Genomic DNA, 57,671 nt, shown 5'->3' on the forward strand with positions numbered 1-57,671 from the left:
GATGGCTCCTTTTTCTGAGAAGATCACGGAGTGGACGCTGTTCTTTGGGATAAATATAACCCTCCGGCAAGATTCCCAACCGAAGCATTTCAGCCAGCCAGAAGGCATCACTCACATCATTGGCATGCTTCAATCCTCTGTATTGCTGAATGGCAGCTGGATTTGCCAGATGAACCCGATATCCTTTCGCTATAAGTACATCCACCAGCCAGTACCAGTTGAAGGTAGACTCTATGACTATTCCAGTAATATTTTCTTTATACGGATTGAGGGTCTCAAGGATCACAGAAGGATCGTTATCCACTTTTCACGTCATAACCCTTTTCCCTTTCTCATCCACAATACCAATGTAAGTGTTGTTTGCATGTAGGTCAAAACCGATGTACAATTTCATATGGCACCTCCTGTTAAAAAGTTTGCTTGCTTTTTTTAAGCATACCATGGAGTAACTTCCTGCTATGCTTCAGGAGTTGCCTTCTATATGATTATCACGTCTACGCATTTGACAAAATCCTGAAATCCTAAGCTCCCGTAGATCAACCTCCAATCCGTATGCATGGCGTTCGCTACAGCTTACTGGGCGTAATTGGGTTTCATTTTAAAGAGTCGCTGTCCCCAGTTACTTACATAAAGCAGAATTAATGCAAAACTTAAAAGTAAAATTTGGCTTCTACTCCATATCAAAGACACTTGTCATGCTGTCCTTATCATGGTGTATTTTTACTGGAATTTACTTATGGGCAACACCAATCACATCGTCTGAAACGGTGAAGTTTTCTGAAATTTCTAGGTTTGGCATTATTCCTCTAGTTATCCCTGTATCGATAGCTTTAGTGGCTGTATGGGCAATATACACCTATAGTAATACGGTCTTGTTTATGGCTACTATTTTGCTGGGTGTATTTTGGCTGCTGTCCGGTTTTTCCATAGGGCTTTGTTACACACCTGCACTTATATTACTAGGGTGTGCTTCAATTACTAGCTTAGTTGAAACGCTGCTCACTAGACGAAAAAACGCGCAATAAGGGTGATCGCGTCTACGCATTTGACAAAACCCTGGAACCCTATGCTCCTGTAACGTGCGCCATGCGCGCGATAACGACTTGTAACAGGGGTTCAATTTAAAGAGTCGCTGTTGTACTATTTTGGTATAAGCATGAAAACTAGCAAAAGTTCCACATAATTATATGCAAAAGGAGAATCATGGACAATCAAAATAACGTCGTTTTTGGCACGGGACCATTAGGTCTGTGGGTAGCTCAAGCGTTAGCTGAGCAAGGCAAGCAGGTAACAGTTGTTAATCGAAGCGGGAAGGTTTCCAACAAAATCTCAGAGCAAATAAAAGTCATTGCAGGAAATGCTAATGATTCCGCAGTCGTTTACGAAATTTGCAAGGGTGCAAACTCGGTGTTCCATTGTGCTATGCCACCTTACACACAATGGCCTGAAAGATTTCCTTTGTTGACAAAAGGGATTCTTGATGGGGTGAAACAAGCAGGTTGCAGATTGATTTATGGTGACAATCTATATGGGTATGGCGATACAAAAGGAACTCCAATAAGCGAACAACTTCCATATAAGGCAACAGGTCACAAGGGGAAAGTTAGAGCATCAATGGCAGAAATGCTGTTAAATGAAAAAGATTTAGAAATAGTCATAGGGCGAGGTTCTGACTTTTATGGCCCTTTAGTCATAAATTCTACTTTTGGTGAAATGTTTTTCAAGGCGGCTTTATCAGGTAAGTCGGCAAACTTACTGGGCAATATTGACTTGCCACACACCTACACATACATAAAGGACTTTGCTACAGCATTAGTCAATCTAAGCGACCACCAAGAGTCATTTGGCCAAGTTTGGCATGTCCCAAATGCATCGACTATTACAACACAGCAGTTGGTATCAATTGCCGAAGAGCAAATAAATAAACCGATAAAAATACGTGCTGCTGGCAATTTTATGGTTTCGTTTTTGGGGTTATTTAACCCAATGTTAAGGGAAATGAAAGAGATGATGTATGAATGGGAGCAGCCTTACATTGTTGATCATAAAAAATATGAAGATAAGTTTGGTAATAACAGTACACCGCATGATATTGCTATTCGAGAAACTGTCGAATGGTATCGGGAAAATGTTGCCATGTAAGAAGATTAATAAGGGGTTGCGTCTACGCATTTGACGGGGAGCCCAATTCCGGGGACATCCATGATAAGTAAAGTCAAGAGGAAAAGGGAGATTTCCGACCGCTACCGGACTTTAGAGTTGTCCCATTTTTTGCTTCTTTTTTGTTTTTTACAGAAAAAAATGCCCCGAAATATCGGGGCATTTATTGGACTGCTCAAAACATGCATTTTTACATAACTTTCACTTCGTGAAAAACTCCATATACACACCAGTTAAGGAACAGGCTCCAACTTGACTGCGTCCACATAGAGTTGCCTATGCAGGCCAAACTCGGATCCACTCAATATGATAGAGGCCGTGTCGCCCGCATCAAAGGGGAAGGTTCCTATCAACAGCCAGCCGCCACCAGTAGCTCCCGTGTTTTGATTGATCGCAACCGGTGTCTCTCCACCACTGTGCTGGACAGTGTATACAGCATTCTGATTCCAGATCGTGCTTTGTTGCAGCCAGGCATAGACCTTATAGTTGCCCGCATTTTCAATCGAAGGCTTCCAGGTGGCTGTAAGCAGACTTTCATCTGCAACGTGTTGGTGATTCCAGGTAGTGATATAACTTCCTCTGTATGCACTACCAGACACAATATCACGTAGCCAATTATCCGAATAGCTATGGATTACATCCACATTATCCAGATAAATATTGTCATCCATACTTGTTACAAACACAGGGCTGCTAATGTTCGTACCCACATTCCCAGCCGCATCGATTGCTGTAATGGGTACAGCGTAGGACCTATCAGGTGTATCAAGTGGTATAGGGAGTTGATAACCATAGGTTCCGCCTCCATTGTCCGTCATCACTTCGGCGCTACCTCCGCCTAAGCTTGACGTATCAATAGTAACGCTTCCCCCGGCCATGTCATCATCGGGATCAGTCACGCTTACGACAATATCGGCAACGCCGGCACCATCATTCAACGCCCAGCGCCGCTCTTCAAAGCGATTAATGACCTTGGGCCCCATGAAGGGTGTCCGGGGATAAAGGAAAGCTCCATGGCAGGTGTTACAGATATGGTTTGTACTCACCCCTTTATTCCAGCCAACTGTTGCAGAGCCAAATCTAGCGTAACCAGCCGTGCTCTCCGCCAGGCCATCAGCAGTAATGTACCCTTCGTTATAATTGATCGCTCTTCCTTCAGACCACCCGTTCACAGGCCATTCACCACCGTTAACTTCATCAACAGAAGAGAACTCAGGGTCTAGATCATCCATGATGATATCAGGCACGCCATCAGCATCCGTATCAAAACCCATTTTGTCGGCAATCAAAAGCAGAGTGGAGAGTCTTGCGCTCAGCTCCACATAGCCCGATGTTCCCGCAGAGAAGTCATAGGTGCCGAGAGAAACCCATTTTCCTCCCGTTTGATGTTGTGAGTGGGCAACAGTCGTGGTGCCTCCATCATGATAAATCGTATATTCGCCGGTTCCCATGCCGCCATTCTTTTTCCACCAGCCGAAGACTTCAAAAGTGCCCGCACTGGGCAGATCAGGCCGCCATGTAGCTGTAGAGAAAGGTCCAGGGGCTGGCTTCAAATAAAGGAGATCAACACTCGGTGTTCGGTCATCTGTACCGGGCGTACTAGCCAACTCCCCGGTTCGAGTCATTTTATAGGATTTAGACCCATGGACATTGTGGCAGGTCACACATCCCGAACGACTGTCCAAAAGACCATCATAGTCCGTATCGGCGAGCTTACCCGACAAGGTATTAGACCAGACATGTACATTATGTCCACTTTGACCCTTCGTAAAATTACTCTGGTTGTCTTCATCTCGAAGCGCACCTTGATCATGGCAGTTCACGCAAAGCTGTTCATTCGCTACTGTGTTGGATGTGCGCAGGCGATAACTATCACCCCAGGGATTAACAACATCTCCTGTTGTTTCGTCGATTTCATAGGTGCGATGTTCGTGGTCAAAGTGCTTTTTGTTGGCATCATGACATTCCAGGCAGTTATTAATGCTCTTGCCATGGCCCGTTGCCCAGTAACCATAGGTGCTGTTGTCACCCACCACGTCTGGCGCATAGGTAAACGTAGCACCAACGGGGTCACTGATGCTCTGCTGGGCATCATGACAGGTGGAGCACCACTTCTCTTTACCTGCCTTGAGGGTTACGCCGTCATCTTCATAGACGCCACCTAATGCAAAATTCGCCTTGGCGCCAACAACGGGATCCATCAGACCCGATGGGCTGGCGGGAAACCCGCCGCCGGGGCTGTGACAATCGTCGCAGACTGTGGTTGTCTCAATGGGCTGTCCGTCTTTAAATGCCCCGTTGTGGCAGACATTGCAATCGGTAATACCGGGCCCTTTACCTGTGTTATCAAAGTGGGTCTGGTGACTCCTCATCAGATCACCCAAAAACTTAACTTCACCGCCATCAACGAGCGCCCCACCTTCAATTGTCAGGGTGACACCCGGCGCTACTTTGATACTACCAACAACCGTATAGGGACCACCTTCCGCAGTCCATACCGTGTCTTCAGTAATCGTTCCACTAATTGGCGTAATCGCATATGCCGTGCTTGCCGCTAACGATAGGATCATTAATAGACCTATCGTTCTTAACCGATGTAACATGAGACACCTCCTTAATTAAATTAGAAAAATTTTTAAATTCCTTCAGAAAAGTTGACTATTTTATCCTGAAGAAGAAACATTACTATAAATAAAGCAGGGGATGAAGGGCCTGTCAATTAGAAGAAGTAAGTAAGGGCAACAATCCCTTTTGGAAATGTTGGGGTCGGACCAAGTTAAGTTATTGAAATAAGGTGATATTTTCATCGACCTCTTCAAGTTCATAATTGAGTTAAGTGAGCCCCAATTATTAAATACCATTCTAAACACACCCGCCAAATACTAATTTGCTACTAATTTTTCAATTATTAGTATTTAGATTTTTTCCCGTTACAACCACCCTTCTTTGTTAAGGTAATTGGGGGATAGCTATCCCCAATTACTAATCTAAAGTTTCCCTTTTACAAGGGAATTTTCCCCTTATACTTGTCTTAATGCTAAGATATAGTTGAAATTACAGAAAATAGAGGAAGAGGAAAAAAATTGGAAGAATGGGTAGAACAGATACGGAATCAAGTAAATTCACTTGAGAAACTTGAAAAGTATATCAATGTATCGGATGAAGAAAGGCGGGCAATTGAAGAATTGCAAACCAGATGGGGTGTAACACCATATTTTGCATCGTTGATGGATAAGGATGACCCGAATTGTCCGATTCGTAAGCAGGTGATTCCATCAATGAAAGAACAGAGCAACGAATTCGGAATGGATAATTATCTGGTCTGGAAAGAAAATAGAGCAACCGAAGAAGTTCGCCCCGATTGCATTGCCCGTCAATATCATGATCGTATTGCTTTTACTGTTGTCGAAACCTGCGGTATTTATTGTCGGCATTGCTTCCGTAAGGAGATGGTTGTTGATCAGGATCTGAAACTGCGTATGGATGTAGACGAAGGGCTGACCTGGATTGCCCAACATAGCGAAATTCGTGATGTACTTATTACAGGTGGCGATCCGTTACTTTTTTCAGATGATAAACTCGAATACCTGATTACAAAACTTCGTGAGATTCCGCACGTCCAAATGATTCGTATAGGATCCCGTTTGCCTATTGTTCTGCCCCATCGAATTACAGAAGGTTTAAAAAAGGCTATTGGCGGTTTTCACAAGGTTCCCGTTTGGCTCAATACACAGTGTAATCACCCAAAAGAAATTACTGAAAAAACAGAGAAAGCAATTTACGAACTAATGAGCTGCGGTATCAATACCGGAAATCAAGCGGTCTTATTGAGAGGTATTAATGATGATGTAGATACATTTAGAGAGCTGCATCAGAAATTGCTGCGTACTCGCATCCGGCCCTATTATGTTTTTTACTGCGAACCTGCTCCTGGAATTGATCACTTCCGCACTTCTGTTGAAAAAGGAGCTGAGTTGATACGTGATGCATTACGTGGGCATACTACAGGTCTCGCACAGCCAATGTATGTATTGGCGACGAAAATTGGTAAGATCCCATTGATGCCTGATTACTATATTTCCGAAAAAAATGAAAAAGAATATACACTACGGAATCACATGGGAGAGACCACTAAAATACCTAATCTCCCTGAATAAGTTAACTTGCAATGTACACATTGGAATAATCGGCTAGCCGATCCCCCAGCCCCCGCACCGGGCGGTTCAGAAAGATTACCGGACCGTAGCTCCTGCAATAAGGAATCGCATCAATGACAAATCCATTCAACTGATTATTACGAACCAGGGCAGATCCAAGGCTCAGATAGCTTCTCTTTTATCCCTTTCCGGATTTCTTCCCTGAAAACAAAGATAACAATAAGGGGAACGGTTAATAATGCTCACTGTTTTTGAAAAAGCAGCCATGAGAATTATCATGGCTGCCGGATAGAATTTAAATGTTACCTTTTACATTATTACCCCTAAGGCTGCTTCTGAAAACTCTAAACTATCTAAAATATAGGTTTCACCTTCAGCGGAGAGGGTTGTAAACTCCAGTGATATTGCCGTTACTGCATTATGAGCATCAAAATCTGCAAGTGGTATTCTTACGGTATTCATTCGACCAAAGGGGGAGATAGTACCGTAATCATTCAAGTAGACGTAACGGGTTTTCTGTCCCGCATTGGATAATCCAATTTTTATCGTTGGAAGCGGCCCGTCAGGTCCAAGCTTTGCAATCCGGAAACTTAATGTTTTATAGGCCGCGGCATTTTGACCAGGCGCATCAATCTCCCAGAGTACTGAGGCGCCCTCGGAATCGGGCTCCATTACAAGAATCTGCGTATCATGAGGGGAGTCCGCTAAATCCTCAGCGTCCGCAATATAAGCATTCATCTGCTCTATGCTAACTTCCCCTCCCATTGTGTTATGAAAGATATCAATATCTTCGAAGTTATCGATGACCTTTCGCACAGCATCACTATATTGGCTATAAACGACTCCTTTTCCCCTACAGGATCAATCTTTAATCGTGAAAGTCCGGAAAATAACTGTCCCCATTTTAGTACCCAAAAGGCCCGCAACCTTATTAATAAGTTGCGGGCCTTAATCATCTTCACACATTTTAATTCACCCCCCCCTTTTTTATTCCTTGTTACTCTGCTGCTTTCACAGGCCGGACAGCTTACTATAGGCGAGGTTACAACCCAGGTACAAAATGAGAATTAATTTTGAGATATAGAGCGGTTTCCCGGCAAATAAGCTCTTCCTTCTTCACTGATGATGGATCGATAATTATTATTTACATACAAATCTGTTTATAACTGCAATTTCATAATTGCCCCCTGCACTGTATTCAAAAATAATTTCTTTACAAGCCAAACTTCTTTAGTATAATCAGCCTTTGTACACAAAGAGTACATAAGAATATGCCAAAAAAAGCATCAATAGCCAAGATTACAGCACCTCTTCCGGGAAATGTTTTCGAAAGGGAAAGGCTGTACAATCTTTTAGACCAAAGACGTCCTCTAACATGGATAAGCGGTCCCGGGGGGGCAGGGAAAACCACACTTACTGCAAGCTACCTGAACTCTCGAAAAATTCCCCATATCTGGTACCGCCTCGATGCCGGTGACGAAGATATTGCCACATTTTTTCACTATATGGGTCTGGCTGAAAAAAAAGCAGCGCCACGCCGAAAAAAACTTCTTCCACACCTTACGCCTGAATTCATGATGGGCATACCGACTTTTGCGAAACGTTTTTTTGAAGAACTCTACAACCACCTGGCACCACCGGCTGTGATCGTCATTGATGACTATCAGGAAGTTTCTGATGAATCCGGCTTTCACAACATAATCAATTCAGCCTTATCCGTCCTTCCCCATGGAATTTCGGTAATTATCATGAGCCGGGGTACATCTCCGGAAGTTTTTTCCCGCCTGCAACTCAATCGAATGATGACGGTAATTGATTGGGAGACTCTTCGTCTTAACATAGAAGAGACAGCAGGCATAAGCCACTTCATTAACCCTGCCGTAACGGAATCTATCAATCCTGATGTATTGCATCAAAAAACAGGTGGCTGGATAGGCGGGCTCAACCTCATACTGGAATCGGTTTACCTCGATAAGCTTTCTGCTATGTTATTAAATGATGAAACACCTGAAACAATATTCAACTATTTTACCTATGAGTATTTTTGTAAACTCGATAAAGAATCACAGACATTTCTCCTAAAAACCGCTTTTATGCCAAGTATGACGCTGGAGATGGCAAGAAATCTTACCGGCGTCAAACAGGCCCGCCACTTACTGTCTGTTCTCTATAAAAATAATTGCTTTTTAGAGAAGCACATGCAAAGTCCGCCTGTATATCAGTATCATCCTCTTTTCAGGTCCTTTTTATTAAATGAGGCGATGATTTTTTTTTCCGAAGAGGAAAGGGATCAAACTTTAAGGCATGCCGCCACGCTCCTTTCCCAATCCGGTCAGGTGGAAGAGGCAGCGAAACTTATGATAGAAACAGGTGATCCTGAACGGCTCATTTCACTCATCCTTGAGAATGCACAGGTATTTGTCGGGCAGGGACGTAACCGGGTAGTTGAGGCATGGATACTGGCGGTGCCGGAGCCGATTCGGGAAGAAAACCCCTGGCTCATCTTCTGGCTCGGCTCCTGCAAAATATCCTATAACATAATTGAGGCCCGAGCCATTTTCAAAAAATCGTTTCAACTTCTGGATTCCCGGAAAGATGCTGCCGGAGCTTTTCTTTCCTGGTGCGGGGTGGCTAACTCTATCTTGTGGGGATGGGATGATTTCAAAAGCTTTGACGGCTGGATTAACATTCTAAATGATCTTGTCAAAAAGTATAAGGGCATCCCTGAAGGCGAGATAGAGACCCGGATTTCCACTGCAATGTTTTCAGCCATAATTCTACATTACCCTGACCACCCACAATTTGAATTATGGAAAAGCCGTGCTCTTTCTATTCAGGAAACCAATTCTGATCTGATCTGTCGGATGGTCGTTCTGGCACATTTCTCTTACTACCTGCATATGTGTGGCAAATTGGAAGAGGCTGATGAAGTTATCTTATTAATCAAGAGTTTAGTGAGCAGTAGTAATCCATCCTGTTTAGAGGTAATGCAGGCACAATTAGCCGAAATAATTCAGGCCAACTTCAGTGGTGACCACGATCAGTGTTTGAAACTGGTTGACAAGTCCCTTGAAATTTCAAGCCGTAATGGTCTTCACCTCATGGACGCCATGATTGCAGGGCAGGCCCTGTGGTGCTCCTTTAAGTGCCGGTATTTTGAAAGGACTGCTCATTATATGAAGATCATAGAGTCTTCATTAAGCCTTATCAGTCCTTTCGAGCGTTCCTTTTATCATTTTCTTAAAGCCTTTTCTGCCCTCCATAACAAAAATATATCCCTTGCCGAAAGGGAATGCAGTCTTTCTCTCCAAATCGTTTTGGAAATCGGAGTGGTTCCACCCCTTCTGACCGTTTTCTCTTTACGTGCTTATACTCTTCATGAGCTGGGAAAATATGAGGAAGCTTCCGAAGCACTTTCAGAAGCCATCAATTACAGCCTCAAGTTTGATAGTAATGGCTATACTTTTGAATTTTCCCTGCTGGAGGCCTATTTCAGCTTTCAGCGGAGAGATGAAGCGGCCGGCTTAAGCGCGCTTAAGGCGGGCCTTGGCCAGGGGAGAGAAAGGGGCTATAAAGGTCCCCTCTTTTTCTGCCTGCCTGAACTGAACAGCGGGCTCTACGCCAAAGCGCTTTCGGTCGGTATGGAGGTGGAATATGTGCAGCAACTCATCCGTAAAAGCAGGCTCCTTCCTCCTGAAGATATGACAGACCTCGAAAACTGGCCATGGGCAATCAGGGTTTATACCCTGGGGCAGTTCAGACTGGTCATTAATGGAGAAACGGTTCATTTTTCCGGTAAAAGCAGGCAAAAACCCCTTAACATGCTGAAAGCCATTATTTCCCTCGGAGGGCGCGGTGTTCGGGGAGAAGATCTGGCCAACCGGTTTTGGCCGGAAGCAGAGGGTGATGCCGCCTATCAATCTTTCAAAACAACTCTTCACCGTCTCCGAAAACTTCTTTGCCATGAAAATTCAGTCCACTTTGCAGAGGGTGTAATTAACCTGGACCCCGATTACTTCTGGGTTGACGCCTGGGAATTTGAGCGACTTGTCGACAAGATCGACCTGGAGTGGCGCAAAAAGGACAGTAGTTCTCATATGGCAACAACCGTTGAGGAGACGGAAAGAGCGATCAGGCTCTATCCCGGCTCCTTTCTTTCTCAGGATAGCTGGCAGCCCTGGTCCGTATCACTGAGAGACAGGCTGCGAAGCAAATTTCTGCGCATTGTAAAAAACCTCGGTAACTACCGGCAATCCCTGAATCAGGTTGACAGCGCCATCCACTGCTACCAGCGTGGTATAGAAACAGATCCGCTGGTAGAAGAATTTTATCAATCTCTAATAAAGTGTTATCAAAAAACGGGAAACAAGGCTGATGCAATGGCGACCTATCATCGTTGCAGGAAGGTTTTTTCCTCTTTACTCAATATAGAGCCATCAGCTGAAACGGTTTCTCTCTTCAGAGAGCTTAAAAGTCTTCCTTAATATCAAACTGTTATCGTTCCTCTTTCTTTTTTTCCCCAATCTGTACCTCTCTTGTAACCTGCCAAATGTTAGCATTCTCTCCTGGATTAAAGGCTGAAAGCCTGCCATAAAGCCCCCCATTGGAATATGGGGCGCCCCAAATAATTGTGGGAAAGTTGGAGGTATGCTTCGGGAAACATCCACCAGGAGTCATAAATTTGAAATACTCTACGAAACCGGAAATATTGAATAATGACAACCTTGCAGAAGTGGCTTGGGAAGCTATCGCACCGATTTGGAACAACCAGCCTTATTCAAATGCAAAAAAAAATACACTCTCTGTGTTTTTATCAATGTTATGGCAGGTACCGGGGTTTCCACCTTTTTTACTAAACATCAATGATGGTCCCGGGATATGCCGGTCAATCCGGCATATCCTGTATAGCAAACAAGTTTTAAGTACAACCATAATCAATATCCAAGGAGTATATAGATGTTTATTTCCATAAGCGACACAAAATATAAATGCACTAAATCACTATTATTAAAATCCGTGATGCTGATGATTGTTTGCCTGCTCTTTTACTCCAGCCCGGCGCAGTCTGAAACAAGTTTATTTTCAGGAAAATTATTGACAGCCCATGACTTACAGGATGAGCAAGCAGTTGTTATGCGTATAATTCATAGGCTCGATTCCAAAACTATTCCTTTACCCTATTCGTTAGATCTTTCCATTGGCTCAGAGGGACAGTTTGATGGAAAACTAAAGGGAGGGGATGTAAGCATCTATTTAGATATAAAATTGCAAAGTGCAAAGATAAAGTCCTACAATAACTCGGCTGCACTCAGGGCAACCTTCAATATTTTACTGTCTTCCGATAATTCTTCCGACTCACCCCAAAAAAGTAATCTCCAATTAATCTTCAACTCAGAAGGGACTGGAGAAACGAGCGATGATGAAGACCAAGGCGGAGGCACAATTGGCCTTGATTTTGATCTTATCAATAATGCAGTGACAGGCGATTCCCATGAAATAGTCAGGTTCAATTCGACGAATAAGAATGGCATGCTCCATACCAGGTCTGTCGAGCTAAGGTTTCAGCCGGGCCCGGAATCAACTTCGCTGACAGGGGCCCCTGCACACTTATTTAATACCCCCCTTCCCGGTGAGGACCTCATAGCAACCATTCCCTTGTCCATAGATTCAGATAGCGATATTGCGTCATATACTCTATCTATAGCAGAGACAAATGCTGATGGCAGCGTTGAAAGTGTTCAAATCCCCATAAGAGTAAAAAGAAAACGCTAATATTTATCATCATTAGCGTTTAAACAAAGACCCCGGTGAAACCCGGGGCCTTACAGCCCGGAGATGGATGAACGTAAAGTTCAAATTGCTGAACGAGTAATACAAACATTAACTTTTCTTAAACAGATATTATAAATTTAAAAGGAATATGCAAATGAATCTTATTAATGTAAGGAATTTTATCACTATACAAAAAAAAATAACTTATAAGTTTACCCTTTTCAAAGGATTTGTATTGGGATCATTGATTCTTGTTTTTTCATCGGCTGCAGCCGCTAATCCTGGTTACAAGGTATTTTTTGATGGGGGCGGTTCTGATGCAGGCTCAATTGTTGGGTTTGGTGGAGCGCCGGAAGTACCAGAGGGTGTGTGTGGAATGCGCATTAGCGCAACTGCATTGTTAGATTCTTTTTATTGGGCAGAATATAGCGAATTTACTCTTGGTTCCCCAATGCAAGAACCGCCTTTTGGACCACCGAGTAGTGCAACGTATGATTTCCCTGAAGAGGATCTTGAGGCTGTTATAGAATTTACCGGCCCCTTGGGTAACAATTGTGAAGATGAGTGGGTGTTTCACTTGCCTCTTACTGGAGACTGGCCAACGTGGGCGAACGGAACCCCTCAAGGTGGAGGTGCGCTGGTGTTCAATGTGCTTCCAAATGAAATTGATTGGCTTGATTCGGGTTTTCAAGTATGGGAGGAACCCGGTGAGGATCCAACAGATCAAGAAGAACCTGAGTTTGCAAATATCTGTGATGCATTTCCTGATTTGTGCGTAGAGCCAGGTTTTGCCTATGATTCTCCATGTAATTCTCGAACTTTTGAAGATCTCTGTAATGATTATTCAGAAATTGATAAACTAAGTTTACAAGGAGAGCATCTTATGCGGAGTGCAGTCGAGGAATTGGCGGGTGCTTCTGGTAAACAATACCTTAATAAATATAAGAAAGCACATGCGGCTGTTTCTCTAGCTATGGAAGAGAGTCTATCTCTAGGAAAAGTTTCACAGCGTATCGAAAATACAAACTTAAGATATACAGAAAATAGAAATAAAGCGAGTGTTAGTGTCGGAATTATTGAGGTTGTGTTACGTTCTTGTCAAGCCACAATAAAGGATAGAATAAGGAATAGCGACACTTCTAAAATATCTCTAAAGGATGAAGCCAATTTACTTGTTAAGCGCTGTGGTACCGCGATTGAATTGCTACGTAGTGTTCGTGATGTGATACGGCATCAATATGCAACAACAGAGGAAGCGAAATAAACCGGACTCCCATTTAGCAAAAGCAAATAATTTATTGTGTAGCCTGGATTAACTACCCCGCAGCAAGCTGCGGGGTAGTTAATTTAAAAAAAAGAGATAATTAACTATGAAAAATTAAAAACTAAAATTGAAGCAGCAGGCAGCCAAATGGGTTTGCATCAAATCTGGGTGTTTTCTTCTAGAGACCCCGTGGTAACTGAAGATATTATTTCACGCTATGAAACTATTATGGCTTGGTTCAGGTTTGCAACCTGAACAATTAAATTCCCCTAACAACTAAGAAAGCACAATCCGATCAAAATGATTGATCCAAGTTACAAACCTGAACCAACAAAAAATCAAAACCAAGAACCTTACGCTGAAATAATTTTTAACTATAGCTGCGGAAAAAAGCAATCCAACAAAAACTCCTTCAATATCAATGGGTTATTATTTCCTTTCATTTTCCCCTCCAATATGTACCTCCCCTGTAACCTGCCAGGTGTTAAGGTTTTGCCATGGAGTAAAGGCTGAAGGACTGCCATAAACCCCTCCATGATCTGCCTATACAAGGGGAACCCTGGCCCTTTCCATAAAATTGCGGGAATTATCGATGAAACAGATAAGCCATAAAAATTATTAAAGGAGATTTACAGATGAAAAAAGAGAAAAGATTTTCAATCATTGCAATATTTGTCATATTACTTGCCACGGTCCTCACTGCATGCGGCAGCAGTGGCGGCGGTAGTGGTACTGGCAGCACTGCAAATGGTCTTGCTAAAAGTAATTTTAAAAAAAATATTAATTATAGCGATACTGTCTGGTTTGCACAATTCGGCAGTTATACCAGCTTTCGATCTCATCATCTCTACCATGCCGAAGATATTAAGGGTTCCGGTAACATTACAGCGCTGCGATTTCGATATGATAGCGATTTGCTAACAGATACTACCTGCAATAATACAACAATTAAGCTCGGCCATACAAATGTCACGGATTTGACGACAACATTTAACGATGCCGTTGAAACAGGCCAAGGAGGTTTTGTCACTGTAATTGATAACACGACAGTGAATATCCCCACCGGTGCGGCCGGTGAGTTCTTCGAAATACCGCTAACGGGCACTTTCAACTACAATGGCGTTGATAATCTGCTCCTTGAGATTTCGAGAACATCTGCATGCTCGGAAATAGTCTATTTGGATGCAGGGAGTGCAGTGGGGTACACAGCGAGTGTTATTGCAACTTCCGCCACTGAAGCAACGGGCTTAACTACAACAGCCAACATTACAATTTCCTTTAAATTTTCCGGCGGCGACAATGAACTGAACTTTGCCGGTGCAGCAAGTACGATCAATCCATTTTCAGTTTGGCTTCCCAGGGTACAAACCCTTTATAGAGCAACTGAGATAGATGGCTCCGGCCCTATCAGTGGTGTTGCTTTTCAGATGGATAGTACTTCCTTGCAAAATGACGTCACCTATACACTTAAGCTGGGCCATACCACTTTTTCGGCCCTGTCGAGTAGCTTTGACATCAACTTTAACTCGGGCACAGCTGTCACGGTTGCAAATGCCATAAACTTTACCATCCCGGCAGGGCTTCAGGGGGGAGACTATTTCTGGGTACCCATTCCTGACGGAATATTCACCTATAACGGCACCGACAACCTCCTTGTCGAGGTTGACGTCACTGCAGCAACCGGCAATACAGATTTAAGGGTTGCTTATACCGAAGAAGGGCGCAGAGTTTATGAAAACAACATTGCAGGTACTGTTGATACTGTAGCTCCCCACATTAAACTCCGCTTTAAGGGGGCTCCTGTTCAGATAATGCCGGCGGGAAACACGTCTTCCAGTCAGGTACTTGGTGGGAGACCGATAACCGGAGCCGGTCAGGTACAAAGTCTTTATACCGCCGATCTTGTGGGCACGGGCGGTACCATTAGCAGCATCAGTCTGCGGCTCACTGCAGGTTCGGTGGCAGCAACCATTTCGGATTATAAAATCTATATGGGAGCTACCAACAAGACGGCATTTAACGTGGCAGATATCTATTCCAGCAATATGGAACTGAGCTCTACGCTCGTCTTCAATGGAAACTTTCACATACCTTCAAAGCTTAAGGCAGGTGACTGGATAACGATTCCACTTCAAACCGGTTTTACTTATGACTCAACAAAAAACATGAGCATACTCTTTATGGCTGATTCTGCTTCACCGGGAAATAATCCCGTTTCATACTCTGATAACGCAGCGCGCTTTCCCGATCATTCCGTTGGGAGGAATGATAATACAGTTGATATTACCGGTACACCTATCTGGAGTGATAATGCCATATTAGATGTACATCTGAATTTTTCTGAATAATAAATTGTTCAGTTATTATATTCATCCGGCGGGCTTGTTCCGCCGGTTTTTTCCTATAAAGAAAAAAAGATGCCCCTTAACATATGGGCAACGGTTAAACATAATAAATGCCATAACAATAACAAATGGAGAAAAAATGACTGACACAGCCAAAATTATGGATGAGTCCATCAAGCTGGAGCTTAATATTTCAAAACTTTACACACTCTTTCTCAGGATATTCCCTGAACATAGGGACTTCTGGTGGACACTTTCTATTGAAGAGAAAAACCACGCCTCCCTGCTTTTAGCAGGAAAACATCACTTTGCTCGCTTTAGTATGATGCCTGAAAATATGCTGGCAGCAAAACTGGAAAAGCTGGAAATGATAAACGATGAACTTGAGCTTTTAATTTATAAGCTTGCCCGTATACCGCCTTCGGAAGAAGATGCCTTTGACCTGGCTATCGGGATCGAGGAGTCGGCAGGAGAAGTTCACTTTCAGAATTTTATGCAAAAAAGAAGCGACAAACCTCTTGAAAAAATTTTTCATAAGCTTAACAGTGGTGATGAGGATCACGCAGACAGGATCAGGCGTTATAAGGCAAAATATGTGATGAGCGGCAATATCAGCATTGGCAGTTCCTCTATTGAAAGCGCCGTATAAGCTTCACAAAAAAAAGGGGGGGGGGGAAGTTGTTCATTAGTTGAGTGACTATTGCAAAGTGTGAAAGAACAATTGAATAGTGGCTTGCTGCTTGCTTAATCTACTAATGAAAAATGCCCACCTTTCTTTTTTTACGCTTAAACCTTCAACCGTAAGCAACTAACTCAACAGGCAACGATCCTTCGCCTGTTTATATTCCAGAGTGCCTTTCTTCTTGAACATTACTTCCTATAACACACAGAATTATCCTTCACTTATTCATAGCGGATTAAAATCCCTAATCACCAAAAGAAATATTTATAAAAACTTGCAAGTGGAAAAATAGATAGTAGAGTTTATTTAAGGGTGGGGCTCCTTTCTTCTTCGTCTTGCCATAAAAATGGCACACTTCTTAATAAGAGAGAACTTGCAGTCACTATCCCGACTATCTTAAGAACAACAAGAAAATTCTCGTTATTGAATGTTATCAATAAAACTTTTAATTTAGCACTACAAACCCAAACCTGAAAGGAAAGGAGAGGAGAAGTGAATGAAGATAGCAAATGCCCGGTAACGGGTGGGTCCAACAAATCCACTGCCCGCAAAGGCACATCCAACCAGGACTGGTGGCCGAAACAGTTGAACTTCAAGATTCTTCATCAGAATTCTCTTATGAGCAATCCAATGGGTGAGAAGTTCAACTACGCTGAGGAATTCAAGAAACTCGACCTGGAAGCCCTGAAGAAGGACCTCTGTGCACTGATGACGGACTCACAGGACTGGTGGCCGGCTGATTACGGTCACTACGGGCCGCTCTTCATCCGGATGGCGTGGCACAGCGCAGGCACATACCGCACCGGCGACGGCCGCGGAGGCGCGGGATCCGGAACCCAACGCTTTGCGCCCCTCAACAGCTGGCCGGACAATGCGAACCTTGACAAGGCGCGCCGGCTGCTCTGGCCAATCAAGCAGAAATACGGTAAAAAGATCTCCTGGGCCGACCTCATGATACTTGCCGGTAACTGTGCTCTTGAGTCGATGGGATTAAAGACCTTCGGCTTCGCAGGCGGGCGCGAGGACGTCTGGGAGCCGGAAGAGGACATTTACTGGGGGAGCGAAAGCGAATGGCTTGGCGACAAGCGCTACTCCGGTGATCGGGACTTGGAGAATCCCCTTGCCGCCGTCCAGATGGGCCTCATCTACGTGAACCCTGAAGGGCCCAACGGTGAACCGAGCGCCGTCGCATCGGGCCGCGACATTCGAGAGACCTTCGGACGCATGGCCATGAATGACGAGGAAACGGTCGCTCTCATCGCCGGAGGTCACACATTCGGGAAATGTCACGGCGCCGGTGATGCGGCGCTCGTCGGCCCCGAACCGGAAGGCGCAAGAATCGAAGAACAAGGGCTTGGCTGGAAAAGCAGCTTCGGCAGCGGCAAGGGAGATGACACGATCACCAGTGGTATCGAAGGCGCCTGGACACCCAAACCGACCCAGTGGGATATGGGCTATTTCGACGTGCTCTTCGGCTACGATTGGGATCTGGTTAAGAGCCCAGCCGGGGCCTGGCAGTGGGTCCCCGTCAATGTGAATGAAAGGGATCTCGCACCGGCCGCTCACGATGCATCGAAGCGGGTTACAACCATCATGACCACAGCCGATATGGCTCTGAGGATGGACCCCATCTATGGGCCGATCTCAAAGCGGTTCCACGAGAACCCCGAGGAGTTTGCAGACGCCTTTGCCAGGGCGTGGTTCAAGCTGACCCACCGTGACATGGGCCCACGCTCGTGCTACCTCGGTCCGGAGGTGCCTGCCGAAGAACTTATTTGGCAAGATCCGATGCCCGCAGTCGATCATGAGCTGATCGATGCACAGGATGTGGCAGACCTTAAGGGCAAGCTCCTTGCCTCGGGCCTGTCTGTCTCCCAACTGGTCTCGACGGCCTGGGCGTCGGCATCAACATTCCGTGGTTCAGACAAGCGCGGCGGTGCGAACGGGGCGCGCATTCGTCTTGCGCCGCAAAAGGATTGGCAAGTCAACGAGCCGACCCAACTAAAAACTGTGCTTCAGACCCTTGAGAAAATCCAAAAGGAGTTCAACGGCGCTCAGTCAGGCGGGAAGAGGATTTCTCTCGCCGACTTGATTGTCCTTGGTGGATGCGCAGGTGTCGAGCAAGCTGCGAAGGATGCCGGTCACCATGTGACTGTTCCCTTCACACCGGGGCGCACCGATGCGTCGCAAGAGCAAACCGACGTGGAGTCATTCGCCGTACTCGAACCGGCTGCAGACGGGTTCCGTAACTACCTCAAAACCAAATACGCCGTAGCGGCGGAAAAGCTGCTCGTTGATCGTGCACAACTGCTGACGCTGACCGCTCCCGAGATGACGGTTCTCCTTGGCGGTATGCGCGTCTTGAATACCAACTTCGGACAATCCCGACAGGGTGTCTTCACCGAGCGACCGGAGACGCTCACCAATGACTTCTTCGTCAATCTGCTCGACATGAGTACGACATGGAAGGCGACCTCGGAAGAGGATGACCTGTTCGAGGGTCGTCATCACACAACGGGCGAACTCAAGTGGACAGGCGGCCGTGTCGACCTGATCTTCGGTTCCAACTCCCAACTTCGGGCCCTGGCGGAAGTCTACGGAAGTGAGGACTCCCAGAAAAAGTTCCTCCATGACTTTGTAGCGGTGTGGAATAAAATAATGAACCTTGACCGTTTCGACCTCCCTTGATCGCAGTATAAATGTCTTCTAAGGCTTCTGACAGGGCGGTAAAAAAAACCGATACTTAATTTTGGAAACTGGAAAACATAACTATCTATAAAAGGAGAAATATTTATGAAAATGAATAGGCCTTTTACATGGCTATTTGTTGCGTTTGTTTCATGGTCTATTTTAAGCCTCACTGTTCTTACAGGGTGTAACAAGGTAGCGCTAACGAAGCATGAACCCATTACACAGCAAATGATAACCATGGTAGAGCATAATGCGGAATTAGAAGAAATGCTTGTAGAGTCAATTGAAAAGGCAAAAAAAATCAATCCCGATAAGGTAATGAATCCGGCCCAAACATTAGAAGAATATTATGCCTTTATCGATTGGGCGGCAAAGGCCATGCCCTGGTCGATTCTACCGAACCTTCCCTATCCCAAGTTATACGAACAGATCGATCAGAGTTTGGATTACTTCTATTTCATCAATGACCAACCGCTTGCCGAATTAAAAGACAAAGGCTATTACAACAATTCACTTCAATACCATGAACCCTATCGTACATGGTTGATCAACTTTACAAAAGAATGGGGTATGTATTTAAGCACTAAGGAGTCGTGGAATAATGAGTACTACAAAAAGGCCCTGGCTGATGAAAGGTTCGGATTGCAGAACGGCTGGTATGAAGATCCGTCAAAATGGAAAACATTCAATGATTTTTTTGCAAGGTTTCTGAAATCCCCCGATCAACGTCCCATCAAATCTCCAAATGATCCGTCAATTGTCACATCTCCCGCCGATTCAACGCCTCAGGGTGTATGGAAAATAGATAAAAATTCCAATATTGTGGCTAAGGGCGGCGTCGCCATCAAATCCAATATTTTCAAATCCATCAAGGTTCTTATCGGTAAAGACAGCGCCTATAAAAATGAATTTGCCAATGGTACCTTAACCCATACCTTTCTCGATGTGAACGATTATCATCGCTATCATTTTCCCGTGGGCGGGACAATAAAAGAAGTGCGCATTATTATGAGCGATGATGCGGCCGGCGGTATTACAAAATGGGATGCTCAACGCAAGAAATATGTTCTTGAGTCTAAAACTCCCGGTTGGCAAAATATTGAAACACGGGGTTGCCTGATTATTGAAACGGAAAAGTACGGCCTGGTAGCCTTGTTGCCCATAGGAATGTCACAGGTATCGTCCGTTAATTTTGAAAATACCTTCACGATAGGCGATACAGTCAAAAAGGGAGACATGCTTGGATATTTCCTCTTTGGCGGTTCAGATTTTGTACTGCTTTTTCAAGATAAAGTTGATTTTAAATTAACCGTATCACAAGACGATAATAACAACTATCAACATCTTTTAATGGGTGAAGAATACGGTAAACTTACATTAAAAAAATGAAAGGAGATAAAAAGATGTGCATAAAGTTAAATTTTATCAACCAATCGAATGACAGTAATAATTCAGAAGTCGTCATATTTCAAAAAAACGCCAATACCGACTTTGACGAGTTGGCAGTGGCCTGGACAGTCATTAAAAACTGCGGCATAGGAGACCATCATCCTTTTGTATATCCTCACAAAATGACCATAGCCGCTTCCGACAGTTACGGGAATTATACGCCCCAACTTAATGCCGAACCCGGTCAGTTATTTCATGTTGCGCTGCAACCCTCCGGCAATGAATTATCCTATGTCGGCCCCGGCAGCAGCCCAAAGGAGGTTCAGTTAAGAAACGATCTGCAAAAAGGCGCAATTAATGCCTACATATACAAAGACGGTAAGGTTCTGGCCCAAAAGACAGGCATCGCTCCCGCTCAAATGGCCGTCTTTGAGTTCAAACCCACCCTTTGGATAGGGGTAGCTTCTGAAGTGGAGGAGGGACAAACGATGAACTCGGCCATCATATCCAATATCAATACAGAGCTTAATCTCCTCGGCATAAGCAGCGCCGACATTGTCATGAGGGGGGGAGGTGCAGGCTCAAGCGCTACGCCATTTACCTTTACCCTGGAAAATGTCACCATGGCACAACGTGCTCAGCAAGCATAGACATAATAGCTGACAGTTAAAAGAAGTCAATTTAAAGGGCATCCCTCCTTCCTGGAGGAGATGCCCTGTCTTTTTAACTTCACTGCATTACTCTACAGTCTCTTTACTTCCACTCAATACACTGACCTGCACAGTCATCGATGGCCTGTTCCATATCATCTTTGCCGGCACTTTCCCATGAACCGGGAATAAGTTCCGACAGATCATCCTCATCCAATCTGAAAACATCAGGTAACAGATCCACGCAATTACCACACCCTGTACAATCACTTTTATCAACATAAATTTCTGAAGCCATTGTTCATCCCTCCTTTTGTTTATGGTTCCCCTTCCGACTCTTGCCGGAATCGTTTTTATATAATTCCATTATATAAAGGGGAAGATTAAGGAAAGATTAAAGAATCCACGCCCAGAGGACGTGCCCTTGCTTGAGCCCTAAAAGGGCTTGCTTTTCCTTCCCGTTAAAACGCAGCCGAGTGCAGCCGTTGACTGAGGATGAAGGGCACAAACTGTTTGAGCGAAGCGAGTTTTAGTAACTTAGAAATTTTTAATTTCGTAAAGGCACTTATCCTATTTAGGGCTTGTGCCCGCCGAAGGCAACGGTGGAAGGAGGGAAGCCGAAGGCCAAGTTTTTAGTAACTTAGAAATTATATCCTGTAAAAACACACAGGATATAATTTCGTAAAGGCACTTATCCGGTTTATCCGGGCTGAGCGGCCTTTCTTTTATTACTTTTCTTTGTACCCTCAAGGGGCATAAATCCAGCAAAAGAAAAGTAAAATTATTATGGCATAGCCTCTTAACTCTGCCCCGCTCAGAGGGCGGGGATTTAAAAGATTAATTAAAACATGTGGCGGATTACGCTTCGCTAATCCGCCCTACGCTAGCTGGTAATTCCACTTGTATCTCTATTTTGTCCACTCTTTACTATTTACTTTATTGCTTGTTTCATCTATTTTCATATTCAGCATAACTAATAATAGCAAGCGTAGAAACAATTCCTCTTTACATAACTTGAAGAAAGAAATAAATGCTTCCTCACAAAAATAATATTATCCATGTCTGCCCTCATTGCGGTGTTGAAAATATCAGGGCTGTTCAAGTGGAAGACTTAATGGGCCGTGAGAATGAAGGGGGAGTGGCTCTATGCTCTACTTGTAATAAAAACCTTTATCCTGACCGGAACCCGGAACTTTCGGACAGAGAAAATGAGGCAACGGGGAGTTTCAGCCTGCGTTTTTTTATCATTGCCGGTCTTCTAATGAGTCTCATGATTTATCTTAACAGGACTTTTGGTACGATCAGTTTCAAAGAAGATTCAGGACAGATTATTTATGAAATTATTATCATCCTTATTGTCAGTTCATCGCTCGCTTCCGGTAAAGTGCGGCAGAACTTCAGCTATCTTGCAATATGGGCAGGAATTTTCCTGATTGCAATGGTTGGATACAGTTATCGCTATGAGCTTTCGGAAGTTAAGGAAAAAGTTTTGGCCCAGGTCATTCCGGCAAAGGGATTTCAGAAAACCCCGCATTCTATCAGTTTCCCCCTCTCTTCTGATGGACATTTTTATATAAGAGCCCAGGTTAATGGGATTCCCATCATCTTTCTGGCAGATACCGGGGCAAGCGATATTGTGCTCTCCCTTGGTGATGCCGAAAAACTTGGCATTGAAACGGATAAACTCACTTTTGACCGCTTTTATGAAACAGCTAATGGAAGGGTTCGCGGCAGTTCAATCCGGCTTCGCCATTTCAAAACGGGTGAAATTATTATAGAAGAAATCAGGGCGTCGGTAAATGAAGCAAAAATGCGGCATTCACTTCTTGGTATGACTTTTTTTAAAAGATTGAAAAGCTATGAAGTGAAAGATGATGTGCTGACTCTGCATTGGGACGGGAAGTAAAGTAGGTTGGATTGAAGATTAACTCGTTCCCGAGCTCCGGCTTGGGAATGCAATTGATAAAAAGCTCCAGCTTTTAAAATCCCATGAGAGTAAGGAATAAATTAAAAGATAAAGGAGGCTTTTGCAAAACTCTTTGTCATCCCCGAAATGTTCAATCGGGGATATGGTTTTCTGTAACAAAACACCATATCCCCGCTTATACCCCAAGGGCACTTTGTCACTGCGTTCGGGCGTGCGGGAATGACAATTATTATTACTTTTTGCATGAGCCTCAAAAGCATCATTTTTAACATTAGTATTCATTATAATCCAGTTAAGCAGGGACATGTGGACAAATCGGATGATTGGTTTTATTAAGGTGTGAAGGTTTAAAGCAGAGCTTCTTATGCACTAGCGTTGTTCCCAAGCTGGAGCTTGGGAACGAGTTGAAAAACCTCATAAAATAAGAAACCTTTTAGTTCATAATTTATCTTATAAAATGCTTTCATATTAAAACCGGACAATATCGTACTGTTATATCCGTACTTATATACACTGCTTGTAGTGAAGTGTTTGGCAGTCAATTTAAATAACCCTTTTCATAAGCACAGATCATGAAAAAATTTAAAAACAACATTCTTATTCTCTTTGCACATCCGGCATTACAAAATTCCCGGGTCAACAGGGAACTTATCAAGTTTGTCACAGACCTCGATGGAGTCACATTCCATGATCTTTACGAGCTATATCCCGATTTCCACATAGATGTTAAACACGAACAGAATCTACTGCTGGAAAAGGATATTATCGTCTTCCATCATCCGCTCTTATGGTTCAGCGTCCCGGCAATATTAAGAGAGTGGATGGATCTCGTTCTTCAGCATATGTGGGCATACGGTAAAACGGGAATGGCCCTGAAAGGGAAAAAGCTCTTTAACGTTATCACCGTGGGAGGCAGAGAGTCTCTCTTTCAGCATGAGGGCTATCATGGTAATACAATGATTGAGTTTCTTGCGCCAATACGGCAGGCTAGTCGTGTGTGCGGAATGGATTATCTACCGCCTTTTGTTGTCTATGGAACACGTACGATCACAAAGGAGGAGATAAAAAAACAGGGAGAGAACTATCAGAAAATCATATTATCTCTCCGTGACGGCACCTTGGATCTTGATGCCCTACAGTCACAGCAAAAATTTAACCAGAATATAGAAAGCATAATTACTACCTAAAGGACGATTCATTGCAAGAAGACGGTTTATTTTTTCAGGCATTTGTCTATCTATCTGCTGCGGTCATATCAGTCCCTGTTGCAAAGCGGCTCGGACTCGGTTCCGTTCTCGGCTACCTCATCGCCGGTTTTGCCATCGGCCCCTTCGGCTTTCAGCTAATCGGAGAAGAAGGGCAGGATGTGATGCACTTTGCCGAATTCGGCGTTGTGATGATGCTCTTTCTCATCGGTCTTGAACTGCAACCGTCGCTCTTGTGGCGTCTTCGCGGTCCAATTCTCGGAATGGGAGGCTTGCAGGTTACCCTGACAACGGGGGCAATTACATCGATAGGCATATTTTTTGGGCTCCCACTTGAGTCATCTCTGGCAGTGGGTATGACCCTAGCTCTCTCCTCTACGGCAATTGTACTTCAGACCTTGAACGAGAAGGGACTCATGAAAACCGATGCCGGGCAGAGCGCTTTTTCAGTTCTCTTGTTCCAGGATATCGCTGTCATTCCCATGCTTGCCATTATGCCTTTATTGGCAGTAAAGACTGCCGGAGTGGTAAAGGGAACGGCAGAGGCCCATGGTGGAGGTACAACATGGGTTGAAGGCCTTTCCGGCTGGGGACAAGCCCTTATGGTAGTCAGTGTCATTGCCTTTATCATCATTGCGGGACTTTTCCTGATACGCCCTTTTTTCCGTTATATCGCAAAAACGAGATTAAGAGAACTCTTTACCGCTGCAGCCCTCCTGCTGGTCATCGGTATATCCCTGGTTATGACAAAGGTTGGCTTAAGCCCGGCTCTCGGGACATTCCTTGCCGGGGTTGTTCTGGCTAACAGCGAATACCGTCATGAACTTGAGGGAGATATTGAGCCTTTTAAAGGACTGCTTCTTGGATTGTTCTTTATTGCTGTAGGAGCATCGATTGATTTCACTTTGATTACAGAAAAGCCGGATCTTATAGGTATGCTTGTAGCAGGTCTTATCATCCTTAAACTAGTCATTCTCCTTATTGTCGGCAAAATATTTAAAATCAGACGTGATCATAATGTCCTTTTTGCATTCTCTCTTGCTCAGGGTGGAGAATTTGCCTTTGTTCTCTTTTCCTTTGCCGTACAAAGCCATGTTATCGATAATACCATTGCAAATCCTCTCATTGGAGCAGTGGCCCTTTCAATGGCCCTTACGCCTCTTGCATTGATCGTTAATGACAAATTAATCCAGCCCCGCTTTGGTACTCATGAAAAAGAGGAGATAGAAGCAGACAGCATCGACGAAGAAAATCAGGTTATTATTGCCGGATTTGGGAATTTCGGCAGTATAGTGGGGCGCCTGCTAAGGGCAAATGATATCGGCATAACAGTTCTCGAGCATGATTCCGACAGGGTTGAACTCCTGCGCAAATTGGGGCTTAAGGTTTTTTTCGGTGACGCCTCCCGAAAGGACCTTCTTCATTCGGCGGGAGCGGAAAAGGCCCGCATATTAATACTTGCATTTAATGATCATGGAAAAACAATCGATATTGTACACATGGTAAAAAAGCACTACCCCCATCTGACAATTTTTACCCGTTCATCAGGAAGAACGGAAGTTTTTGAACTCCTTGACGAGGGTGTACACCATGTCTATCGTGAAACATTCGATACGTCACTAAAGGTCGGCATCGATGCACTTACCAGCCTCGGTTTCAGGGCATATCAGGCACAACGTGCCGCCAGAACATTCAGACATCATGACGTCGATGCAACTGAAGTCCTGCGGCACGTGCATCATGACAAAAAAACCTTCATCACTCTGGCCCGACAGCGGATTGAAGACCTGGAACAGCTTATGCTCTCCGACCTGAAGGACGCAGAAGAGCATCCTGATACAGGTTGGGATACGACATACGTTATGAAGGAGTTCGGAGAGAAAAATCAGGAGAAAGAGAGTTAAGGCAGCGCAGAAAAAGGAGACAGCACGCGTAGATACTGCAATAAAAAGTTAGCGGTGCCCAACCCCGATATCCCCCCACTGCATTTTTATCGCTCTTTACACAACTTTTACATTCTTCCGCTACTATTAACTCAACATAGTGAGGGGAAAAGGGAACGCTTGCAAATACTCAGTAATTGTGTCCCACTTTATAAGTAATAAAGGATCACGTCTAGGCATTTGTCAAACTCCCGGGCATCACTTTACTTTATCCAGACTACCCGCTGCTCCTAAGGTATCAATATATTTTACCAAAATATGATTCTGTCAACGTTCAGGCAGATTAACTGTAAAAAGCAACACCTCCTTTCAGGTGATTACGGCAATAATCAGGCATAAACCCTTTAACGTTTAATACAATTTACATGCGGCGGATTATGCTTCGCCACTCTGCCCTGCACGGCCTGCATGAGCAATTTTTTTGTCGGCATGATCCTGTAATGCAGCGGCAAAACCTATGGGCCCTTCGTTGGCATAGGTCATTGTACCCTTTAGGGTCTTCCCGGCGTCGCTCGATGAAATATCAATAGCCACTACATTTTGGTTGCTGCGCCCTCCAATGAGCCATGTTCCACCGGGGTGCCAGGGCGCCGATGAACCACCCCATTGGTTTTGTACCTGATAGCTATTATTGCCGCGCAGTGTAGCAGTGAAACCAATAGGACCTTCACCGTCATAAGTCATAGTACCCTTTAGCGTTTGACCGCCATCAGCAGAGCTTGCTTCCAACTGCACAACATGCTGACCGTTACGGCAGCCCATAACCCAGGTGCCGCCCGGGTGCCAGGGTGCCGATGAACCACCCCATTGGTTTTCCACGAGATAGTTATTATGGATTAATCCATAGAGTGCCTGCTGCTGGGTTTGCTCAAACATAAAGTTTTGTGAGTTTAATCGCCAGTTAATGTATGAATTAAAATGATTGTTGCTGATGTTAAGTTCATAGCCATTAAGCGCTGTTTGAAAACCCACGTGCCAAATGTCAGAGGTAGGTCCGCTAGCTTCAAATTTAACGCCATAACCAAATAACTGCTGCTTAACATGAGGAAACTGTAATGGCAGGCCGGTGCTGAAATACATTTGCAGGTTTACAAAGTCCAGATAGCTGTTGATTGTATCCGTATCCGTATTGGCATTGCTGGCAGGCGAAATTGAGCAATAGTATTGTTCACTTTGCTTTTGAAACAGCTGGCCTACAGCAGTGAAAAGAAGCTTGAATTGTGTTTGGGTCACCTCGTTACACATTGGCCATTCCCAGTCAATATCAAAACCTGACAGGCCGTAGTGCTGCATATACTTCAAGAGGTTTGCGGCGAAATTTTCAGCATTTTGCTGAGGGGTATATTCAGGGTTTGAGAAGATATTCGATACCTGGCCACTGTCATAGCCAACGGTAACGCCAAACTTCATATTGGAGTTGTTGTTTTTGGCATCTACCAGTATTTTATCCATATACTCCTGATTGTGCGGCAAATTGCCCATCTGGATGGTGTATGACGAGCCATCGCCGGAGGGTATGGTAGTACTGCTGGTGGGGACTGTTTCTACAAAGCACATATACAGTATATCTATGGATTGGTAGATATTGTTTTGAATAAGTGTCTGGTAACAACTGTCTGAGCTATTGTAATTAGTACCTGCCGGTTCATCCTCATTCAGAAAAATCCAGGCATTCACAAGGTTATTTGGTGTGGTGTTTTGCATATTCTTTACCTCATTATTTTAAACGTTCAATAAAGAAAAAAGGACTGCAATCGATAATGCTAACATAAGAAATATCTTATTCACCTCCTTTCTTTATTAATATGAACACAGGGTGATAAACCTTTAATGGACAATCAATTTTCCCTATACCTATAAAATTAATGAGCAAGCACATTTTTATTGCGCCTGCATAGTCCTTCACTTCAGCCTTATAAAACAAGCGAGACAATATCAAAGAATTGATATCTCTCCTGGCTGGCGTTAAGATTTTCGGGGAATAACCCACAAAGGCTTTTTTACCTTTATTGAAAAGTAAAAAAAAAAGAATTCCCACCCCAAAATAAAAATTACCACCTATTTTCAGGATTGCAAGTCTTTATAAATTTTTTATTAATAATTTCAATTAGCAGGTATGGAAACAAAAGGATTTTCTTTTCTAATAAAGAAGGAAAAAGGGCAAAAAACGAAAAGTAAATAACGTTCCTTCTGCTTTGCCTCGCTTTGTCCCTTTTCCACGCAGACATAAAAAATTTGACAAGCTCAAATACAGCAGCTTTACTTTAGACTATACGCGGATATGGTGTTCGCAAAGTCTACAGTAAGGCAGGCACAGCGGCGCCTTGTCTGACTCATTTAAACAGCCGTACCATTTAAAGGAGGGGAAAATGGCAATTCTGAGTTTCAATGGACGTGTAAACATTGCAGTACGAATAGTAACGGAAAAATACCCGGAGGCAAAGCTCTACGAAGCTGATGGAACAGCATCAGGCGGTCCGACGACGGACCCTGCACAGATTGACCGGTTAAGAGTCGTTTTTCGTAATACAAACAACACTACAGTTATTATCACAGAGACGGGCTATGGTGAATTCGGCGAACCGCAACTTATCCCGTCACCCTGGTGTGAAGATGTTATTATCAACTGGCCCGTCAATATGGATCTTCCGCAGGCCAATGAACTGAAGGAAAAGGCGGGCTACAAGAATCCCTATGGCGCCGTTACCCTGAGAAACCCTTTAGGGCCAACCATCGGTAATCCTTATTTTATTTTTGGAGGAGACCCTTTTAAGCCCTATATTTTTGTCGATACGGTCACCGGCGATGTACATATCGGCAACAGAGCGATTGAAAAAGCCGGCGCATCCATTTCAGCTGCCACCGCATAAATGCAAGATAAGGGCAAGAAAGAAGAAAGGCGAAAGTAACTGTGCTGCCCTGGCAAGCGCAGGATAATTGTAAGGCTCTGAAATCCATCATATGAATATTCTTCCTTTTATCAGGTATACAGCCCTGCCCCTATTATTTTTGCATCGCCGGAATTCGATAAATATTTAAAATAACCTTTTTCATTCACGTCTGGCCAAGGGGACCTAATCCGCCTGGCCAGACCTTTTAACAATATATTTAATGAACCCTTCTCACAACTTAATCCTTTAGATGCGCCACTCATGAATAAACTGAGAAACAGGGAGTAACAATTTAAACAAATTCAGCTTGACACCAGACAAATGTCGGTTCATAATAGACTTATGTCGTAAACTCTAATCCGGAGAGGAAAAGCTATGGGAAAAACAAAGGGGGTTAAAATGAAAACAGCAGAGACGATAGCCGGCAAGTTAGCTTCCTGTGAGGTTAGTATTGCAAGCGTACTGGGCGGCGCAAAATTTCTTCATAAAAAAATTGAAAATCGCCTCGATTTAGTTAACCTCGTCGATGAGGGTATCAGCAAAGCTTCCCTTCTTCACCTTGCAAGGTATCTCCATTTTTCAACAAAGCAAATGGCGGAGGTTTTGCCTGTTACAGAACGGACCATACAACGCTATGATAATGAAAAACAGTTTGCGCCTGTCGTTTCCGATCATATTCTGCAAATTGCCGAAGTGAGCGCCAAAGGAACGGCTGTTTTCCAGGACAAAATAAAATTCCTCTTATGGATGAATAATCCTTGCACCTCATTTGCCAATAAAACACCAAAGAGCCTGTTAAAATCCAAGTTCGGAATAGATATGATTTTAGATGAATTAGGCAGGATCGAACATGGTATTTTTTCTTAATGCAGGTCTATAGAATATCCAAAACGGACTATATCAATAATCTTACCGGCGCCGGAGCTGAAACCTATGGAGGCAGGTGGAACCGGAAAGGAACAAGGATGGTTTACACTGCCGAAAGCAGGTCACTGGCAAGTGTCGAATATCTCGTTCATGTCCCCTTTGCAATAGTGCCCTATGATCTGAGTATTGCATCCATTGAAATTACCGGCGAGATAAAGGCTCAACAGCTTGAGCAATCTGCATTACCCAAAAACTGGAGAGAATTTCCAGCGCCCAATTCACTGGCAACAATCGGGTCCGACTGGGCAAAGTCGAGAGACTCACTGCTCTTACGCGTACCATCTGCTGTTGTTGATGATGAGTTCAATATCCTTATCAATCCACTCCATCCCGACTTCCACCGGGTAAAAGTTAAAAAAACCAAAGAATATACTTTTGATTACCGTTTGCTTCGAAACTAATTAGTGTCCATTATTCCCACCTTTACACCTATTGCCTCCCCGCCCGGGATATGTTAATAATACTATCATGGAAAAAGATAAGGGAAATATAGCGCTCGCTGCAAAGGTAATTGAAGAAGCCCAGGCCATTTTTATTACGGCAGGCGCCGGCATGGGCGTCGATTCGGGCCTTCCCGACTTTCGTGGTAATGAAGGTTTCTGGAAAGCCTATCCCCCCATGAGGAAGCTGGGCATCTCCTTTGCCGAAATGGCCAATCCTCAATGGTTCAGGACCGATCCGGAATTTGCCTGGGGCTTTTACGGCCACAGGTTGAATCTGTACAGGCAAACCGAGCCCCATCACGGTTTTACAAAACTCCTGGAACTTGGCAAGAAAAAAAAAGGAGGCTACTTCGTCTTTACCTCCAACGTAGACGGACAATTCCAGAAAGCCGGTTTTGATGGTATAAAAATCAAGGAATGTCATGGCTCCATTCACTACCTCCAATGTGCCGACGGCTGCGGTGAGGCCATATGGAATGCCGACGAGACACATGTTGATGTTAACAGTGAAACCTTCAGAGCAAGAAAACCGCTGCCCGCCTGTATTCACTGCGGCGCACCGGCGCGCCCCAATATCCTCATGTTCGGTGACTGGGGCTGGCTGCCCCACAGGACTAATGAACAGAGCTATCACCTCTCAAACTGGCTCAATAACATACGCGCAAAAGAAATGAAACTGGCTGTTGTGGAAGTCGGCGCAGGCCATGCCGTGCCAACGGTAAGAATGCAATCGGAACAGGCGGCAAGAGGGTGCAGCGGAACATTAATCCGCATTAACCCGAGGGACGATGACGTCCCGCCGGGACACCTGGCCATCCCCCTTGGTGGCGGGGAAGGGATCAGGGCGATTATTGACAGGATGGACAGGACTTAAGTGGACATAGCATGGCAACAATTAATCACTTCAACATATACCCCCTGGCAAGCCGTGTATACTCCTCCACCTGCTTCTTTTCCCAGCTTTCATCATGCCCAAGCTCACGGGCAAGAATCCCTGCCACTTCCGGCGCCGCCTCAATTGATTTTTCGGCATCCAGGATGAGCGCTCTTGTCCGGCGGGAAAGAATATCCTCCACCGTTCTTGCCATTTCCTTCCTGGCTCCCCACAGGACCTGAGAATAACGGTAAGGAAGATCGGGATGAATCTGACGGGCAAGCTCCATCTCCTCAAGCTCCATCCCTTTTATGAGGACAGCTTCACTGCCGTAAACCCTGAGGCGGTCATCGGTGGTAAGTTCCGGGGCATCCCTGTCCATAGCGCCGTAGAGTTTCAGCTTTTCCGTAACACAGGGTCTTTCCGGAAGGTCGCCTACCATAATGGCATGCTCCATTGCATCTTCAGCCATTTTCCGGTAAGTCGTCCACTTTCCACCAACAATGGTGACAAGACCCGTTTCACTGGTGAAAACTTCATGGCTCCGTGATATTTCCTTGCTTTCCAGACTTTTTCCCGGAGGATGGACGAGAGGCCTTATCCCTGCAAAAACAGATTTGACATCACGGCGGCCGGGTTCTTTTTCCAGGTAGCGTCCTGCATTTCTGAGAATGAAATCCACCTCCTCATCGAGGGGAAGAGGCTCGATGGAGCATTCTTTAAGGGTTGTATCCGTTGTGCCTACAAGCAGTCTGTCATGCCAGGGGATGGCAAAAAGTACTCTGCCGTCATCAGTGTGGGGAACCATGATGGCCGTATCGCTTGGCTGAAAGGAACGATCGAAGACGAGATGAATACCCTGCGCCGGTTCGATAAGGGGAGGGGCTTCAGGCCGGTCCATGCGGCAGATGGTATCGGCAAATATGCCCGTTGCATTGACAACAACCTTCGCCTTTATAGTCAGGGATTTTCCGCTCTCCTTATCAAGGGCGACGGCGCCCGAAACATAGCCCCCCTCTTTAATAAGCGCTTTAACGTCTACATAGTTGGCAAGAGCAGCGCCATGTTCACAGGCGGTAAGGGCCATGGTTACCGCCATACGGGAGTCATCGAACTGGCCGTCATGATAGCGTATCCCTCCCGTTAAACCCTCGCGCTCAATATTGGGGATGGCCTCTACTGTTTCGTCATGACTTAAGAATTCACTGGGAGCAAGGTTGAGTTTTCCTGCCATGGTGTCATAAAGTTTGAGGCCGATGCCATAAAAAGGACCTTCCCACCAGTGATAGCGGGGAACAATAAAAGACTGGTCAGAGACAAGATGGGGTGCATTACGGTAGAGAATACCTCTTTCACGGAGGGCCTCCATGACAAGTGAAAAGTTCATCTGTTCAAGATAGCGTACTCCGCCGTGAATAAGCTTGGTACTCCTGCCCGATGTGCCCTTGGCGAAATCCCAGGCTTCCACAAGGGCTGTGCCATACCCCCTGCTCGCCGCATCGATGGCCACGCCGAGCCCCGTTGCTCCCCCTCCGATGACAAGAACATCGAAGTCTTCTCCCTCCAGCCGGTCGATCATCTCATTACGGTTCATGAATCCCTCCTGAAATCTTATTATCCCGGAAAAGCCATAGGCTTTAAATTTTCATAAGAACCTGAAAAAACAATCTCTCTTTCTCTCAAATGCACAGACGCAACCCCTGGTTTTTGAAGTTTTTAGAATTAACCGATTCCCGGTCATGCCGGGGACAGCAAAACCTTTTTTCCCAACAGGGATTAAGCTTTTTTTAAATTGACCTGCCCTTCCGCAGCTTCCCTCGTTGAAAATAATCTTTTCAGTTAAAGTTTAGTTACCTCATAACCACGCTTTTTCAACTGATTTATAAGCCCTTCTTTCCCGAGCATATGGGCAACACCTACAAGGAGGAACTCCTTTTCCGGTGTTTTCATATATGCATCTATTTTTTTAAGCCATTTTTTGTTACGGTCTGTCAACAGGTTTTTGTATAACTTTGGAAACTCTTTTTTGATATCTTTGACAAAGAGATCGGACAACTTCTGAATATCACCGGCTCTCCATGCCGATATCATTTCATCTAACAAGGTTGATGTCTCTTTGAAATCATCGATGGAGTGGATGACAAAATTGCTCTCATTCCCCTCGCCCATGGCTGTCAGAAAACCGATTTGCTCTTCCAGCGTCTCCAGGCTATCCCTTTTCTTTCCATCGGCCGCTGCTTTCCTGTCGTAGTAGAAATCGACGCCACCGCTGTCTACTCCCAATTTCTTGAGTTCCAGCGCAAGAACAGTAAAAACGACCATAGACGGCTTCATCCTGTTAAGCGCCTCTAAAGGCAGGCCCAGGCCGTCACAATATTTTTTTAATTTGCCGTAAGCCTCTTTTGAGAGGACTTTATCGAGGGTTCGGCCATCACTATACATACCCTGAGAGACCATAAGCTGCTGGATCTCGGGACTCTGCATTGCGTCAAGGTCTGTTTCGAAGGTGATAATCTTGGAGTCTGCATAGGCAGAGTCGAATTCTTTTGGCAATGGAAAGTCCGATGACCTTAATATGTGGATAGTGCCGCCGAGATAGATAACGGATGACCCCGACTGTACCTTCCATAGGGAAGTTTCCGCATGAAGCGACGAACTGAATAATACCGTGCAGATGAGGACTAAAAGCTTTGTTTTCATAATTAACTCCTTTTTTTGTGTTATTGGAATCGAGAGAGACTATCTCTTGCTAGCTGACCTGTTCTTCTGACTGCCTCTTGCCCTAAAAATCGATACTCACCTCCAGGGCATCGAGAAACTTGTTAAACCCCGTAAATATTTCCATTACACCGAGCGCCTCGACAATTTCGCCGCTTGAAGCCCCTTCAATCTTAAGGTCATTAAAGATGGAACCGGGAATGGCATTGGGATTGATGTTGGCCTCTCTGGCGAGCCTTATAAGGGCAGCTTCCTTTTTGCTAATTTCCGCTGCATCAAACTCCTCGTTAAGAATAAAGATTATCTCCTCTTCCGTGACATTAAGCATCTTCAGTGCGGCCGTATGGGCTGCAACACAGTAATCACAGCTGTTGTCATTGGATACGATAACAGCAATGGCTTCCTTGGCCTTTCGGGAAAGGGCGCCTTGCATCATGACGCCTTTCACCTTCTCCCAGTTGGCTTTTAGCAGCGGTGGAAAGTGAGCAGACGTTTTAAAGAGATTCGGTACCATCCCAAAAGCGGCCTCTATTTCGTCAAATATAGCTTTTACCTCATCACTTGCTTCTCCCTTTTCAATCGTTTCAACCTTTGGCATAGTTCCTCCTTTTTTACTGTTTCATTCGCAAATCAGGAAAAATATCTTTTGCTTTTATTGCAGACATGCTATTAGTTTTAAATTCTAATTATTCCCTAAGTCCGACAGACTCCCGGAAAGTATTTACGTTAAATCTTATCAGAAATCGTCACAGTTTCCACCTCAATAAACAGGCGGATAAAAAAGTATCTGCCAAGCTCTCGAAAACAGGCAAGATAAAAGGGACAACAAACCTTCCTGCCTGAATCATTATTTATTCCTTCTCCTTTAAATAAAAAAATATAAGCGCCAGCAAAGAACCCTCTTTATTGTCGCCTTTTATATCACAATAAAGATGCCTTGCATATATACATACTGCTCTTTTGCTTTTTTCTGGAGGGAAGATTCTAGCCGGATGTGGACTTACTGCCGGAAAAGTTATTTCTTTTGATTTTATATTTTGCGGGACCTGACAAAATCAGGTCAAAGAACTATCTCTTTCTCAAAGAATTGAAATATGCCCCTTTTCTCTCTATATTGCCCTGAATCCGTCATTAAGCCCTAAACCGTGAATACTGAGCTCCCTCTCTTCCCTTTCTGCATCGGGATCATCGATGGAATCGACGCTCAGAAACATTTCGATATATTCTTCCGGAAAGTCATGCTCTCTGGCGCCAATGAGCACATGACCTTTGTACCAGTGATAGGGGCTTACTTTATCATCAATGTGAGTGGCATAGTAGGTAAAGGCCTCCATTTTTTGTCCTGATTCAGCATAGATGGAAACGCTTTTCTCATTGTAACCCATACCGAGCCCTTCCGCCCTGTCGAGATGGACTTTATGGTCCGCATCAATCCTGTAAAGGGAGCCGAGCACACAATCCCTGTTGTTTCCCGTATAAAAGGCATCGCATTTGCCGGAACCATCTCTTCCGGCCTTGTGAAAACAAAGCACGTGAGCGGTCAGGTAGCCCCTTGCTACCGGTTCGGCTGAGGGAACCCGTTTTGAAATTCTTGCTATAGACAGATTCGAGCCATAAGCAAAGTAAAGCATCTTTTATCCTCTATTATTTTTATAGCGTTGGTTCTTTTTTCTAAATCATTGCTGCAAGCAGACTATTATAACAAAAAGGGACGGTCAACATCAAAGCTGACCGTCCCTTCATCGATAAAACTTCTTTACCCATATTCACCCCATTCGCCCCTCCATTAAGGAAGCAATATCTGCTTCTTTCCTCCGTACCCCCTGTGGCGGCGCGACTGCCCGTAGCGGCTGCCGATATGCTTATTGAGATCTTCCAGCACTTTCTCAGGTGTCTTTTCTACTGAAAATATCCAGCTTATAAAATGTATCAATGTTCTTATCATAGGGTTCCTCAAGTTATGGGACAATTTTGCGCCTCTCCTGCCGGAAAAAGGGCGGGTATTTTCAGGTCCTGGGAAGCGTTACGCCTGTCTGCCCCTGGTATTTTCCCTTCCTGTCGGCATAGGATGTTTCACAGACTTCATCAGATTCAAAAAAGAGTACCTGCGCTACACCTTCGTTGGCGTAAATCTTTGCCGGAAGCGGTGTCGTATTAGAAAATTCGAGGGTTACATAGCCTTCCCACTCGGGCTCGAAAGGGGTAACATTAACGATAATGCCACAGCGGGCATAAGTCGACTTTCCAAGACATACAGTCAAAACATTTCTCGGTATACGGAAGTATTCGACAGTACGGGCCAGGGCAAAGGAGTTGGGCGGAATAATACAGATGTCACCCTTGAAATCAACAAAGGATCTGGGGCAAAAATCTTTGGGATCGACAATGGAGCTGTGTACATTGGTAAAGATCTTGAATTCATCGGAGCAGCGAATGTCGTAGCCGTAACTTGATGTACCGTAGCTGACAACGCGGTTGCCATTTACATTCTTCACCTGCTCCGCTTCGAAGGGCTCGATCATGCTATGATTCTCGGCCATTCTTCTTATCCATTTGTCTGATTTTATCGACATTTTATCTCTCCGGGAGAAAAGTGACGGCTTATCTCCCTAAAGCCCGGAATAATCGCAATCAAGGCTGTTTAAATTAATTATCTCTCCTCGTCTCTTCAACACCCCTATCCTCTTTCGGCTTACTTACCGACAAAGGGCTTGATTTGACAGGATTTTTTTCCCTAAAAAGCTTTTCGTAGTAATCCATCCACTCTCTGGCAGAAAGAATCTCTTTTCTCATTTCATCAGACACGTTTTGAATTCTCCTTTGTAAAAAGCCCACTCCTTTAAATTGGCCGGCAGGAGCGGATGAAAGACTTGCCCCTGCTTTTCAGAGTTTATATCAACACTTGGAATAACCACAGCCCCTGCACGTGAGGCAGCCTTCGATAAACTCGATAATATGACCACAATCGGGACACTCGGGACAGACCCCCATATCAATGGAATCAACCCTCTTTTCGGCCTGGGCCATATTGTTGCTCGTCATTTCAGGAAGAGGCGCCATTGCCATATGCGTTGACGCCGTATTCTCGGCAGCAGCGGCGGTGCTATTACCGTTGCCGTTGGCTACATAGTGGGCAAGCACCTGACCAATAGCATCGGGGCAGGAAAGAACAGCATTTTTCCCTATTCCCAGCGGCATGGGGCACCTTACACCTCGCATCTGGTCCATAATGGACTCGGTCTTTACACCTGCTCTCAGGGCAAGAGAGACGAGACGGCCGATAGCTTCATTATGAGAGTTGATACAGCCGCCGGACTTACCCATCCGGGTAAAGATCTCACAAAGACCTTCTTCATCTTCGTTGACGGTAACAAAAAGGCTTCCGCAACCTGTGGCCACCTTTTCCGTCTTACCAAAAGTAACGGCCGGCCTTTCCCTGGGCGCCACAATCTCATCGGCATGAATATGAACTTCATGTTTTTCTTCTTTTTTCTCTTCCTTCTTGATGGAAAGAACCTGTCCTTCCCTGCTGCCGTCACGGTAGATGGTAATTCCCTTACAGCCATTCTTGTGGGCCAGCATGTAGGCCTTCTCTATGTCGGAAACAGTTGCGTCATTATGAAAATTGATTGTCTTGGAAACAGCATTATCGGTATATTTCTGGAAAGCCGCCTGCATCTTGATGTGCCATTCAGGTGAAATATCATGAGACGTAACAAAGGCCTTTCTTATATGTTCGGGAACCTCTGCCATACCCTGAACGCTACCCTTCCCGGCAATCTTCTTCATTAGTTCAACAGAGTAGAAACCTTCTTTTTTTGCGATCCTTTCGAAGAGAGGATTTACCTCGGGAAGTTCGTCGTTATCCATAACGTTTCTTACGTAAGAGATGGCAAAAAGCGGCTCCACACCACTGGAGCAAGCGGAAATAATAGAGATAGTGCCTGTCGGCGCAATAGTTGTCGTCGTCGCATTCCTTATCTTTACAGCATTTTTCCCTTTGTCAAAAATGCTTCCCTTGAAGTTGGGGAAAGCGCCTCTTTTTTCAGCCAGATCGACAGAAGCCTCCCTCGCCTTTTCACGGATAAAGCCCATAATCTTATCCGCCGTATCAACCCCTTCCCGGCTGTTGTAGCCAATGCCGAGCATGATAAGCATATCGGCAAAACCCATGACACCAAGACCGATCTTCCGGTTGGCCCTCGTCATTTTGGCAATTTTATCAATAGGGTACTTATTGGCATCAATAACGTTATCAAGATAATGAACGGCCTTCTTTACGGTAGAACCCAGTTTGGCATAATCGAGCTTGCCCCCTGTTATCATTCTGGAGAGATTGATGGAGCCCAGGTTGCATGACTCATAGGGAAGGAGGGGCTGCTCACCGCAGGGATTAGTCGAGGCAATGGGGCCTATCTTGGGCGTCGGGTTATCTCTATTCATCCTGTCGATAAAAACAATACCGGGGTCGCCGTTGGTCCAGGCAAGCTCCGTAATTTTATCAAAAACCTTTCTTGCATCCAGTCTTTCCACTTCTTCACCCGATCTGGGGTCGACAAGGCTGTAGTCCCTGTCCTTTTCAACGGCATCCATGAAGTCTTCAGTCAGCGCTACGGAAATATTGAAGTTGGTCAGAGTTACATGGTCTTCCTTGCAGGTGATGAATTCCATAATATCAGGGTGATCGACTCTGAGTATGCCCATATTGGCACCCCTTCTCGTCCCCCCCTGCTTGATAGCCTCAGTGGCTGAATCGAATACTTTCATAAAAGAAACGGGACCGGAACTGACGCCTTTGGTAGAGGCAACGACGGAGTTTTTCGGTCTCAGGTTGGAAAAATCGAAGCCCGTGCCGCCGCCGCTTTTATGGATAAGCGCCGTATCTTTAATGGATTCAAAGATGGACTCCATAGAATCTTCCACAGGAAGAACAAAACAGGCGGAAAGCTGACCCAGGTCACGGCCTGCATTCATCAGTGTAGGTGAATTAGGCAGAAATTCGAGATTGGTCATCATGGAGTAAAACTCATTCTCCAGGGACTTAATATCGGCTGTGGGATCGTGCTTGAGGTCAGCCTCGGCAATAGTGCGGGCAACGCGCCTGAACATATCCTCCACTTTTTCAACAGGCCTGCCGCTCTCATTTTTTTTCAAATACCTTCTTTCAAGAACGGTAATTGCATTCTCAGTAAGAGGCAGCTTATCCCCCCGTTGCTTCTCTACTTTTACCTTACTACCTGCCAAATCTCCTGAAACTGCGCCTACGCTACCCATTCACTCCTCCTCAAATATGAAATTTATATAATAGAAAGCAACGTTATGATGACTTTACCAACCATCTTTATGTTGTAGTGAAAAAAGACTATACCACTACATGTTGTGTGTCAAGCACAAAAATACAAATTCTGTTTAGTATCTGTTTAAAGGGTTAATTCTTAAGGGATTTTTTATATCTAAAAAAAAGAAGAGAGGAAAATCCCCCCCATAGGCTGCGAGGGAGGAAAGGTCTGTCTGTGCTATCGGCTTATCTGCATAGAGAGCCAGTTAACGATATTCCCTGCAAATTTTCTATTATCACCCACATCAATAAAAGCATTGGCAAGCGGGGCGTCATCAGCCACAACAACAACCTTGCCTTTACCATGATCAGATACGGCAACAACACCCATTTTGGCTCTGGGCTCGCCGTGGTCAAAACGCCTGTTGCGGTTAAAATCGGCATAGGCATTTTCCGATGTGAAGGCAAGGACTTTGCCTTTTCCTTCGGCAAGCAATCCCCAACTGCCGTAGAATGCTATCATCGAGACATCCCGGGTAATCTCATGGGAAGCCATGTCCTTAACAAAAAAATCCTGACTCCGGCCGTTGATCTTGTTTTCATTTTCCGAAATAACGGCGTTAGAGAGAATAATACCGAATCTTTCCGTCAGCCTTGCAAGGGGAGGCGCAATGTGGAGGAGAACAAGAAGCCTTCCGCCATCATTGACAAACTTTTCAACAAGGTCTATCTCTTCCGGGCTATAGGGAGCCATGGATCCGGGAATGACGAGAACATCGACGGTTCCCGTATCGAGGATTCCCAGGGGATAATCCCCTATCTCCACATGATCGCCATTTTCACGGAAAAGGGATACAAACTTTTTAAGACCAAGATGCTGCTCTGAAGAGGGGTGAAAAATCACCCGGTGAGAAGTATCGAAATAAATCTCAGCCGAGGCGGCATGACCCGAGAGAGACAATAAGAATAAAGACGCCAGGAGTATAATTGCTTTCATTTGAAACCACCTTAAATGTAATTTTTTGACTTGTTAAGATAATAAGGTTTAAATAGAGATTCAAAAAAAAGAAGCTGCACCGGCTAAAGTGCAGCTTAAGAAGGAGGTTCTGCCCGGTCCGTTACTAACCGGGAGGCCCTTTGATTATAATGGCTGGAAGTTTATTTTTCCTTTTTTCATAGAGACTTTGATGCCTTTGGCGTTGCTGAACTTGCAGTTTAACAGGCAATCACTGAGCGGCGCCTCTACATATTTGGTAACGATCCGCTTTAAAGGTCTCGCACCATACCTGGAGGTCTCTATTTTTTTAGCGAGATGTTCTTTCACTGATGCCGGAAAGGAAACCTTCTTTCCGGAAGCTTCAAGCCTTTTGGTAACGACATTTAGAAACATCTCGACAATCCTTACATTTTCCTTGTGCCCAAGCGCCCTGAAGACAATAATGTCGTCGACACGGTTTAAAAACTCGGGAGCAAAAATATTCTCCAGCGCACGCACGGTTTCTTTTTTCTTAAAGCTATGGCTTACTTCAGCCTTTCTGTCACCGAAACCGATGGCCCCTTCCAACTCAGCGATTTCTCCTGCCCCCACATTGCTGGTCATAATGACAATACTTTTGTTGAAGGGTATTCTCTGCCCTTTATTATCAGTGGCAAAGCCTTCATCCATTATCTGGAGAAGGAGGTTATGGACCTTGCCGTGGGCTTTCTCGATCTCATCGAAAAGAACGATCCGTTCAGGATTCTTTGTCATAGGCTCACTCAGCACACCCCCATCGTCATAACCGACATAACCGGGAGGCGCTCCAATAAGCTTTGCATATTCATGGGGAAGGGCATATTCTGAACAGTCAATACGTACCATAGCATTAACATCACCGAGAACCAGTTCGGCAAGAGCCTTGGCAAGCTCTGTTTTGCCCACACCGGTCTGTCCGGCAAAAAGAAAGATTCCCGCCGGTTTATCAGGTGACATAATCCCCGTATAAGACCTTTTCATTGCCTGAACAACCTTGCTGATAGCCTCGCTCTGTCCCACTACCCTTTCCTTCAGCTTTTCTTCAAGGGAATGGGCAATATGGTGCTCGTGGGCAAGTTTCTCTTCACCCTCGAGAAGAAAAAGGTTCCCCGGCTTTTCCCGTTCTTCCACATTAATAGAGATCCGGTTGATATCGAAAGCGGGATTTACCTTAACGCACATCTGGTAAAGCTCTTCTTCCAGCATTTCCACCCCGCCGTTCATCTCCTTTGATAAAATAATATCCTTTAATATATCATCGTTATAATTGACGATAGACGTATTAATCACCAGTTGCCTGTATGATCTTTTATCTGTCAGGTTCACCCGCTTGAAGAGCTGCTGGACCTCGGAATCCGAGAAGGCCCTGATCTTGATGAACCGGTCAATGGGTTGGCAGTATCTCATTGTTACATTCGTCTTTAGCTCCATTGGGCACCTCCTTTTTTCTATGGGTCCTTCGTTACTTGTTTATAATTTATTGCAAATTAAATACCAATTTTTTTTTCTCATCCATGAAAAGAAGCAAGCACCCCTAATTACCCCATATAGACGGGTAAAATTACACCGATTGCTTCCATTAATTAGTCATTTTTCCGAGCCGAAAGTTCCTGCCCAGGAGATATGCTCCTTATAAAAATGCAACAAATAGTATCAGTTATTTGACACAAGCTATGTAATTTTTTCGCACAGAGAAAGTTCGACAGAAGAGTCAACCCCCTTTTGTCTGCAAGTTACACATTTTTCTTCTACATACAAACACCTGTAATTACGGGAGAATCTCTTTATAATGATCTCCATTTTTAACTTTTTTCCCTTAACCGGAGACAGTCTTTGTATTTTTTTGTTGACATATTCAACTCTCTCCGCTATTTTACAGCCACCAATAAAGCACTAAATAGGTCCAGTTTACCCTCTTTAAACTATCTCCTAACCCGAGGCGCTAACTATGATAACAAAAACCGATGTACCTCTGCGGTGTATCTGCAATGAAAAAATCATTCTGAGAGAGCCCACGGGATTGATTGTAAAAACGAGGATTTTAAAGGTGACAGAGACACATATAGATGTAAAGTGCAAGAGGTGCGGTAACTGGCTGACCATACCCCGGGACTTTTCCCTGGACCAGCCATAGTAAACATCCTTTCCCCATGGGAAGAGAATAGATACAACATATCAAGCAATATCCCATAAGGTATAAGTCAAAAAGAAAGACAGGAAGCCGGGACTGTTCATCAATAGATGGGTGTCCCTTTTTTTTGCAATTTCATTGAAAAAACCCAGAAGGTAAAAAGTCGAAAGTCGAAGACAAAAGCCGGGGCCGCCATTATATATGGCCGCTCCGGCTTTTTTAGTTTGTCCGTTCAAAAATTTTAAGACAGGAGGTGAAAAAAGAAAATTGGGTGGTGAAAAAATAAATAACAATTATTAATGAACTATTCAGGAGGAAATCAATGAAACGTTTTATTGCTTTAACTGTATCTATGCTATTAATGTTAAGTGGTGTTGCTTTTGCCGGAGAAACCAAGGTCTCCGGTTTCGCTGATATCTGGTACGTTATTACAGACGAGCCCAATGATCCTGCCACAGCGGGTGCCGACCATCCCACAGAAAAGAAGTTTCTTGCTGACGCTGAAATCGATGTGAGGAGCAAAATAAGTGACAAACTGACTGTCCTGCTCGATGTTGAATTTGACCTTGCCGCTAATGGTGGGGCTAATGCAGGCAATGCACTTTTTGGCAGCAACTCTGATTCCGGCAGGATAGAACAGGCTGCATTTGTTTCTACCACTCTCCCTGTAGCCGTTATCGGTGGTGTTTTCAACAATCCTATCGGACTGGAAGAAGAAGATGCGCCTGACATGGATTTCTTCTCTCATGGGCAGATATACAACATCCTCGATGGACAGACTATTCTTGATGGAGATAACATCGCAGGCGCCGCTCTTCAGAAAACCTTCGGTCCGGCAACAATTACCGTGGCTTATCTCGATGAGTTGAACCTTACTGCGGAAGAAAATTCAATGGCTGCCTTACTGAACCTCAATATCATGAAAGGCCTTGACCTTGAAGTGGGTTACGTGACTGCAGCAGACCAGGCTGATTCAGGGCTTACAGCTACAACTCTTGCGGGAGATGTTTACCTTGGTGCGGAAAGCGCCCTTGATGTTAACCTGACAGTAACGGCTGTACCGAATCTTTACATCGGTGTTGAATACTTCACTGCCGGAGAAGTTATTGATTCCGCCTACGGTGTTACTGCAAAATACTCCATTCTGGACAATCTCTCAGTTGCAGCAAGGTATGATGCAGTTCAATACGCCGACCTCAATCTGGCTGCTGGTGGTACTCTTGCTGCGCCAGACGACACGACAAGCACAACTGTTGCTGTTACCTATGGCCTCGATGAAAACCTTGATGTTGTGCTCGAACATCGTGATACTGACGATGCTGATGGAATTGCCGCACTTGCCGGCCTTGCAAAGGGCGACGGCGTTGAAACGACACTCGAATTCATCGCCAGGTTCTGATTTTTATCGCTTATATTTGTTTTAGAAATACATCTCTTTCTATCCTTACCTGTTTGGCGGCGGCCTTGCCGAAGGCCGCCGCCACTTTTTAAAACCACCAAAGAGGAAAAAAATGTCCAGATAGCGTTTTTTTTAGTTGCATTTTATTTTAAAGTGGATAAAATAGGCTCCCATTATCCTGTTTAAACATCTGCCATAAAAAAAGACCAAGAGGTAAGTGAATGAAGTTAACAAGATTAGCAGATTATGCCGTCCGGGCTATCGTACACCTGGCAACGAAAAAAGAAGGTGAAATGGCTACTATTGCAGAGATAGCCGAGAGCCAGGGAATCCCATCGAGCTTTCTTGCAAAGGTGATGCAGGCCCTGTCGCGAGGCGGGATAGTAAGGGCTCACAGAGGCAAGTCAGGTGGCTTTTCCCTTGTAGATGAGCCTGAGAAGGTCACCATCAGGATGATAGTAGAAGCCGTCGAAGGCCCCATCAATCTCAACAGGTGCCTTACAAAACCGGGAGAATGTGACAGGGATACCTTCTGTGGCGCCCACCCTGTCTGGAGAGAAGCCCAGGAGGCCCTTTTCAGTGTGCTCGACAAATATACGGCAGCTGAAATGGCTAAAAGCCAGCTTGAAAACATCAAAAAGCAGGACTCTTAGAAAGCAAATTCGAAAAATTGTGTAAGAGAGGGGTAATTTTTTATAACACTTTAAGTACCACCATAAAAAAAGAAATTTTTGAATCGGCCAACCCTTTTTTTGCATCTATCTATCTATTTATTTTCATCCTGATTCGCCGGGATGAAAAAATTTGATAAGAATAAAAAAATGATGGAGGTAGTAAATGAGTAACGATCAAACAGCAGAAAAGTACGACTTCGGCGTCGTACGATGGTTCTCCGTAGCCGCTACAATCTATTTTGTTGTAGGCGCGCTCGTCGGAGTCATCCTGGCAGCCCAGCTAACCTGGCCTGCACTAAACCTCGATATCCCCTATATTTCATTCGGGAGATTGAGACCGCTTCACACCAACGCAGTCATCTTTGCATTCGGCGGATGTACCCTCTTTGCCTCGGCCTATTACGTCGTGCAAAGAACATGTTCGGTAAACCTCTGGAGCAACAAGCTTGCATGGTTTACCTTTATCGGATGGAATGTAGTTATCGTAAGCGCAGTTATTACGCTTCCCCTGGGAATTACGCAGGGCAAGGAGTATGCGGAACTTGAATGGCCTATCGATATACTGATAGCTGTTACCTGGCTCTGCTTTATGTTCAATTTTGTAATGACTGTCGTAAAACGGAAAGAACCTCACATCTATGTTGCAAACTGGTTCTTTATGGCCATGATGGTAATGATTACCTACCTTCATGTGGTAAACAGCCTGGTCATCCCCGTTGAACTTTTCAAATCCTACTCCATATTCTCAGGTGTTCATGACGCCATGATCCAGTGGTGGTACGGACATAATGCCGTCGGTTTCTTCCTTACGGCAGGTTTCCTTGGAATCATGTACTACTTTATTCCAAAGCAGTCAGGCCGTCCAATTTTCTCTTACAGACTTTCAGTTATCCACTTTTGGGCACTCACCTTCGGTTATGTCTGGCTCGGTGCTCACCACCTCCAGTATACGGCCCTTCCCGACTGGACGGCCACACTGGGCGCCATCATCTCCATGGCTATGATCATCCCTTCATGGGGTGGCGCAGTAAATGGAATGATGACATTGAGCGGCGCATGGGACAAGCTGAGAACAGACTACATTCTCAGGTTCCTTATCGTATCTCTTGCCTTCTACGCCATGAGTACCTTCGAAGGTCCCGTTATGTCGGTAAGGGTTGTTAACGCCCTTTCTCACTATACGGACTGGACCATCGGTCATGTTCACTCAGGCGCTCTCGGATGGGTGGTCATGGTTTCTGCCGGAGCCATCTATCATATGGTTGAACGTCTCTGGGGCAGGCAGATGTACTCTACCAAGCTCGTAAACTTCCACTTCTGGCTCCATACCATCGGTATCATTATTTACATCTGCGCCATGTGGGTTTCGGGAATCATGCAGGGTCTTATGTGGCGTGCCTATGATGAGTACGGCAACCTGGTTTACTCCTTTGCCGAGTCGGTTGCAGCCATGCACCCCTACTATGCAATGAGAACTGTTGGAGGCATTTGTGTCCTCGTAGGAGCTATTATTATGCTCTACAACATTATCATGACAATCACTAAATCCGAACCTGCCAGGTAAAAGGCAGAACCTATACTTAAGGAGGTATCTAATGGCTGCAAGCAATCAGGACGGTTTACAGCAAAAACTGGAAAAAAACGTAGGCGCATTTCTGCTCATGTGTGCCTTTGTCGTTTCCATCGGCGGAATCGTTGAGATAGTCCCGCTCTTTTATCTCAACAACGTCGTTGAAACAAAGGAACAATTTGAAGAAGTAGGCGGTGTGAGACCTTATACGCCCCTTGAACTGGCAGGAAGAGACATTTATCTCAGAGAAGGCTGCTATAACTGCCACTCACAGATGGTAAGACCTTTCCGTGATGAAAAAGAACGTTACGGTCACTTCTCTCTCGCCGTAGAATCCAAGTATGACCACCCCTTCCAGTGGGGTTCAAAAAGGACAGGGCCCGATCTTGCCAGGGTGGGGGGTAAATACTCTGACGAATGGCATGTTGCACATATGATGGATCCCAGAGCGGTCGTGCCTGAGTCGGTCATGCCGAGATATCCATGGTTGAAAGATGCAACCATTGATGGTCCCGGTATTGAAAAAAGGGTAAGCGCCATGAGGACTATCGGTGTTCCCTATACGGATGAGGATATTGCGGGAGCTGCCAAAGCTGTTGAAGGTAAAACAGAAATGGATGCTATCGTTGCTTATCTCCAGGTACTCGGCACCATGATAGAGTTCAAGGAAGGCAGGGATTACCGTGAATAGTCTCATAGGACATTTTTCAACCAACTGGTCCCGGTTGACGACAAATGACTGGATTGGCCTTTCAGCAACGGTCATTATTTTCATGCTTATGACCATTGCCTATGCATACACTTTCAGGTCTAAAAACCGTGAAAAGCTGGAAGCCCATCGTTTTATAATAATGAATGAAGATTCTTCATATAAGGAGGATAAAAATGGCTGAAAAACATGACCCATATGCAGCAAAAGACACAGGGCACGCATGGGATGAAATAAAGGAACTCGATAATCCACCTCCGAGATGGTGGATGATCGGTATGCACATAAGCTGGATCAGCGTTGTTATCTATTTTATACTCTTTCCATCCATCCCGCTTGTAGATGGTTCGACAAAGGGTATTCTGGGATGGACCCAGATCAAGCGCCTCAAAAACCAGGTTGCTGAAGTTGAAGCATTGAGAAAACCCTATAACGATAAACTGAGCGGTATGTCTGTTAATGAAATATTGAAAGACAACGAGCTTCTTGGTTTTGCCCAGGGTTCGGCCAAGGTCCTCTTTGCTGAGAACTGTGCAGGCTGTCACGGTGTCGGTGGACAGGGTGGCCCTGACTTTCCCGTACTTGCTGATGACGACTGGCTTTATGGAGGAACAGCCGATACGATTGTTGAAACAATTACCGACGGTCGTGCAGGTATTATGAATGCTCATGCATCTCTCCTTAGCAAGCAGGAGGTGGACGATGTCGTTAAATATGTAATGGGACTTTCCAGGGGTGAGGTCCATGAGCCTGGAAAAGCCGTTTTTATGGGTGAAACTGAGGGCGAAGCCGCTTGTTTCGGTTGCCACGGTGAAGATGCTAAAGGAATGCCGGAAATGGGTGCACCAAACCTGACGGACAGCATCTGGCGTTTTTCATCTGCCGAAGAGGATATTCGTCAAACCGTACTCCACGGTGTAAATGATGAAGAAGAACCCCAGACCCGTAAAGCGATTATGCCGGCTTTCGCCAAAAAGCTCGACGAAACGCAGATCAAAAAGCTTGCCGTAATGGTTCATCAGTTTGGTGGTGGAAAATAGCTGACTGCTGAAAATTAAGTCTCTTAAGGCCGGTAGCTTGCAGATAAAACTCCTGCACGGCTTCCGGCCTTTTTTTAAAGTATTTTTTACCACCAAGACACAAAGCTCACAAAGAAGAACAGAGAGAATAAAAGCCTTATTTTAAACAATTAACAGGAAAATTCTCTCTTATCGACTCCGTACTCATCCTTTCTATTGCTTTGTGACCTTTGTGACTTTGTGGTTAGTCAAATATTCATGAATCCTTTACAGGACAAGCTTATCTAATATACTATTTTAAAGGTACCCACCAGATGAAATCAGCAACGAAGGAGAGCCTCTTGGCCGACAAGGAAGATAGAGATAACCTGGAAGAAAGCTACTGGCATGTCAATCCCGGTGATGTCAAGATTCATGCAACACGAATCAAGGGCCGTTTTAGAAACTACAAATGGATGGCTGCCTCCTTCTGGCTCTTATTCTTCTTTGGCCCTTACCTCAGGTGGGACGGCAGACAGGCCGTTCTTTTCGATATTCCCAACCGCAAATTTCATATTTTCTCCATTACCGTCTGGCCCCAGGACGTGTGGATGCTCGCCCTGGTCCTTATCTTTCTCTTCCTGGCGCTTTTTGCCGTCACGGCCATTGGCGGGCGGATGTTCTGTGGTTATTTGTGTTTCCAAACCGTATGGACCGATATCTTTACGCTCGCCGAAGATTGGATTGAAGGCGCGCCCGTAAAAAGAAGAAAACTTGATGAAGCTCCCTGGACATTCACTAAAATCAGGTTAAGAACAACAAAACACCTTGTCTTTATTATCATCTCCTTACTGACAGGCGCTACTTTTTCAGCCTACTTTATGGACGCTTTCCAGCTTTGGAAAGGCTATTTCACGTTCACTCTACCGGCAGTCGGCTGGTATACCCTTCTCTTTTTCTTCATGTGTACCTACATATTCGGGGGATTTATGAGAGAGCAGGTCTGTTTCTGGCTCTGCCCTTATGCAAGGATTCAGGGAGTTATGTATGATTCAGACACAATCCTCCCCACCTATGACAAAGATCGGGGCGAACCAAGGGTGCGCCTCAAAAAAGGAGGCCACTCACCTGACGCCGGAGATTGCGTCGATTGTAACCTCTGCGTTGCCGTCTGCCCAACAGGCATTGATATCCGATACGGCCAACAGGAAGGCTGCATTACCTGCGGGCTCTGCATCGACGCCTGTGACGCCATCATGGACAAGGTTGGAAGGCCACGGGGACTCGTCAGATATGCCTCTCTCGATGAACTGGGGGGAATAATCCTGCCACCGCTCTTTAAAAGACCAAGAGTCATTGTATATTCACTCATTCTCTTCCTTGCTTTTAGCGGAATAAGCTACGGTCTGCTAACCCTGGGCGGCATGAGCATCAATGTTATTCATGAACGTCAGCCTCTTTTCGTCAAACTAAGCGACGGATCCATTCAAAATAAATATACAATGAAAATTGTTAACACAACGGACAAGGAACTCAATCTCGCCATTGAAGCAGACGGCGTGGAAGGACTGACTATGGTGGGTTCCAAAGAACCGGTAAAAATACCTGTCAGCAAGGTAAGACCTGTCATGATTCTTTTAAAAGCACCTGAAAAGTCGCTAAAAGAGCAAAATATACCCATCATCTTTAAAGTCTACGATGTGAATGACAAAACAATAAAGAGCGAGTACAAAAGCATGTTTATGAGTCCCGCAAAATAACCTGATTTGGGGAGAGAAAAATATGAAAAGTGAAAGTGCTGCAACAGAAGAAAAAGAATGGCCTGAAAAAAAATCCGCTTTTAAAAGTCCCTGGGTTCTGGGGTGGATTGCCATGGTTATCGTCATTATCACTGCCAATATGACCATGGTAGTTATTGCCTCAAAGACATCTTCAGGTCTCGTTGTTGAAGATTATTATGAAAAAGGAAAAAACTACCAGAAATCGATAGAAAAGCTGGCCCGGGAAAAAGCACTCGGCTGGAAAGCAAGCCTCGTTGTTCCAGGTAATGCAGCGGTAAACAGTCTTTCTACTTTTGTTCTCAACGCAAAAGATTCTACAGGAGCCCCCCTCCTGGCCGAAGAGGTCACCATTCATGCCTTCAGGCCATCTGATGCTGAGGCAGATTTCCAAATCCCCATGACAAGCGAAGGTGGTGGGGATTATTCAGGGAAGATCACCTTTCTCCTGCCCGGCCATTGGGATATCGTTGTAAGTCTTAAAAGGGGCAATGACGAGTTTGAAGTAGTGGAAAGGATTTTCGTTAAGAAGGCTCCCTCTGCTTAAAAAATAATATTCTCGCGCAAAGACGCAAAGATCGCAAAGAAAAAAATAATGATAACCTTTGCGCACTTGGCGGCTTTGCGAGAAAATTTAAAAGCTTCTTTTACTAATATACCAAAATTATCCTGACATGAGTTCATGCTTCCACTGCGCCCTCCCCATTCCTGCGGGTGTTCATTATTCTTCCGAAATTGGCGGCGAGACGAGACATTTTTGCTGCAACGGTTGTCTCGGCGTTTGCCGTTCCATTTTTGAAGCGGGACTCGAAGGTTTTTATGAGAGAACACCTGAGAAAGAAGCCCTCGCACCTCCCCCTGATATGCCCGATGATCTTCGTATGTACGACATGGACGATGTTGTTGCCGACTATGTCGAATCCGACGATAAGGGAAAAGAGGTCAATCTTCTCGTAGAAGGGATGCACTGCGCCGCCTGTGTCTGGCTTATCGAAAAGACTCTTGTCCGTGAAGAGGAGGTTATCTCTGCACGTGTCAACCTCTCTAACAGACGTCTCAAAATCCTCTGGACGGACAATAAACTTAAACTTTCACATATTATAAAAAAGCTCTCCCATGTGGGTTATTCCGTCGTCCCCTACGATCCACAGGCGGCGGAGGGAATGATGGCAAAAGAGAAAAGGAGCTATCTTTTTAAGATTGCATTCGCCGGATTTGCCATGATGAACCTTTTATGGACGTCGGTGGCCCTCTACAGCGGCGCCGATGAGGGAGAATTCAGAAATTTCTTCCACTGGATCGGTTTTGCCCTGGCCACCCCTACCCTTTTCTATTCAGGCCACCCTTTTATTAAGGGTGCATTAAATAGCCTGAAAAGGCTTCATCTCAACATGGATCTGCCCATCGCAATCGGCGCCCTGACTACCTATTTATACTCCACCTATATAACGATAAATAACAGTGTAAGGGGTGAAGTCTATTTCGATACGGTAGTCACCTTTATTTTTGTCATCCTCATCGGCCGGTATCTCGAAATGTCATCGAGAGACATGGCCACATCGGCAACACAGAGACTGCTCGACCTTCAGCCTAAAGTAGCAACCGTCATAAGAGAGGGAAAAGAAGAGCTTGTCCCCATCAAGGCTGTCCTCGCCGGTGATAGGGTCGTTATCAAACCGGGAGAAAAGGTTCCCGTAGACGGAATAATAGTGGAGGGTGAAAGTTCCATCGATGAATCGATGCTGACGGGAGAATCGCTCCCTGCGGGAAAGTCGCTTGGAGATAAAGTAGCTGCGGGAACGCTAAACACGACAGGCGCCCTAATAGTGGAAGTTGAAAAAACAGGGAAAGAAACCTCACTTTCGCGCATCATCGGCCTTGTGGAAAATGCCCAGATGTCAAAAGCACCTGTTCAGCGAATAACAGACCGCATCGTTCCCTGGTTTGTTGCCGTCACCATTGGCCTTGCCATTGTCACCTTTTTTTACTGGCTCGGTGACGGCAATGACAAGGCCCTTATGGCGGCCACCTCCGTCCTCATCATCACCTGCCCCTGCGCGCTGGGATTGGCAACACCCATGGCTGTTTCCGTCGCTTCCGGTGTGGCGGCAAGGAAGGGCTTGCTAATAAAAGAGGGTAAAGCCATTGAAATGTTATCCAAAACAAGTCATTTCGTCTTCGATAAAACGGGAACCATTACGGAAGGCCGCATGTCTGTTGCTAGCATTATTGATCTTGAAGGCGTGGGTGAAGAAAAAATTCTTGCCCTGGCGGCCACTCTGGAGAGAAGCTCGGAGCATACTATTGCCAGAGGAATTATTGAGGAAGCCGGAAAGCGGAACATCGATCCCTTTAAACTGCCTCTCGAAAATTTCAATAGCCGTCCCGGTTGCGGTGTCACGGGAAAAGTGGAGGGATTAAGCGTCTCTGCCGGAAGCCTTAAGTGGATGATTGAGGAAGGGCAGGCCAAGGGAAATGATATTAACGCTCAGGCAGAAAAGCTGGAGTCAAAGGGATTAACGCCAATATTGATTTCCACTGATAATAAACTGGTAGGCATTATCTCCCTTTCCGATACCTTGCGCGACGATGCGGAAGAGACTCTCAACACATTAAGAAAAAGCGTACCAGACCTTACACTGCTAAGTGGAGACAGGCAGGGTGTTGCTCATATGATTGCTGAAAAGGTGGGTGGTATGAATGTTATGGGCGAACTCCTTCCCGAAGACAAATCGCAGAAGATAGAAAAAATCCAACAGAACGGAAATATCGTCACCATGGTTGGAGACGGCGTAAATGATGCACCCTCACTCATCAGGGCCGATGTGGGCATTGCTATCGGTTCCGGCACAGACGTGTCCATCGAAAGCGCCGACATCGTTCTCATGACAAACCACTTAAAGGGTGTTCAAAAGGCCTACGAGCTTTCAAAAAATACAGTTTCTACGATCAAACAGAATATCTCCATCTCCCTTGTCTACAACCTCATTATGATTCCCCTGGCAATGATGGCCCTTGTTACCCCTGTCGTAGCCGCTATTGCCATGCCTATCAGTTCGCTGCTTGTTATTGGTAATGCGGCGCGGTTGAGGGTGTCGGTGAAAGATTAATAGCCTATTTGTTTCACGCAGAGACGCCGAGAACGCAAAGGAAACCTTAAACCCGTTTTGTCATTCCCGTGGAGACAGGAATCCAAAATATCTTCGTTGGTTCAGGTTTGTAACCTGAACCCTCTATTTTCACTCAATTACAGCTAATTCAAGCAAGCCCCCACCATTAGCAGATGAATTAATCCAATATTCAGGTTTTCCCATATACTTAATTCTAATTGATAGCATATTTATTGGGTAGTTGATAAATGTCTGGTTCCGGTTACAAACCTGAACCAACTAGGGAAAACAAGTTAATCTCACGCAAATAAGTTTATACTCTCAGAGCACAAGAGCCCTGTGGGTACAAAGAATGCAGAAAAAGACTTTAAACTATCTTGCAGATTTTTACACCAGCTTAAGGGGAACAATCTTGCTAAGCAAGCTGAAATGATTATCCAGCGAATAGAGGGAACAATTGTTTTGAATTGCATTCTGGGCAATGATGAGATCAGGAATTCCGAGGCCGTTAAGGCCCATTTTCAGGCACTTGTATTGATAGTCGGCAATGTTGTCCCAATCAATATTCAGTTCCAGTTTGTTAAGCTCATGTAACAGCTTAATGATTTTTCTCTGATTCCTGATTTTGAGGAAGGGCGTTAATTCGGTGAGGATCAAATCGTTTGTGGCTACAATATTTTCATCAATGAGGAAATCGAGTTGTTCGAGATCCTTTCCGTTTCTGAAGTATTCAATCCAGATAGAGCTATCTACCAGTACCGACACTAACGACCCCGAATGGTATCAAGGTCAATATCAAGATCGACTTTTCCCTTAAATTCTTTCAATTCAGAAACCCGGGATTTTCTGATAAGTTCTTTTAATGCGGTAATGATGACTTTTGTCTTGGTAGAAATATGAGTCACGTCCATCGCTTCTTTTAATAACTCTTCCGGTAAATCAAGTGTCGTTCTCATGATATGGCCCTCCTTTTATATGCATAATATTAGCAATCAATGCATACAAAGTCAAGTCCTGTCACCACGGTACAGGGACTCACCTGTGTCCCCCATTGTCATTCCCGAGAAGGCGGGAATCCATAAATGCTAAAAGATCGCCTCACACAAAATAGTTTATGCCCTGTCATTTAATGGGATGTCATAAATCAAATAAGTAGTTAATTAAGTATTGTATCCCCAAAGTTCCTATGCAACGAGACTCGGGGTGTCGGTTAAAGATTAAAACTGCCTTTTTAAAAAATACCCATTCTGAAAAAGAAAAGCCTGCTTAAGGGGAATGGGAAATTCATATTCAGATAAAAGTATTTATCCTGCCTTTGTGTAAAACAATTCCACCTCCAGGAATGGATATAACTATCAAAAAAAGCTGGATTTAAATCTCAAATTTCGATAATATCTTTTACCCTTGATTAGGGGAAGCAAGGCAGTCAACATGATTTTCTCAAGGCAGGAGAAAATATTCAGTCACTCCTGTTCAGGCTGATCACCCCCCCTTTAATATACTGCATCTGAAATCATTGATTAACGGCAAGGGATAAACATAATGACTGTTTCAAAAAATTGAAGTGAGGTTGTTTATATGATGAGACTAAAAAAAATATTTTTCCACCTGGCGATTGCAGGACTTGCAACCTTGGCCGGCAAAGGTTCGGTTATGGCGGCAGACATTACCGTATGCCCGTCAGGGTGCAATTACACAACGGTCCAGGCAGGGCTTAATGCCGCCCTTTCCGGTGACAGGGTTCTTGTCGGTACTCCCGGCCGCCTTTTACCGGAAGTATACAGCGCCAATATTCTTATGAAAGGCGGTGTGAGCCTCGTTAGTGAAGGTGGTGATTCACAGGTGGATTATACTGATCCCCTGGGTGGTACAGGACATACAAGGAAAGTCTTGAAACGCGCCACTTTAACCATTCTTCGGGGTAATGGAAATGATCCCGTTGTTTTATTTCCCATGACGCTTACCACACCTTCCCTGCTTGATGGTTTTATTGTTGAAAACATTGATGCAAGTGCACCTGACTGGACAGGGCTGATCCAGATTGGCGGTTCTTCGCCCACAATACAAAATAACATTGTTCGTGATAACCAGGGAGTGGCCCATAACGGGGGAATCACGACAATGGGGGAAATGTCGACAGCAATGCCGCTAATTCAAAACAACGTTATTCATTATGTGAACGGGCCGGGCATCGGTGTCCGCCAAAACAGTGCACCCACCATTATCGGAAACGATATATTCACCACACCACCGACAACAGGAGATTACTCGCCGGGCATCGGCTTAATGGATGATGCTCGTCCCACCATATTAAATAACAGGATTTTCAGAAGCGGCCGGGCCGGTATCGGTTCACTTGTATATGGCGTCCGCAATTCAGGCTTTCCCATCGTCATCAAGGGTAATACCATTTATGATAATGCACCCATTGCCGGCATTCGCATTACCGGCCAGTCGGGGTCGACAGGTGTCGATATTCAGATCGGTGGGCCCAATGCAGCCGACAGTAACGAATTTTATAACAACAGGGCCGGCGTCTATCTTGATCATCAGGACCCTCATGGCCGCATGGGCTCTGCGCTCATTGAAAATAACAGTTTCCACGACAACGGTATTGCAGTCTATGCCAAAAACACCCTTGCTGTTACCATAAAGAACAACACTATGAATAACCAGTTTTTCGGCTGTGCCGTACGTGCCGGTGAAAACGATGAAGTTATTGTCCGTAATAATATTATGGATAATAACGCAAATTGCGGATTCACACTTTTCCAGTCTTCCATAGCGGTGAACCTGATCATTGAAAACAACCACATATCCAATAACGGTTTTGCCGGAATTCGCCTCGATAATACAGGTACGACAGGAGTGGTCAGGGGCAACCGGATTACACAGAATGCACGTGCCGGTATTGTTATCACAAGCGAAATGACCCTTGAGATTATGGACAACGAAATTGACCATAATATCCGCGGGGGAATACACACGGGGCTTGATTTAAATAACGGTGGAGGTTTTATCGGAATTCCCGGTCAACTCCATTTAACAGTGAGAGGCAACAAAGTTCATAACAACGGGCAGGCGCCTATGGGCGGCGGCATAGATGTTCGTCATGCTTCCGGAACCATTGAAAATAACCTTGTTTACAAAAACAGTATGGGCGGAATCCGCTTTGGCGACTGGATCGGGGCAATCAATCATAATACGGTTGTCGGCAATGGGATGAGCGGTATGGGGGGAGGGATTATTTTCGACGATCTCCATGGCGCTGTCGGCGAGGTACCTCCACAAGGCAGCCCGACGGAAGCGATTCCGATTATTAACAACATTATTGCCGATAATACCAATGCAGGCATTAATGCGGGCACACGCTATTCGGGAGGAGGAACTTGCTATATGTGGGCAGGTTTTCGCCAATATAACCTCCTTTCCGGCAATAACGGCGCGGCAGTCTCATGCCCCGGGTTCTCACCATGGTGCAAACGCCCTCAACTTGCCATGTGCAATGAAAATACAGGTGAGATTTTTGCCTCGCCCACCTTCGTTGATGGAGCCAATGATGATTATCGTCTCCAGGATCTTTCCCCCGCTGTTGATTCAGGTGATCCAGCCTTCCCCGATGATGCGGCATTACCGCCGGGCGTGGGCACGCCGGCTGTCGATATGGGCGCCTATGGCGGACAGTACGGCATTAACTGGTAATGCATAATTGAAAGGAATAATAATTATGAAGAAAAAGCTGAACATAACATTTTTGCTGATTGCTTTCCTTACATTGGCTTTGCCTGCTCAAGCCCTTACCCCTGTGCAGGTAACATCCAACAATACTGCAGATGAAGCGCCGCAAATTTATGGAGATCACATTGTATGGCAGGGTTTTGTCAACAATAACCGGGAAATATTTCACTACAACATATCAACGGGCATTACAACGCAGATTACCAATAATTCAACCGATGATATTTCACCGCAGACCGATGGAAACTATATTACCTGGCTGGGAGACGGTTTTAAGGGGATACTGAAATATTATGACCTGAAAACAGGCATAACGGCGGAGATTCCAAATACATTGCAATCCCATATTAATTCGGCGCCCCGAATTGCAAATGGCTATATTACGTGGATGGAAAATACAGTCGGCCTGAACGTCAACGGCGGTGAAATTTATCTCTTTCACATTGCCGCCGGCATTGTATCGAATATTTCCGGGGACCCTAATCCCGGCGGCTGCCTTTGGGATAACGCTTCCCCGAGGATTAACAGCGATATGGTAGGCTGGAACCGGACCTGCAGCGAGGGAAGCAGTAATACAGCGAACGACCTGACTACGTATATGATCTATAACATTGGGACGGCAACCGTTGAAGCTGCGCCCCATAACTTTACCTGGCCCGATAGCCGCCAGCGCAGCGGCAGTCTGAGCGTATATCTTAAATATGACGGCGCTGACAGGGAAGTTTTTCTTACCAGGAATAACCTCATATCCCTGCAGGTGACCGATAATATGGTCGATGATTATTCTCCCGGCATTAGCGGCAATACTATTGTTTGGGTAAGCGGTTCGGGTCAATCTGCTGAAATTTTTATTGCCTCCGATCCGGATCAGGATGGTGACGGGATTAGTGACTCTTTTGATAATTGCCCTGCCATTGCCAACCCCGACCAGGGTGATGATGATAATGACGGCATCGGTAATGCCTGTGATAGTGATCCTGATATAGATGGTGACGGCGTGGATAATGGCGCCGACCTTTGTGCTGAAACGCCTCAAGGTGAGATAGTTGATCCCGGCAGTGGCTGCTCCATAGCACAACTCGTCCCCTGTGAAGGGCCTGTGGGAACAACAGCACCCTGGAAGAACCACGGCAAGTATGTTTCAGGGGTTGCAAAAACGGCAAAAAACTTTGTGGAACTCGCTTTGATCACAGAATCTGAAAAGGGTGCAATTGTGTCGGCGGCGGCAAGTTC

At 45.1% G+C, this 57,671-nt stretch carries 46 protein-coding genes and 1 pseudogene (1 of these 47 running past the window's edge); 30 read left to right on the plus strand and 17 right to left on the minus strand.

Translation table 11 applies throughout. The annotated features are described in order from the left end of the window. Window positions 1–394 (minus strand): annotated as a pseudogene (locus OEV42_08255) (transposase). A 247-nt stretch (window positions 395–641) separates the two neighbouring features. Here OEV42_08255 and OEV42_08260 point away from each other — a divergent pair. Then, complete coding sequence (locus OEV42_08260; protein MDH3974257.1) at window positions 642–1,025, plus strand: hypothetical protein; 384 nt, start codon at window positions 642–644, stop codon at window positions 1,023–1,025. Between the two features lie 178 nt (window positions 1,026–1,203). Then, a complete protein-coding gene (locus OEV42_08265; GenBank protein MDH3974258.1) occupies window positions 1,204–2,142 on the plus strand; it encodes an SDR family oxidoreductase in 939 nt (312 codons plus the stop codon). Window positions 2,143–2,393: 251 nt separating this feature from the next. Here the strand turns inward: OEV42_08265 and OEV42_08270 are convergent, their stop codons facing one another. Then, the gene (locus OEV42_08270) at window positions 2,394–4,763 is read right to left on the minus strand and encodes a hypothetical protein (protein MDH3974259.1); all 2,370 of its coding nucleotides are present in this window, start codon (window positions 4,761–4,763) and stop codon (window positions 2,394–2,396) included. Between the two features lie 480 nt (window positions 4,764–5,243). Here OEV42_08270 and OEV42_08275 point away from each other — a divergent pair, with 480 nt between their 5' ends. After that, window positions 5,244–6,317 carry a KamA family radical SAM protein gene (locus OEV42_08275; protein MDH3974260.1) on the plus strand — a complete coding sequence of 358 codons (1,074 nt, stop codon included), beginning with the start codon at window positions 5,244–5,246 and terminating at the stop codon, window positions 6,315–6,317. 309 nt (window positions 6,318–6,626) lie between these two features. Here the strand turns inward: OEV42_08275 and OEV42_08280 are convergent, their stop codons facing one another. After that, window positions 6,627–7,133, minus strand: coding sequence for a hypothetical protein (locus OEV42_08280; protein ID MDH3974261.1), 507 nt, complete (start codon window positions 7,131–7,133; stop codon window positions 6,627–6,629). A gap of 455 nt (window positions 7,134–7,588) precedes the next feature. On the opposite strand from OEV42_08280, the gene OEV42_08285 reads away from it, so the two are divergent. The 8 genes from OEV42_08285 to OEV42_08320 all read left to right on the plus strand — a co-directional run bounded on the left by OEV42_08285 (window position 7,589) and on the right by OEV42_08320 (window position 21,110). Continuing rightward, on the plus strand, window positions 7,589–10,801 hold the full coding sequence (locus tag OEV42_08285; protein ID MDH3974262.1) for a hypothetical protein: 3,213 nt from the start codon (window positions 7,589–7,591) through the stop codon (window positions 10,799–10,801). Window positions 10,802–11,450: 649 nt separating this feature from the next. Beyond that, window positions 11,451–12,089, plus strand: coding sequence for a hypothetical protein (locus OEV42_08290; protein MDH3974263.1), 639 nt, complete (start codon window positions 11,451–11,453; stop codon window positions 12,087–12,089). A gap of 154 nt (window positions 12,090–12,243) precedes the next feature. Continuing rightward, window positions 12,244–13,353: a hypothetical protein gene (locus OEV42_08295; GenBank protein ID MDH3974264.1), complete on the plus strand. Its 1,110-nt coding sequence runs from the start codon at window positions 12,244–12,246 to the stop codon at window positions 13,351–13,353. Between the two features lie 635 nt (window positions 13,354–13,988). After that, a complete protein-coding gene (locus OEV42_08300; GenBank protein MDH3974265.1) occupies window positions 13,989–15,701 on the plus strand; it encodes a hypothetical protein in 1,713 nt (570 codons plus the stop codon). A gap of 136 nt (window positions 15,702–15,837) precedes the next feature. Continuing rightward, window positions 15,838–16,347 (plus strand): hypothetical protein, encoded by a 510-nt coding sequence (locus tag OEV42_08305; GenBank protein MDH3974266.1) that lies wholly within the window; start codon window positions 15,838–15,840, stop codon window positions 16,345–16,347. A gap of 525 nt (window positions 16,348–16,872) precedes the next feature. After that, window positions 16,873–19,068 (plus strand): catalase/peroxidase HPI, encoded by a 2,196-nt coding sequence (gene katG / locus OEV42_08310; GenBank protein ID MDH3974267.1) that lies wholly within the window; start codon window positions 16,873–16,875, stop codon window positions 19,066–19,068. Window positions 19,069–19,173: 105 nt separating this feature from the next. Beyond that, complete coding sequence (locus OEV42_08315; GenBank protein MDH3974268.1) at window positions 19,174–20,460, plus strand: phosphatidylserine decarboxylase; 1,287 nt, start codon at window positions 19,174–19,176, stop codon at window positions 20,458–20,460. Window positions 20,461–20,474: 14 nt separating this feature from the next. Further along, window positions 20,475–21,110 (plus strand): hypothetical protein, encoded by a 636-nt coding sequence (locus OEV42_08320; GenBank protein MDH3974269.1) that lies wholly within the window; start codon window positions 20,475–20,477, stop codon window positions 21,108–21,110. 103 nt (window positions 21,111–21,213) lie between these two features. Here OEV42_08320 and OEV42_08325 read toward each other — a convergent pair whose 3' ends face one another. Beyond that, a complete protein-coding gene (locus OEV42_08325) occupies window positions 21,214–21,408 on the minus strand; it encodes a ferredoxin (protein MDH3974270.1) in 195 nt (64 codons plus the stop codon). Between the two features lie 732 nt (window positions 21,409–22,140). Between OEV42_08325 and OEV42_08330 the strand changes: the two genes are divergently transcribed. The 3 genes from OEV42_08330 to OEV42_08340 all read left to right on the plus strand — a co-directional run bounded on the left by OEV42_08330 (window position 22,141) and on the right by OEV42_08340 (window position 26,146). Beyond that, entirely contained in the window at window positions 22,141–23,016 is an 876-nt protein-coding gene (locus OEV42_08330; protein MDH3974271.1) for a TIGR02281 family clan AA aspartic protease, read from the plus strand. A gap of 593 nt (window positions 23,017–23,609) precedes the next feature. Then, window positions 23,610–24,224 (plus strand): NAD(P)H-dependent oxidoreductase, encoded by a 615-nt coding sequence (locus tag OEV42_08335; protein ID MDH3974272.1) that lies wholly within the window; start codon window positions 23,610–23,612, stop codon window positions 24,222–24,224. An 11-nt stretch (window positions 24,225–24,235) separates the two neighbouring features. Beyond that, a complete protein-coding gene (locus OEV42_08340; GenBank protein MDH3974273.1) occupies window positions 24,236–26,146 on the plus strand; it encodes a monovalent cation:proton antiporter-2 (CPA2) family protein in 1,911 nt (636 codons plus the stop codon). A gap of 414 nt (window positions 26,147–26,560) precedes the next feature. Here the strand turns inward: OEV42_08340 and OEV42_08345 are convergent, their stop codons facing one another. After that, on the minus strand, window positions 26,561–27,889 hold the full coding sequence (locus OEV42_08345) for a glycosyl hydrolase family 18 protein (GenBank protein MDH3974274.1): 1,329 nt from the start codon (window positions 27,887–27,889) through the stop codon (window positions 26,561–26,563). A 665-nt stretch (window positions 27,890–28,554) separates the two neighbouring features. On the opposite strand from OEV42_08345, the gene OEV42_08350 reads away from it, so the two are divergent. The 4 genes from OEV42_08350 to OEV42_08365 all read left to right on the plus strand — a co-directional run bounded on the left by OEV42_08350 (window position 28,555) and on the right by OEV42_08365 (window position 31,320). After that, window positions 28,555–29,055, plus strand: a complete 501-nt coding sequence (locus OEV42_08350; protein ID MDH3974275.1) for a hypothetical protein — start codon at window positions 28,555–28,557, stop codon at window positions 29,053–29,055. Between the two features lie 420 nt (window positions 29,056–29,475). Beyond that, window positions 29,476–29,943: a DUF2384 domain-containing protein gene (locus tag OEV42_08355; protein MDH3974276.1), complete on the plus strand. Its 468-nt coding sequence runs from the start codon at window positions 29,476–29,478 to the stop codon at window positions 29,941–29,943. Further along, window positions 29,943–30,404, plus strand: a complete 462-nt coding sequence (locus tag OEV42_08360) for an RES family NAD+ phosphorylase (protein ID MDH3974277.1) — start codon at window positions 29,943–29,945, stop codon at window positions 30,402–30,404. The genes OEV42_08355 and OEV42_08360 overlap by 1 nt, the downstream gene beginning before the upstream one ends. 67 nt (window positions 30,405–30,471) lie before the next feature. Continuing rightward, window positions 30,472–31,320, plus strand: a complete 849-nt coding sequence (locus OEV42_08365; GenBank protein ID MDH3974278.1) for an NAD-dependent deacetylase — start codon at window positions 30,472–30,474, stop codon at window positions 31,318–31,320. A gap of 25 nt (window positions 31,321–31,345) precedes the next feature. Here OEV42_08365 and OEV42_08370 read toward each other — a convergent pair whose 3' ends face one another. The 10 genes from OEV42_08370 to OEV42_08415 form a co-directional block, all read right to left on the minus strand. Then, window positions 31,346–32,914, minus strand: coding sequence for a glycerol-3-phosphate dehydrogenase/oxidase (locus OEV42_08370; GenBank protein MDH3974279.1), 1,569 nt, complete (start codon window positions 32,912–32,914; stop codon window positions 31,346–31,348). Between the two features lie 245 nt (window positions 32,915–33,159). Then, on the minus strand, window positions 33,160–34,020 hold the full coding sequence (locus OEV42_08375) for a TraB/GumN family protein (GenBank protein MDH3974280.1): 861 nt from the start codon (window positions 34,018–34,020) through the stop codon (window positions 33,160–33,162). An 82-nt stretch (window positions 34,021–34,102) separates the two neighbouring features. Further along, complete coding sequence (locus OEV42_08380; protein MDH3974281.1) at window positions 34,103–34,636, minus strand: peroxidase-related enzyme; 534 nt, start codon at window positions 34,634–34,636, stop codon at window positions 34,103–34,105. A gap of 511 nt (window positions 34,637–35,147) precedes the next feature. Beyond that, window positions 35,148–35,669: a gamma-glutamylcyclotransferase gene (locus OEV42_08385; GenBank protein MDH3974282.1), complete on the minus strand. Its 522-nt coding sequence runs from the start codon at window positions 35,667–35,669 to the stop codon at window positions 35,148–35,150. Between the two features lie 155 nt (window positions 35,670–35,824). Beyond that, window positions 35,825–35,983 carry a hypothetical protein gene (locus OEV42_08390; protein MDH3974283.1) on the minus strand — a complete coding sequence of 53 codons (159 nt, stop codon included), beginning with the start codon at window positions 35,981–35,983 and terminating at the stop codon, window positions 35,825–35,827. Window positions 35,984–36,044: 61 nt separating this feature from the next. Then, window positions 36,045–36,611 (minus strand): dCTP deaminase, encoded by a 567-nt coding sequence (gene dcd, locus OEV42_08395; protein MDH3974284.1) that lies wholly within the window; start codon window positions 36,609–36,611, stop codon window positions 36,045–36,047. Window positions 36,612–36,684: 73 nt separating this feature from the next. Further along, window positions 36,685–36,843: a hypothetical protein gene (locus tag OEV42_08400; protein ID MDH3974285.1), complete on the minus strand. Its 159-nt coding sequence runs from the start codon at window positions 36,841–36,843 to the stop codon at window positions 36,685–36,687. A gap of 90 nt (window positions 36,844–36,933) precedes the next feature. Then, window positions 36,934–39,312, minus strand: coding sequence for a vitamin B12-dependent ribonucleotide reductase (locus OEV42_08405; protein MDH3974286.1), 2,379 nt, complete (start codon window positions 39,310–39,312; stop codon window positions 36,934–36,936). A 242-nt stretch (window positions 39,313–39,554) separates the two neighbouring features. Continuing rightward, complete coding sequence (locus OEV42_08410) at window positions 39,555–40,313, minus strand: DUF4350 domain-containing protein (GenBank protein MDH3974287.1); 759 nt, start codon at window positions 40,311–40,313, stop codon at window positions 39,555–39,557. A 144-nt stretch (window positions 40,314–40,457) separates the two neighbouring features. Continuing rightward, on the minus strand, window positions 40,458–41,762 hold the full coding sequence (locus tag OEV42_08415) for an AAA family ATPase (protein ID MDH3974288.1): 1,305 nt from the start codon (window positions 41,760–41,762) through the stop codon (window positions 40,458–40,460). Window positions 41,763–42,279: 517 nt separating this feature from the next. Between OEV42_08415 and OEV42_08420 the strand changes: the two genes are divergently transcribed. The 10 genes from OEV42_08420 to OEV42_08465 all read left to right on the plus strand — a co-directional run bounded on the left by OEV42_08420 (window position 42,280) and on the right by OEV42_08465 (window position 52,700). Then, entirely contained in the window at window positions 42,280–42,465 is a 186-nt protein-coding gene (locus OEV42_08420) for a hypothetical protein (GenBank protein ID MDH3974289.1), read from the plus strand. A 319-nt stretch (window positions 42,466–42,784) separates the two neighbouring features. Beyond that, entirely contained in the window at window positions 42,785–43,861 is a 1,077-nt protein-coding gene (locus OEV42_08425; protein ID MDH3974290.1) for a hypothetical protein, read from the plus strand. Window positions 43,862–44,082: 221 nt separating this feature from the next. Then, window positions 44,083–44,514 (plus strand): Rrf2 family transcriptional regulator, encoded by a 432-nt coding sequence (locus tag OEV42_08430; GenBank protein MDH3974291.1) that lies wholly within the window; start codon window positions 44,083–44,085, stop codon window positions 44,512–44,514. Window positions 44,515–44,698: 184 nt separating this feature from the next. After that, window positions 44,699–46,099 (plus strand): cytochrome-c oxidase, cbb3-type subunit I, encoded by a 1,401-nt coding sequence (gene ccoN, locus OEV42_08435; protein ID MDH3974292.1) that lies wholly within the window; start codon window positions 44,699–44,701, stop codon window positions 46,097–46,099. 31 nt (window positions 46,100–46,130) lie between these two features. After that, window positions 46,131–46,796 (plus strand): cytochrome-c oxidase, cbb3-type subunit II, encoded by a 666-nt coding sequence (gene ccoO, locus OEV42_08440; protein ID MDH3974293.1) that lies wholly within the window; start codon window positions 46,131–46,133, stop codon window positions 46,794–46,796. Next, window positions 46,789–46,998 (plus strand): cbb3-type cytochrome c oxidase subunit 3, encoded by a 210-nt coding sequence (locus OEV42_08445; GenBank protein MDH3974294.1) that lies wholly within the window; start codon window positions 46,789–46,791, stop codon window positions 46,996–46,998. The genes ccoO and OEV42_08445 overlap by 8 nt, the downstream gene beginning before the upstream one ends. After that, window positions 46,991–47,854 (plus strand): cytochrome-c oxidase, cbb3-type subunit III, encoded by an 864-nt coding sequence (gene ccoP / locus OEV42_08450; protein ID MDH3974295.1) that lies wholly within the window; start codon window positions 46,991–46,993, stop codon window positions 47,852–47,854. The genes OEV42_08445 and ccoP overlap by 8 nt, the downstream gene beginning before the upstream one ends. A gap of 293 nt (window positions 47,855–48,147) precedes the next feature. Continuing rightward, window positions 48,148–49,572: a cytochrome c oxidase accessory protein CcoG gene (ccoG, locus tag OEV42_08455; protein ID MDH3974296.1), complete on the plus strand. Its 1,425-nt coding sequence runs from the start codon at window positions 48,148–48,150 to the stop codon at window positions 49,570–49,572. Window positions 49,573–49,594: 22 nt separating this feature from the next. Further along, a complete protein-coding gene (locus tag OEV42_08460) occupies window positions 49,595–50,137 on the plus strand; it encodes a FixH family protein (GenBank protein MDH3974297.1) in 543 nt (180 codons plus the stop codon). A gap of 127 nt (window positions 50,138–50,264) precedes the next feature. Next, window positions 50,265–52,700, plus strand: coding sequence for a heavy metal translocating P-type ATPase (locus tag OEV42_08465; GenBank protein ID MDH3974298.1), 2,436 nt, complete (start codon window positions 50,265–50,267; stop codon window positions 52,698–52,700). A gap of 387 nt (window positions 52,701–53,087) precedes the next feature. On the opposite strand, the gene OEV42_08470 is transcribed toward OEV42_08465, so the two are convergent. Further along, window positions 53,088–53,465, minus strand: coding sequence for a PIN domain-containing protein (locus OEV42_08470; protein ID MDH3974299.1), 378 nt, complete (start codon window positions 53,463–53,465; stop codon window positions 53,088–53,090). Beyond that, the gene (locus OEV42_08475) at window positions 53,465–53,656 is read right to left on the minus strand and encodes a type II toxin-antitoxin system VapB family antitoxin (GenBank protein MDH3974300.1); all 192 of its coding nucleotides are present in this window, start codon (window positions 53,654–53,656) and stop codon (window positions 53,465–53,467) included. Before OEV42_08475 ends, OEV42_08470 begins: the two co-directional genes overlap by 1 nt. 622 nt (window positions 53,657–54,278) lie before the next feature. Between OEV42_08475 and OEV42_08480 the strand changes: the two genes are divergently transcribed. Together OEV42_08480 and OEV42_08485 are read left to right on the plus strand one after the other, a co-directional pair. After that, window positions 54,279–56,402 carry a right-handed parallel beta-helix repeat-containing protein gene (locus OEV42_08480; GenBank protein MDH3974301.1) on the plus strand — a complete coding sequence of 708 codons (2,124 nt, stop codon included), beginning with the start codon at window positions 54,279–54,281 and terminating at the stop codon, window positions 56,400–56,402. Window positions 56,403–56,427: 25 nt separating this feature from the next. Continuing rightward, window positions 56,428–57,671, plus strand: partial view of a thrombospondin type 3 repeat-containing protein gene (locus OEV42_08485; GenBank protein MDH3974302.1) — the 5' portion only. 16 nt of this gene lie beyond the right edge of the window; only the first 1,244 of its 1,260 coding nucleotides appear in the window; its start codon is at window positions 56,428–56,430; the stop codon falls past the right edge of the window.

It is taken from the genome of Deltaproteobacteria bacterium (genome assembly GCA_029860075.1).
Lineage (GTDB): Bacteria > Desulfobacterota > JADFVX01 > JADFVX01 > JADFVX01 > JAOUBX01.

Bases quoted from the DNA above. Each gene is read 5' to 3' on its own strand.
- OEV42_08260 (MDH3974257.1), top strand. From the start codon at position 642: ATGCAAAACTTAAAAGTAAAATTTGGCTTCTACTCCATATCAAAGACA.
- OEV42_08265 (MDH3974258.1), top strand. From the start codon at position 1,204: ATGGACAATCAAAATAACGTCGTTTTTGGCACGGGACCATTAGGTCTG.
- OEV42_08270 (MDH3974259.1), bottom strand. From the start codon at position 4,763: ATGTTACATCGGTTAAGAACGATAGGTCTATTAATGATCCTATCGTTA.
- OEV42_08285 (MDH3974262.1), top strand. From the start codon at position 7,589: ATGCCAAAAAAAGCATCAATAGCCAAGATTACAGCACCTCTTCCGGGA.
- OEV42_08290 (MDH3974263.1), top strand. From the start codon at position 11,451: ATGCGTATAATTCATAGGCTCGATTCCAAAACTATTCCTTTACCCTAT.
- OEV42_08295 (MDH3974264.1), top strand. From the start codon at position 12,244: ATGAATCTTATTAATGTAAGGAATTTTATCACTATACAAAAAAAAATA.
- OEV42_08300 (MDH3974265.1), top strand. From the start codon at position 13,989: ATGAAAAAAGAGAAAAGATTTTCAATCATTGCAATATTTGTCATATTA.
- OEV42_08305 (MDH3974266.1), top strand. From the start codon at position 15,838: ATGACTGACACAGCCAAAATTATGGATGAGTCCATCAAGCTGGAGCTT.
- OEV42_08315 (MDH3974268.1), top strand. From the start codon at position 19,174: ATGAAAATGAATAGGCCTTTTACATGGCTATTTGTTGCGTTTGTTTCA.
- OEV42_08320 (MDH3974269.1), top strand. From the start codon at position 20,475: ATGTGCATAAAGTTAAATTTTATCAACCAATCGAATGACAGTAATAAT.
- OEV42_08325 (MDH3974270.1), bottom strand. From the start codon at position 21,408: ATGGCTTCAGAAATTTATGTTGATAAAAGTGATTGTACAGGGTGTGGT.
- OEV42_08330 (MDH3974271.1), top strand. From the start codon at position 22,141: ATGCTTCCTCACAAAAATAATATTATCCATGTCTGCCCTCATTGCGGT.
- OEV42_08335 (MDH3974272.1), top strand. From the start codon at position 23,610: ATGAAAAAATTTAAAAACAACATTCTTATTCTCTTTGCACATCCGGCA.
- OEV42_08345 (MDH3974274.1), bottom strand. From the start codon at position 27,889: ATGCAAAACACCACACCAAATAACCTTGTGAATGCCTGGATTTTTCTG.
- OEV42_08350 (MDH3974275.1), top strand. From the start codon at position 28,555: ATGGCAATTCTGAGTTTCAATGGACGTGTAAACATTGCAGTACGAATA.
- OEV42_08355 (MDH3974276.1), top strand. From the start codon at position 29,476: ATGAAAACAGCAGAGACGATAGCCGGCAAGTTAGCTTCCTGTGAGGTT.
- OEV42_08360 (MDH3974277.1), top strand. From the start codon at position 29,943: ATGCAGGTCTATAGAATATCCAAAACGGACTATATCAATAATCTTACC.
- OEV42_08365 (MDH3974278.1), top strand. From the start codon at position 30,472: ATGGAAAAAGATAAGGGAAATATAGCGCTCGCTGCAAAGGTAATTGAA.
- OEV42_08370 (MDH3974279.1), bottom strand. From the start codon at position 32,914: ATGAACCGTAATGAGATGATCGACCGGCTGGAGGGAGAAGACTTCGAT.
- OEV42_08375 (MDH3974280.1), bottom strand. From the start codon at position 34,020: ATGAAAACAAAGCTTTTAGTCCTCATCTGCACGGTATTATTCAGTTCG.
- OEV42_08380 (MDH3974281.1), bottom strand. From the start codon at position 34,636: ATGCCAAAGGTTGAAACGATTGAAAAGGGAGAAGCAAGTGATGAGGTA.
- OEV42_08385 (MDH3974282.1), bottom strand. From the start codon at position 35,669: ATGCTTTACTTTGCTTATGGCTCGAATCTGTCTATAGCAAGAATTTCA.
- OEV42_08390 (MDH3974283.1), bottom strand. From the start codon at position 35,983: ATGATAAGAACATTGATACATTTTATAAGCTGGATATTTTCAGTAGAA.
- dcd (MDH3974284.1), bottom strand. From the start codon at position 36,611: ATGTCGATAAAATCAGACAAATGGATAAGAAGAATGGCCGAGAATCAT.
- OEV42_08405 (MDH3974286.1), bottom strand. From the start codon at position 39,312: ATGGGTAGCGTAGGCGCAGTTTCAGGAGATTTGGCAGGTAGTAAGGTA.
- OEV42_08410 (MDH3974287.1), bottom strand. From the start codon at position 40,313: ATGAAAGCAATTATACTCCTGGCGTCTTTATTCTTATTGTCTCTCTCG.
- OEV42_08415 (MDH3974288.1), bottom strand. From the start codon at position 41,762: ATGGAGCTAAAGACGAATGTAACAATGAGATACTGCCAACCCATTGAC.
- OEV42_08420 (MDH3974289.1), top strand. From the start codon at position 42,280: ATGATAACAAAAACCGATGTACCTCTGCGGTGTATCTGCAATGAAAAA.
- OEV42_08425 (MDH3974290.1), top strand. From the start codon at position 42,785: ATGAAACGTTTTATTGCTTTAACTGTATCTATGCTATTAATGTTAAGT.
- OEV42_08430 (MDH3974291.1), top strand. From the start codon at position 44,083: ATGAAGTTAACAAGATTAGCAGATTATGCCGTCCGGGCTATCGTACAC.
- ccoN (MDH3974292.1), top strand. From the start codon at position 44,699: ATGAGTAACGATCAAACAGCAGAAAAGTACGACTTCGGCGTCGTACGA.
- ccoO (MDH3974293.1), top strand. From the start codon at position 46,131: ATGGCTGCAAGCAATCAGGACGGTTTACAGCAAAAACTGGAAAAAAAC.
- ccoP (MDH3974295.1), top strand. From the start codon at position 46,991: ATGGCTGAAAAACATGACCCATATGCAGCAAAAGACACAGGGCACGCA.
- ccoG (MDH3974296.1), top strand. From the start codon at position 48,148: ATGAAATCAGCAACGAAGGAGAGCCTCTTGGCCGACAAGGAAGATAGA.
- OEV42_08460 (MDH3974297.1), top strand. From the start codon at position 49,595: ATGAAAAGTGAAAGTGCTGCAACAGAAGAAAAAGAATGGCCTGAAAAA.
- OEV42_08465 (MDH3974298.1), top strand. From the start codon at position 50,265: ATGAGTTCATGCTTCCACTGCGCCCTCCCCATTCCTGCGGGTGTTCAT.
- OEV42_08475 (MDH3974300.1), bottom strand. From the start codon at position 53,656: ATGAGAACGACACTTGATTTACCGGAAGAGTTATTAAAAGAAGCGATG.
- OEV42_08480 (MDH3974301.1), top strand. From the start codon at position 54,279: ATGATGAGACTAAAAAAAATATTTTTCCACCTGGCGATTGCAGGACTT.